The following is a 55509-nucleotide window of genomic DNA, read 5'->3' as shown; positions in this document are numbered from 1 at the left end:
CTGGCTCAGGCCGCCTCCTGGAGCTGCGCTCCAGGGGGTCTTACGCCCTCGACACCAGCCGGGGCCAGACCAGCCCGGACCAGCATCACACGCGCAGAGTTCTCGTCCCTCGGAGAGACGGCTCCGCACGCGGTGCAAGTGTAAGTACGTTCCGACAACGGGAGTGCGTGCTTGGTTCTCGCTCCGCAGCGTCCGCAGTCCATGGTGGTGTGCGCGGGATGCACCAGACGTACATCCCGCCCGTGCTTACGGCCCATTTCCAGTAGAGCCTGCTTCGTCGCGCCGATCGCGGCATCAGCCGCCTTGCGCGCCATGCCGGTCTTGGCAAGGAACTTCGGCCGGAAGTCCTCCACCGCGATCGCGTCATGGTCCCGCACGATCCTCTTGGCCCACTTGCGGGCGGCGTCCTGCCTCTGCCGGGCAATCTTCCGGTACGCCTTCGCCCGCAACCTCTTGGCGTCGCGGTAACCCTTCGAGGCCGCCTGCCCCTTCTTCGGTTTGCGGCGGGCCGTCATCAGGCCATAACGGGTCAGCTTGGTCTTGGTCTTCTTGCCATGCTCAGGATGTGGGAGGTCGTGGGCATCCGAGGTAATGGTCGCGATCTCTTTCACGCCCCAGTCCACACCGAGCACCTGGCCCGTTCTCGGCAGCAGGTCGATACGGGCCGGGACGACGAACGAGGCATACCAATCGCCGATACGAGCTTTCCACCAACTCCTTCTCCTCGGTCTTCACGTCCGACACCGCGACTTCACGGAGCGGCAGCAGGAAGGCCACGAGGAGCGTGCCAATACCCAGGATCACCGCGCCGACCAGGCTGGTGTGGGCCACGGCGTGGGCGAAGGAGGAGCCGACGGCGTCGGCCATCTGCCGGGCGCCCTGCGCCAGTTGCTGCGCCTGCGCCTTCAACTGCGCCGCCTGCTGCGGGTCGGTGGCCTGCGCCGCCTGGGCCGCGGCCTGCTTCGCCTTCTCGCCGATGCCCTGGGCGACCGCGTAACCGGCGCCGACCGAGTCCTGCGCGGTGGCGAGCGTGCTCGCGGGCAGCTTGCTGCCGCCGGTGGCGTCGGCGAGGTGGTCACCGTACGACGTCGACAGGAGCGAACCGAGGAGGGCGATGCCGAGGGAGCCGCCGAGCTCCAGCGAGGTGTCGTTCACGGCGCCGCCGACGCCCAGTTCGGACTCCGGGAAGGCACCCATGATCGCGTCGGTGCAGGGCGAGAGCGCCAGCCCGATGGCGAGGCCGAGGACGATCAGCGGGGCGACGAAGTCGCCGTAGGTCGAGGATCCGTCCACCTGGGTCAGCAGCGCGAGCGCGGTCGTACCGCCGACCATGCCCGCCGTGACCGTCCACTTCATGCCGACGCGCGGGGTGAGCCAGCCGGTGAGGGCCGAGCCCACGAAGACCGCGCCGGCCAGCGGGAGCATCCGCACACCGGTCCCGAGAGCGTCGTAACCGAGGACGAACTGGAGGTGCTGGGTGAGGTAGTAGAAGGCACCGAAGACGGCGAGGAAGAAGAGGGCGACGGCGAGGTTGGAACCGGCGAAGCGGCGGTGGGCGAAGCGGCGGACGTCCAGGACCGGGCGCGGGTGGCGCAGCTCCCACAGGACGAAGGCGACGAGGCCGACGCCTGCGACGACCGCCGCCGTGACGGCCCTGACGCCCCAGCCGAAGTGCGGCCCCTCGATGATCATGTAGACCAGCGAGCCGATCCAGAGCACGGAGAGCAGTCCGCCGACGTAGTCGATCCGGTCGTGGTGACCGGCTCTGCTCGGCGGTACGAGGACGAGCGCGCCGACGATGGCGACGGCAGCGATCGGCACGTTGATGAGGAAGGTCGAGGACCAGCCGTGGTCGCGCAGCAGGGCGCCGGCGACCACCGGTCCGGCGGCGATGGCGAGCCCCGCGGTGGCGGTCCAGAGCGTGATCGCCTTGGCCCGCTCGGCACGCGGGAAGGTCGCGGCCAGCAGGGAGAGGGTGGCGGGCATGATCAGGGCGGCACCGGTGCCCATCACGGCACGGGCCGCGATCACGGTCGTGGCGCTGTCGGCGAGGTACCCGAAGACGGCTCCGCCGCCGAACACGACCAGGCCCAGGATGAGCGCTCCCCGGCGGCTGTACTTGTCGCCGATCGCGCCGAACAGCAGCATCAGGGCCGCGTACGGGACGGTGTAGCCGTCGATGACCCACTGCAGGTCGGAGCTGCTGAGCCCCAGGTCGGAGGTCATGTCGGGGGCGGCGACCGTGAGGGCGGTGTTGGCCATCACGATGATCAGCAGGCTCAGACAGAGGACGAGCAGCGCCCACCAGCGGCGCGGGTACGGCCGCTGCGTCCTCTCGACCGGTTCGTTGACGACGAGTCGCATGGCAGGGATCGCCTTCCTCACGCGCGACAGAACTTGCACAGTGGCGTGCAATTGCACAACCATGTGCAATGTAAGCCAACTGCACAGCAGTGTGCAAATGAAGGAGGTGAAGCACTTGCGGAGAGAACGTGAGCCCGCTCGCCGGGCAGGCAGAATGGCAGCCATGACCACGGGTAACACCGGCGCCGGCTCCCGCGCCGACGCGAACCGGCGCCGTATCCTCGATGTCGCCCTCGCCGAGCTGCTGCGCGACCCCGACGCCTCGATGGACCAGATCGCCCGCGCCGCGGGGGTCGTACGGCGGACCGTGTACGGCCACTTCCCCAGCCGTGAGGCGCTCCTCGCCACGCTCGTCGACGGCGCGGTGGAGGCGGTGGTGGCCGCGGACGCGGGAGCCCGCAGGGAGACTGCGGACCCGGCGGAGGCGGTGGCCCGGTCGGTGCTCGCGATCTGGGAGATCGCCGACCGCTACCGGCTGCTGGTCGGCCTCGCCCAGCGCACGGTCACCGTGCAGGGCATCCGCGACCGGCTGGCGCCACTGCGCGAGAACAAGACGGCGGTCCTCCGACGCGGCCTCGACGAGGGCGTGTTCAGCTCACCGCTGCCGGCGCCGGCCCTGGCGTACGTGCACGAGCAGTTGCTGTTCGCGGTGATGGAGGCGGTGAACGACGGCCTGCTGGACGCGAAGGAGGCGGGCCGCTCCGCCGCGGTCAGCGCACTGACGGCGGCGGGCGTGCCCGCCTCCAAGGCCGCCGAGCTGGTGGCCGAGTTGAGCGAGTAGCGGTTTTCTGCCGGCGGACATGCCTCCGGGCGGCTGAGCAACGGGGGGAGTTCTCAGCCGCCCGGAGAGCGGTGACCGGACGGCCGGCCCGGGTTCAGGCCGGGCCGGACGTCCGGTGTCTTTCGGGGGGCGGCGCCTAGGCCTTGGCCAACTCCTCGCGCTGCTCGGGCAGTTCGGGCTTCGCGTCCGCGCCCTCGTCCAGCAGCGTCGTCTCGTCGAACGGCAGCTCACCGGCGAGCACCTGCTGCATCCGGGCCTTGTCGATGTCCTTGGTCCAGGTGCCGATCAGGACGGTGGCGACGGAGTTGCCCGCGAAGTTCGTCAGGGCGCGGGCCTCGCTCATGAAGCGGTCGATACCGACGATCAGACCGACACCGTCGACCAGTGCGGGCTTGTGCGACTGCAGACCACCGGCCAGCGTGGCCAGACCGGCGCCGCTGACGCCCGCCGCGCCCTTGGAGGCCAGCAGCAGGAAGAGCAGCAGCGGGATCTGCTCGCCGACCGACATCGGCGTACCGAGGGCGTCGGCGATGTAGAGGGACGCCATGGTCATGTAGATCATGGTGCCGTCGAGGTTGAAGGAGTAGCCGGTCGGGACGGTGATACCGACCACGGCCTTGCTGACACCCAGGTGCTCCATCTTCGCGATGAGCCGCGGCAGCGCGGACTCGGAGGAGGAGGTGGACAGGATCAGCAGGAACTCACGGGCGAGGTACTTGAACAGCGTGAAGATGTTCAGTCCGGCGACGATCCGCAGGATCGCGCCGAGCACCACGAAGACGAAGAGCACACAGGTCACGTAGAAGCCGAGCATCAGCACGGCGAGGCTCTTGAGCGCGTCGATACCGGCGGACCCGACGACGGCCGCGATGGCGCCGAACGCACCGATCGGCGCGGCCCACATGATCATGCCCAGGATGCGGAAGACGAGCCGCTGGATGTGCTCGACACCGCGCAGCACCGGCTGCCCGACCGACCCCATGGCCTGCAGCGCGAACCCGGCGAGCAGCGCGATGAGCAGCGTCTGCAGGACCTGGCCCTCGGTGAAGGCGGAGACGAAGGTGGTCGGAATGATCGAGAGTACGAAGTCGACCGGGCCGAGCGCCTCGGAGTCCACCTGGCTGTGCCCGGTGGCCTTGATGGCGTTGGTGAGGTGCAGCCCGTCACCGGGGTGCAGGATGTTGCCGACGACGAGCCCGATGCTCAGCGCGACCAGCGACATCACCAGGAAGTAGCCGAGCGCGATACCGCCGACGGCACCGACCTTGGCGGCCTTCCGTACGGAGCCGATACCGAGCACGATCGTGCAGAAGATGATCGGCGAGATCATCATCTTGATGAGGTTGACGAAGCCGGTGCCGAGGGGCTTGAGCTGGACACCGGCGTCGGGCCAGACGAGGCCCACGACGATACCCAGCGCCACCGCGGCGATCACCGCGATGTAGAGGTAATGGGTGCGGTCTCTCTTAACGGCGGGTGCGGCTGGGGCCGTAGGCGTCGTCGTCACGGCTCGCCTCCTTGACGTCTTCGTCGGTACTACCGGCGTGCGGCTCACGTCCGGGGGATGGGGCTGGGGATGCGGCTTTCGAGGGGCGGGAAGTGATGGCCGGAACCGAGTGTCCGACTTCCGTTCATTCCTCGTTGCGGTGACTATCTCCTGCTCTGTGAGGCCGGTCACCCTTGTGTTCATTGAGTACATCGGCGAGTACGGCGGTCGGTGAACGGAAGCCGCGTCGGCCCGGCGAGGCACACTGACTCCATGCGCATCCCCCGTGTCCCGAGACCTCGCAGCCTGGCCGGGCAGCTCTTCGCCATGCAGGCCGTGCTGATAGCGGTGGTCGTGGCCGGGTACGCGCTGTTCACCTACGTCAGCGACCGCCACCAGGCCGAGGACGCGGCGACCCGCCAGGCGACCGCGGTGGCCCGCTCGGTCGCCGACGCGCCTTCCGTCCGTACGGCGATCCACACGAAGAACCCCTCGGCCCTGCTCCAGCCGTACGCCCTCCAGGTCATGCGGGACACCGGGGTCGACTTCATCACGATCATGACCCCGGACGGCATCCGCTGGACGCACCCCGACCCGACCCAGATCGGCAGGCGGTACCTCGGCCACATCGACGCGGCCCAGCACGGCCACACCTTCAGCGAGACCTACAAGGGCACCCTGGGCGCGTCCGTGCGTACGGTGACCCCCGTGGAGGACAACGGCCGGGTGATCGGCCTGGTGAGCGCGGGCATCAGGGTGGAGGCGATCAGCCGGCGGGTCCAGGAACAGGTCACGGCGCTGCTCGGGGTGGCGGCGGGCGCCCTGGTGCTGGGCGGGCTCGGCACATACGTCATCAACGCCCGTCTGCGCCGCCACACCCACGGTATGAACGCGGCGGAACTGAGCCGGATGCACGACTACCACGAGGCGGCGCTGCACGCGGTGCGCGAGGGATTGCTGATGCTGGACGGGCAGTTCCGGGTGGCGCTGATCAACGACGGGGGTCGGGAGCTGCTGGGAGTGGGCTCGGAAGGGGACGTGATCGGGCACTCGGTGGCCGAACTGGGCCTGCCGGCCCCGTTGACCGGTGCGCTGCTGGCCTCCGAGCCGCGGGTGGACGAGGTGCATCTGACGGCGGACCGGGTCCTGGTGGTGAACACCTCACCGGTATCGGGCGGCGAGCGCCGCGGAACAGTGGTCACCCTCCGCGACGTAACCGAACTCCAGTCCCTGATGGGCGAGTTGGACTCGGAGCGGGGCTTCACGCAGGCGCTGCGCTCGCAGGCGCACGAGGCGGCGAACCGTCTGCACACGGTCGTCTCGCTGATCGAGCTGGGCAGGGCGTCGGAGGCCGTCGACTTCGCCACGGCGGAGCTGGAACTGGCGCAGGCGCTGACCGACCAGGTGGTGGCGGCGGTCAGCGAACCGGTCCTGGCCGCCCTCCTCCTGGGCAAGACGGCCCAGGCGAACGAGCGGGGCGTCGAGCTGGTGGTCTCGGACGAGAGCCGGCTGGATGACGGTTTGCTACCGGAGAGCCTGTCGGCACGCGATCTGGTGACGATTCTCGGCAACCTGATCGACAACGCGGTGGACGCGGCCCAGGGGTCGGTGGGGGCGCGCGTGACAGTGACCGCTTACGCGGAGGAAGCCGAGCTGGTGATGCGGGTGACGGACACGGGAGCGGGGGTGGACCCCGCGCACGCGGAGCTGGTCTTCCAGCGCGGCTTCTCGACGAAGCCGGCGGGGCCGGGCGGCCGGGGGCTGGGCCTGGCGCTCGTACGCCAGGCGGTGACCCGTCTGGAGGGCACCCTGACCGTGACGGAGGCACCCGAGGGCGGGGCGGTGTTCGAGGTACGACTGCCGCTGCGGGCGTCGATGGCGGGGGGTGACGCGTGATGACCGGTGAACCGATCCGGGTGCTGGTGGTGGAGGACGATCCGGTCGCCGCGGACGCGCATGTGATGTACGTGGACCGGGTACCGGGATTCGTGGCGGTGGGCAAGGCGCACACGGGAGCGGAGGCCCGGCGGATCCTCGACCGCACTCCGGTGGATCTGCTGCTCCTGGACCTGCACCTGCCGGACGTGCACGGCCTGCAGTTCGCCCGGTCACTGCGGGCGGCGGGCCATCAGGCGGACGTCATAGCGGTGACGTCGGCGCGGGATCTGGCGGTGGTACGGGAAGGCGTCTCGCTGGGCGTAGTCCAGTACGTCCTGAAGCCGTTCACCTTCGCGACCCTCCGCGACCGGCTGACCCGGTACTCGGAGTTCCGGGCGGCGGTGGGCGAGGCGAGCGGGCAGGACGAGGTGGACCGGGCGCTGGCGGCGCTCCGTGCACCGTCGCCTGCGGCGCTTCCGAAGGGTTTGAGCGCGCCGACTCTGGAGCGGGTGACCGTGGCCCTGCGAGAGGCCGAGGAGGGGCTGACCGCAGCGGCGCTGGCAGAGAGCGTGGGGATCTCCCGGATCACTGCTCGCCGGTATCTGGAGCACTTGGTGGAGGCGGGACGGGCTGGGCGGAGCCCGTTGTACGGGCAGGTGGGGAGGCCGGAGTTGGTTTATCGGTGGGGGCGGGGGCGGTAGGGCCGAGCTGTGCAACGGGAGCGACGTCAGACGGAGGTCCGTGCCGGTCCCACCGGCCTCATATACAGCAGGACCTGCGCCCCGAGCCCCACCACCGCGAGTGCCTCCACCACCGACAGCCCGACCAGCAACCCGCCACCGTCCCCACCCGCCCAGAACACCACCAGCGCGGCCAGCGGCACCGCGCAGAACGCGGTCAGGTCGATCACAGCCTGGATCATCTTGCGGGTCCGCCGCCGGACATCGGTCCGGTGATAGGCCTCCCAGCCGAAGGTGGCGAAGTCATCGCCGGCGGAGGCAAGTTGCCCGAGCCGCGGCCCCAAGTCCTCCCGCACGTAGTGCCCGATCGCCGTGATCTTCTCGTCGTTGACCAGGTAGGTCCACCCGAGAACGACACACACGGGAGGCAGGGCAAGCAGCATCGACGGCTGCTTCGCCTGCGCCGCCGCGGCGATGACGGCGGCCACGACACCGAGCGTCACGTACAGCAGGTTGTCCCGGAACCCGATCCGCGCCTTCTGCTCGTCCTTGACGGTCTGGTACTCGGCGAGCAGCAACTGCCCGACGGTGACGCCCTGCTCCGGCATACGGCTCTCCCCCACCCGACGGCCCGATCGACGCCGGACGACCATACCGTCGTCCGTACAGGCAACTTGTCGCTACCTTGGACAGATGCCCGCGAAGCGACCGCGTCCCACCGCCGCAGCCGTCCTCCTCACCGCTCTGCCGGAGGAGTACGACGCCGTGCGCCCCCATCTCGTCGATGCCGAGGAGATCGTCCATCCCAACGGCACCCGGGCCGAACTCGGCCGGCTCGCGGACACCGGGTGGACCGTGGCGCTCGCCGAGCTGGGCGTGGGTGCACTGACCGCCGCCTCGCTCACCACTCAGATCGTCGACTGGCTCGGCCCAGAGGTGGTGCTGTTCGTCGGGGTCGCGGGCGGGCTCAAGGACGACATCGAGATCGGTGACGTCGTCGTCGGCACGAAGGTGTACGCCATCCACGGCGGCAAGCAGACACCGGACGGCTTCCAGGCGCGCCCCGAGGTGTGGCTCGGCTCGCACCGGCTGGTGCAGGCCGCGCGGTCCGCGTTGCGGGACATGCCGGACGTACGGGGGCACCGCAAGCCGATCGCCGTCGGCGATGTAGTTCTGGCCGACGACCAGTCGGTCTTCGCCGATCACATCCGCCGCCACTACAACGACGCCTGCGCGATCGAGATGGAGGGCACCGGTGCCGCCCACGCGGCCCACCTGAACGGCCAGTTGGACGTTCTGGTGATCCGTGGCATCAGCGACCTCGCCAACGCCGACAAGCACGCGGCCGACGCCTCGGGCTCGCAGATACGCGCCGCCGAGCGGGCCGCGTCGGTGGCGGTGGGAATCCTGCGCAAGCACCGGCCCCGGGAGTCCTCGGACTCCAAGGAGGATCCCCAAGTACGGTACGGGGGCGACCATATCGACTTCCGGGGCGGCATCTTCCACGGTCCCGTCACCGGCAAGCGGACCGGACACTAGCGGCAAGGGCACGATCCACGGCCCGGTCCCCCAGGCGACGGCCACCCTGCCGCCGCGCCCGCTGGGTTTCACCGGCCGGTCGGCGGAACTGCCCTACAACGATCACCTGGCAAAGCTCGCCGTGCCCGAGTGGCAGGCAACGCTGGACGCCCTCCAGGAGCTTCCGGAGATCGGCACCGATGGGCCGGTCGGCTACTGGGGCATCAACATGGGCACCGCGATCGGCGTGCCGTTGGCGGCGGTCGAACCCCGGATCACCGCCGCGGTCTTCGGCCAGCACTGGCCCGCTGTCCTGGCCGAGAAGGCGAGGCAGATCACCATCCCGATCGAGTTCGATCTGCAGTGGGACGACGAGCACATCTCGCGCGAGGAGGGTCTCGCGCTGTTCGACGCCTTCGCCTCGAAGGAGAAGTCGTTGCACGTGAACTCGGGCGAGCACAAGGAGCTGCCCCGGTTCGAGGCCGACAGCGCGGTCCGGTTCTTCGCCCGGCACTTCGGCGGAGCGGTCACCGCGTCGGCCTGACGTGCGCGGTTGCGGCGTCCGGCTCGCCGGCCGGGCACCGCAACCGCGTCCCCGGGGCAAGGCCGCGTATCCAGATGAGGGATCCGTGCAGTAGGGGCCGACCGGCGCGCGCACCTTGGTCTTCTCCAGCACCGCGACGCGCATCCTCACCCCTCCCCCACACAGCAAACCCCCGCACACGCATTGACCTGACTAGACCACTCCACTTACCTTCACACGGCAAGAGAGACGAACCCCCAGGCCACAGCGCAGTGCGTCCCGAGGAGGTCGTGCCCGTGCGCCCCACCGCCGTCAGCATCCTTGCCCTCTCCCTCGTCACCGCAGCCGCCTCCCTGACCGCTTGCAGCAGCGGATCCGGGAGCAGTCCCGACACCGTCAAGGTCTCCTTCAAGGAGTCCATGGACAACACCGTCAAGGTGACGGACAACTACCTCGCGGACATCAAGAAGCAGTTCGAGAAGGAGTACCCGGGGAAGAAGGTCGAGCTCGTCCCCATCAAGGCCTCGGACGCCGACTACTACACCAAGCTGGAGCAGATGCTCCGGTCGCCGAGAACCGCGCCCGACCTCGTCTACGAGGACACCTTCCTCATCAACTCCGACATCACCAGCGGGTACTTGAAGCCCCTCGACTCCTATCTCGCCAAGTGGCGGGACTGGGGGCAGTTCATCGACACCGCCAAGGCCGCGGCGCGAGGGGAGGACGGGAAGACGTACGGGGTGCCGGACGGGACCGACACCCGCGGGCTGTGGTTCGACAAGCGCGTGTTCGAGAAGGCCGGGCTGCCGGCCGACTGGCAGCCCAAGAGCTGGGACGACGTGCTCGCCGCCGCCCGGACCATCAAGCAGAAGGTCCCCGGCGTCACGCCCCTCAACGTCTACACCGGCAAACCCGCCGGCGAGACCGCCACCATGCAGGGCTTCGAGATGCTGCTCTACGGCACCGGCGATGGGACCTCCGACCCCCTGTACGACAAGGCGAGCAAGAAGTGGATCGCCGGGAGCCAGGGGTTCAAGGACGCGCTGTCGTTCGTCGAGACCGTGTACAAGGACAAGCTGGGGCCGGACGTCTCCGACGCGCTCGATCCCAACTACCGGAACACCGTATGGGGTGAGCTGATGCCCCAGGGCAAGCTGGGCATCAACCTCGACGGGTCCTGGCTGCCGCAGTCGTGGGGCAGGAACAGCGGGCACGAGTGGCCCGACTGGTCCAAGGATCTCGGGCTGGCGTACATGCCGACCCAACAGGGCCAGGCCCCCGGCAAGGTGAGCATGTCCGGCGGCTGGACCTGGTCCGTCCCGGCCAAGGCCGGCAACCCCGATCTCGCCTTCGACTTCGTCAAGACCATGCAGACCAAGGCGAACGCCGAGAAGTGGTACATCGCCAACTCGGGGATCGCGGTGCGCAAGGACGTCGCGGGCGATCCTTCGTACGCGTCCGCCCAGCCCGGCATCAAGTTCTTCACCGATCTCGTCGCGAGCACCCACTACCGGCCCGCCTACCCGGCGTACCCGAAGGTCTCCACCGCCATCCAGGAGGCCATGGAAGGGGTGACCACCGGGGACGCGTCCGTGGAGAAGGCCGCGAGTACCTACGACTCGACGCTCAAGGACGTCACCGGCAACCAAGTGGTCACCCAGTGACAGCGATCACGCGTCGAATCTCCCGCGCCCTCCCCCTCACCCCCGCCCTCGTCCTGCTGCTTCTCTTCCTCGCCGGGCCCATCGTCTACTGCGCCTACATCGCCTTCACCGACCTCCAGCTCACCGGCCAGGCGCACGCCTCCTTCGTCGGGTTCGCCAACTTCCGCAGGGCGTTCCACGACGACGCCTTCCTGAACGCCGTCTGGCTGACCCTCGTCTTCACCGTGCTGTCCTCGCTGCTCGGGCAGAACACGCTGGGGCTGGCGCTCGCCGCGCTGATGCGGCGGGCATCCAAACCGGTGCGGACGCTCACCGGCGGGATCGTGATCACGGCGTGGGTGCTGCCGGAGGTCGTCGCCGGGTTCCTGCTGTACGCGTTCTTCCGGAAGGAGGGGACCCTCAACGCCATCCTCGACTTCCTCCATCTGCCGTCCCAGAACTGGCTGTTCACCCTGCCCATCCTGGCCGTGTCGTTCGCCAACGTGTGGCGGGGCACCGCCTTCTCGATGCTCGTCTACTCCGCCGCCCTCGACGAGATACCGGACGAGATCGAGGAGTCCGCGGAGGTCGACGGCGCCGGCGGCTGGCGGCGGATGTGGCACATCACGCTGCCGATGATCCGGCGGTCCATCGGGACGAACCTGATGCTCAACACGCTGCAGACGCTGTCCGTGTTCGGGCTGATCTGGGTGATGACCCGGGGCGGGCCGGGCGACAGGAGCCAGACACTGCCCCTCTTCATGTACGAACAGGCCTTCCAGAACAGCATGATCGGGTACGGCACCGCCGTCGCGCTGCTGCTGCTTCTCGTCGGCTCGCTCTTCTCCGTCGTCTACATGCGGCTGCTGCGTACGGAGGTGTGAGACAACCAGATGCCCCGCTCCCGACGCGGTTCCGGACACCGCTCCAGGCGCCGGTCCCGGCGCCTGGCCGCCGACCTCGGCCTGCTCGTCGTGGCCGCCGCCTTCGTGCTCCCGCTCGCCTGGGTGGTGCTCTCCGCCGTCGACCCGCACGCCGGTCTCCGGGTGAAGGTCCCGGACGGGTTCACCTTCGGCAACTTCGACGCGATCCTCACCCCCGACATCACCTACACCCCGCTGCTCAACAGCCTGATCCTGTGCGGGGGCGCCACCGCGCTGACGGTCGTCTGCGCCGCCCTCGCCGCCTACCCGCTCTCCCGCTACCGGTCCCGGCTCAACCGGCCGTTCCTGCTCTCCGTCCTGTTCGCGACGAGCCTGCCGATCACCGCGATCATGGTGCCGGTGTACGCGCTGTTCGTGCGGATCAATCTCATCGACACCATGCAGGGCACGATCCTGTTCTTCGCCGCCTCCCAACTCCCGTTCGCCATCTGGCTGATGAAGAACTTCATGGACGGCGTGCCGAAGGAGCTGGAGGAGGCCGCCTGGACGGACGGGGCCAACTCCGCCCAGTCGCTGGTGCGGATCGTGCTTCCGCTCATGGGACCCGGTCTCGCCGTCGTCACCGTCTTCGCCTTCGTGATGATGTGGGGCAACTTCTTCGTCCCGTTCATGCTGCTGCTCTCGCCGGACCAGATGCCCGCCTCGGTCAGCATCAACGACTTCTTCGGCAACCGTGGCATGGTCGCCTACGGCCAGCTCGCCGCGTTCTCCGTCATCTACTCGACGCCGGTGATCCTGCTGTACGTGCTGGTCGCGCGCCGGCTGGGCGGTGGGTTCGCACTGGGGGGCGCCGTCAAGGGATGAACAGGTAAGCACCAACGGTGAATCCGTACGTTCCCACCATCCGTGTTCCTGGCCGAACGGACCGTAGTCCGCACCCTCGCGCACCCTTACCTTGGCGGCTGTGCGCCGACCCCCAGCTCTGCCGAACCAGCCAGGTCCCCCCTTCAACGCCCCCGCCGCCCGCAGGCTCCGCGCCGCTCTCGGCATGGGGCCCGAGCATGTGGCCCACGATCTACGGGCGTCGTACGGGCTGCCGTACGCCAGCCCCGATCTCGTGCGCGCCTGGGAGCAGGGGGCGGCGACCCCGACCAGCCCCGAACTCACCGCGCTGGCGGGGGTGTTGTGGTGTCTTCCGGGTGACCTGATCGGCCGGCCGCGGACCCTGCGCGAACACCGGATCGCGCAGGGCATCGCTCCGGAGGAGGTGGCGTCGGCCGTCGGCCTCGATCTCCTCGGCTACCTGGAGATGGAGGAGGACGAGAACTGGCGGGGCACGGAACGCCAGTCCGCCGCCCTGGCCGAGCTGCTCCGGCTATCCCTGGCGGACTTCATCACCGTCACGGGAAGGGAGGAGAAGCTGGCCGACCTGCTCCGCAGCGCGGCCACCACCCGCTGGCAGGGCCAGGTCCGGCCGGTGGGCAAACTGCTCCCGCTGGACAAGCACCTGATCGAGGACGCCCTGCGCGACCTGCACGAGGCCTACCAGGGCCAGATGACGGCAACGCTGTCATGGGGCGACTCGCCCGCGTCGGCAGAGGCCGAAAGAAGGGGCCAGGAGTTCCTGGCCCAGGTGGTGGCCCACTTCTGGAGGCGGGTCGAGACCCCGGCCCCCTGACGTATGGCGCCCTTCAGAAAACGGACTCGGCCTCGTCCATCCGGTCCTTCGGCACCGTCTTCAGTTCGGTCACCGCCTCGGCGAGCGGCACCATCACGACGTCCGTCCCCCGCAGCGCCGTCATCCTCCCGAACTCCCCCCGGTGCGCCGCCTCCACCGCGTGCCAACCGAACCGCGTCGCGAGGACGCGGTCGTACGCGGTGGGTGTGCCGCCCCGCTGGACGTGCCCGAGGATGACCGGCTTGGCCTCCTTGCCGAGCCGCCGCTCCAGCTCGTACGCGAGTGCCGTGCCGATGCCCTGGAAGCGCTCATGGCCGTACTGGTCGATCTCGCCCTTGCCGTAGTCCATCGTGCCCTCGGCGGGGTGGGCGCCCTCCGCCACGCACACGACGGCGAACTTCTTGCCGCGGGAGAAGCGCTCCTCGACCATCTTGACCAGGTCGGCGGGGTCGAAGGGGCGCTCGGGGAGGCAGATGCCGTGTGCGCCCGCGGCCATCCCGGACTCCAGAGCGATCCAGCCCGCGTGCCGGCCCATGACCTCGACGACCATCACCCGCTGGTGGGACTCGGCAGTGGTCTTGAGCCGGTCCATCGCCTCCGTGGCGACGCCCACCGCGGTGTCGAAGCCGAAGGTGCGGTCCGTGGAGGAGATGTCGTTGTCGATGGTCTTCGGGACGCCGACGACCGGCAGGCCGGCGTCGGACAGCATGCGCGCCGCCGTCAGCGTGCCCTCGCCGCCGATCGGGATCAGCGCGTCGATGCCGAACTCTTCCACCATGTCGGTGGCCAGCTCGCAGGCTTCGCGCAGGCGGTCCCGCTCCAGCCGCGAGGAGCCCAGGATCGTGCCGCCGCGGGCCAGGATGCCGCCGACGTCGTCCAGGTCGAGGGTGCGGTAGTGGCCGTCGAGCAGTCCCCGGAAGCCGTCCTCGAAACCGATGACCTCGTCGTCGTACTGGGCGACAGCCCGGTGCACCACCGATCGGATGACGGCGTTCAGGCCGGGGCAGTCGCCGCCTGCGGTGAGAACTCCGATGCGCATGGTGGTGTGTCTCCTGCTCGCTTTCGTGACCGGTGAGCCGATCCGATTGTTTCATGCCACGCGGGGCGCTGAAATCCTGACGGGCGCCTTATCCGGCGTCAGGGGTATTGTCAAGAGGGTTCCGCTCACCCCGGTGGGCGATTTTTATGCGGCCACACCAGTACGACACAGGGATGGAGTGCACACGTGACGCGCAGCGTGTACGTGACCGGGATCGACCGCGGCGACGGCCGCCAGGTGGTCGAGCTGGGCGTGATGGAGCTGCTGACCCGACAGGTGGACCGGGTCGGTGTGTTCCGCCCCCTCGTCCATGACCGTCCCGATCGTCTGTTCGAGTTGCTCCGCGCGCGGTACCGCCTCTCCCAGGATCCGGCGACGGTCTACGGCATGGACTACCACGAGGCGTCCGCCCTCCAGGCCGAGCGGGGCGCCGACGAACTGGTCTCCACCCTCGTCGACCGCTTCCACCTGGTCGCGCGCGACTACGAGGTCGTCCTCGTGCTCGGCACCGACTTCGCCGACACCCAGGTCCCGGACGAGCTGTCCCTGAACGCCCGGCTCGCCAACGAGTTCGGCGCCTCGGTGATCCCGGTGGTGGGCGGCCGCGACCAGAGCACGGAGTCGGTGCTCGCGGAGACCCGGAACGCCTTCCGGGCCTACGACGGTCTGGGCTGCGACGTGCTGGCGATGGTCGCGAACCGGGTGGCCCGCGAGGATCGCGACGAGATCGCCGAGCGGATCGACGGGCGGCTGCCGGTGCCGGTGTACGTGCTGCCGGACGAGCCCGCGCTGTCCGCGCCGACGGTCGCCCAGATCACCCACGCGCTCGGTGCGAAGGTGCTCCTCGGCGACGACTCGGGGCTGGCTCGGGACGCGCTGGACTTCGTGTTCGGCGGGGCGATGCTGCCGAACTTCCTGGGTGCCCTGACCCCGGGCTGTCTGGTCGTCACCCCGGGCGACCGCGCCGACCTGGTCATCGGCTCGCTGGCCGCGCACAGCGCCGGCACCCCGCCGATAGCCGGCGTGCTGCTCACCCTGAACGAGCGGCCCACCGACGAGATCCTCACCCTGGCCGCCCGGCTCGCCCCGGGCACCCCGGTGATATCCGTGCCCGGCAACAGCTTCCCGACCGCCGCCCAGCTGTTCTCGCTGGAGGGCAAGCTGAACGCGGCCACCCCTCGCAAGGCGGAGACCGCGCTCGGTCTGTTCGAGCGGTACGTCGACACCGCCGGCCTCAACAAGCGGGTCTCGGCGCCGAGCACCGGCCGGCTCACCCCGATGATGTTCGAGCACAAGCTGCTCGAACAGGCCCGTTCCGACAAGCGAAGGGTCGTGCTGCCGGAGGGCACCGAGACTCGGGTGCTGCACGCGGCGGAGGTGCTGCTGCGCCGGGGGGTATGTGACATCACCCTGCTCGGACCGGTCGACCAGATCCGCAAGAAGGCCGCCGACCTGGGCATCGACCTCGCCGACGCCCAGCTGATCGACCCGGCCACCTCCGAACTGCGCGACGGCTTCGCCGAGCAGTACGCCCTGTTCCGCGCCCACAAGGGCGTGACGGTGGAGCTGGCGTACGACGTGGTCTCCGACGTCAACTACTTCGGCACGCTGATGGTGCAGGAGGGGCTGGCGGACGGGATGGTGTCGGGTTCGGTGCACTCGACCGCCGCGACCATCCGGCCCGCCTTCGAGATCATCAAGACCACGCCGGGGTCGTCGATCGTGTCGTCCGTGTTCTTCATGTGCCTCGCCGACAAGGTGCTGGTCTACGGCGACTGCGCGGTCAACCCGGACCCGAACGCCGAGCAGCTCGCCGATATCGCCATCCAGTCCGCCGCGACCGCCGCCCAGTTCGGCGTGGAGCCGCGGATCGCGATGCTGTCGTACTCGACGGGTACGTCCGGTTCGGGCGTGGACGTGGACAAGGTGCGGGAGGCGACCGAGCTGGCGCGCTCGCGCCGGCCCGATCTGATGATCGAGGGGCCGATCCAGTACGACGCGGCCGTGGAGCCGTCCGTCGCCGCGACCAAGCTGCCGGGCTCCGCGGTCGCCGGGCAGGCCAGCGTGCTGATCTTCCCGGACCTGAACACCGGCAACAACACCTACAAGGCCGTGCAGCGGTCGGCCGGCGCGATCGCGGTGGGTCCGGTGCTGCAGGGGCTGCGCAAGCCCGTCAACGACCTGTCCCGGGGCGCCCTCGTCCAGGACATCGTCAACACCGTCGCCATCACGGCGATCCAGGCCCAGAACGCGGCCGGGGCCCCGGCCGCGTCCCCGAGCGAGAAGGCAACCGCCCAGTGAGCCCCAGTCCGACCCGTGTCCTCGTCCTCAACTCCGGCTCCTCGTCGGTGAAGTACCAGCTCCTTGACATGCGGGACAGCAGCCGGCTTGCGGTTGGTCTGGTCGAGCGGATCGGCGAGCAGACCTCGCGGTTCAGGCACACCCGTCTCGGCAGCGGCGACACCCGGGAGCAGGACGGGCCGATCGCCGATCACGAGGCCGCCCTGAAGGCGGTGGCGGAGGAGCTCACGAGGGACGGGCTCGGGCTCGACTCGCCGGAGCTGGCCGCGATCGGGCACCGGGTGGTGCACGGCGGGATGTTCTTCACCGAGCCGACCGTGATCGACGACGCGGTGCTCGCCGAGATCGAACGGCTGATCCCGGTCGCCCCGCTGCACAATCCGGCGAACCTGACCGGCATCCGCACGGCACAGGCGCTGCGCCCGGACCTGCCCCAGGTCGCCGTCTTCGACACGGCGTTCCACACCACGATGCCGGAGTCCGCGGCCCGCTACGCGCTCGACCCGAAGGTCGCCGACCGGCACCGGATCCGCCGCTACGGCTTCCACGGCACCTCGCACGCGTATGTCTCCCGGGAGACGGCCCGGCTGCTGGGCAGGGCGCCGGAGGACGTCAACGTCATCGTGCTGCACCTCGGCAACGGGGCGTCCGCGTCCGCCGTCCGGGGCGGCCGGTGTGTGGACACCTCCATGGGGCTGACGCCTTTGGAGGGGCTCGTGATGGGAACCCGTTCCGGCGATCTGGATCCGGCCGTCATTTTCCATTTGGCCCGAGTTGGCGGAATGTCCATGGATGAGATCGACACTCTTCTCAACAAGAGGAGTGGTTTGTTCGGGCTGTGCGGTGACAACGACATGCGGGAGATCCGGCGCCGGATCGACGAGGGCGACGAGGACGCGAAGCTCGCCTTCGACATCTACATTCACCGTCTGAAGAAGTACATAGGCGCCTACTACGCCGTGCTCGGCCGGGTGGACGCGGTGGCGTTCACGGCGGGGGTCGGGGAGAACGCGGCGCCCGTGCGGGAGGCGGCCGTCGCCGGACTGGAGACGCTGGGGCTGGCCGTGGACCCGGAGCTGAACGCCGTACGGGCGGACGGGCCGCGGCTGATATCGCCGGCGGTCGCGCGGGTCGCGGTCGCCGTGGTGCCGACCGACGAGGAACTCGAGATCGCGACGCAGACGTACGCACTGGTCGACGCCGGTCGGAATTAACAGCTGAGCACATTAGCGCCCATTTGTATCTTCCACCAGACGGAATATTCCGTAGCGAAACAAACCGATAGGATCGCCCCATGCGCCGTTCGAAAATCGTCTGTACTCTCGGCCCCGCGGTCGACACCCACGAGATGCTCGTCTCCATGATCGAGGCCGGCATGAACGTGGCCCGGTTCAATTTCAGCCACGGCTCGCACGCCGAGCACCAGGGACGCTACGACCGCGTCCGCGCCGCCTCCAAGGAGACCGGCCGGCCCATCGGCGTCCTCGCCGACCTCCAGGGCCCGAAGATCCGTCTGGAGACCTTCGCCGAGGGACCGGTGGAGCTGGAGCGCGGTGACGAGTTCGTCATCACGACCGAGGACGTCCCGGGCGACAAGCACATCTGCGGTACGACCTACAAGGGCCTGCCGGGCGATGTCTCGCGCGGCGACCAGATCCTGATCAACGACGGCAACGTCGAGCTGAAGGTCCTGGACGTCGAGGGCCCGCGGGTGAAGTCGATCGTCATCGAGGGCGGCGTCGTCTCCGACCACAAGGGCATCAACCTGCCCGGTGCGGCCGTCAACGTGCCCGCGCTGAGCGACAAGGACATCGAGGACCTGCGGTTCGCGCTGCGCATGGGCTGCGACATGGTCGCGCTGTCCTTCGTGCGGGACGCCAAGGACGTCAACGACGTCCACCGGGTGATGGACGAGGAGGGCCGCCGGGTCCCCGTCATCGCCAAGGTGGAGAAGCCGCAGGCGGTCGAGAACATGGAGGGCGTCGTGCTGGCGTTCGACGCCGTGATGGTCGCCCGTGGTGACCTCGCCGTCGAGTACCCGCTCGAGAAGGTCCCCATGGTGCAGAAGCGGCTCATCGAGCTGTGCCGCCGCAACGCCAAGCCGGTGATCGTGGCGACCCAGATGATGGAGTCGATGATCACCAACTCCCGCCCGACCCGCGCCGAGGCCTCCGACGTGGCCAACGCGATCCTGGACGGCGCCGACGCGGTCATGCTGTCCGCCGAGTCCAGTGTGGGCGCGTACCCGGTCGAGACCGTCAAGACGATGTCGAAGATCGTCGCCGCGGCCGAGCAGGAGCTGCTGAGCAAGGGCCTGCAGCCGCTCGTCCCCGGCAAGAAGCCGCGTACGCAGGGTGGTTCGGTGGCCCGTGCCGCCTGCGAGATCGCCGACTTCCTCGGCGGTCGCGGCCTGGTCGCCTTCACGCAGTCCGGTGACACGGCCCGCCGCCTCTCCCGCTACCGCGCCCAGCAGCCGATCATCGCCTTCACCACCGACGAGAACACCCGCAACCAGCTCACCCTCAGCTGGGGCGTGGAGTCGCACGTGGTGCCGTTCGTGAACACCACGGACGAGATGGTCGACATGGTCGACATGGAGATCGCCAAGATCAACCGCTTCAGCCCGGGCGACACCGTCATCATCACGGCCGGTTCGCCCCCCGGCGTCTCCGGCACCACCAACATGCTCCGCGTCCACCACATCGGCGGCGGCAAGTGACGTCCCTTTGAAGGGTCTTGTACGACACCGAGGGCGCTCCCGACAGGGGGCGCCCTCGGTCCGTGTCGGGGCCCATCGACCCCGGCACGGTGGCGTCACGCGGTCGGCGGTGCTCCCACCGTCTCGCGCAGCCAGGTGTGGTCGCCCAGTTCCGGATGGGCGGCGGTGATCAGCCGTACCGCCTCGGCCTTCGCCCGCTCGGCGAGCCCGCCCAGTTCCTCCCAGGTCAGTACGGCAGTGGCCGGCGGCCACTCCGTCGTGAGGGTGACCGTCGACCCCTCGCGGTGGAAGGAGTAGACGTGCTGGGTGAGGGAGGCCTCGGCCTCGACATCAGCGCGGGTCCCCAGCTCCCGCACCGCGAGGTCCGGCAACAGGGCCAGGTCGGCCACGGGCTCTCCCCGCAGCCGCACACCGAGGTCCACACCGTGGACGACCAGCCGCAGATCGGCCTTGAAGTACCTCAGGCAGAAGTCCGAGGCGTTCAGGTCCGCAACCGGTGGCCGCCAGTCCGGTGACCAGGAGCCGTCGTCAGCCCGCGGCTCGAAGGCGAAAGTGATCATCTCTGCTTTCCGCTCCGCCGTCGAGTGCCGGACAGGGCTGTGCCCCGCCGAGTCGGTACTCGGCGGGGCACAGCCTTCTCGCGGCTCCCGAACGGGTCTGTGGACGGAGCTCAGCTGGTTCCGTCGGTCGTGTAGACGTGCATCCCGGGCACGTGCAGGGTGCCGCCGAACTGGGCCGCCTGAACGACCTTCACGTTGGTGAAGTAGATCAGCGGGATGTTCAGCGGCGGCGGGTTGTCCGGGCTGAACGTGATCGGGATCAGGCCGAAGAGGTTCCCGGAGATGGACTCCGTGTACATCGTCGTGGCGCCACCGGTGATCGTCGACGTCGAACCGCTGGCCGCCTGCACGTGGTAGGTCTTGCCGATGGTCGTGTCCTTGACCGTCTGATGCAGGTTGCCGATGTCGGTGCCGCCCGAGATGACGTACTTCAGCACCTTCTTCTTCGCGCCGCTGGCCGTCTTCACCTCGACCACACCCTGGTAGTCGGCACTCTTCAGCGTGAGCGAACTGGCGCTGAGGTACCAGGGGTTGTCCGCCACCGCCTCCTTGTTGTCGACGCCGCTCACGTCGTCGGTGGCGGCCTCGCAGTTGCCGGCCGAGGTGGTGGAGCTCGCGGACGGGCTCGGCGAGGCGCTGGAGGTGGCGTCGGCGGCAGCCTTGGTCGCCGTGCCGGTGGTGTCCTTCACGGTGTCCGTGACCGCCTTGGTGGCCTTGGAGACCGTGTCCTTGACGGTGCCGGAGGCGCTGCTGCCGGCGTCCCTGCTCGACGACTTGCCCGAAGTGGACGAAGAGGACGAGGAGGAGGAAGACGACGACTTGGACGACGCGGATGCCGACGGCGACGGCGTCGCGCTCGCCGTGGAGTCCGACGAGCTGCTCGTCGTACCGCCGCTGAGGATGCCGGTGATCGCGTCCCCGATCGTCTCCAGCAGGTTGCCGCCGCTGCTCGCGGAGGCGGACGGCGACGGGGTCGCCGTGCTGTCGGAGCCGGACGAGCCGGATGAACCCGACGAGTCCGAGGACGACGTGGACGACGACTTGGACGCGGACGGCGTCGGCGTGGCCGTGTCGCCGGAACCTGAATCCGACGAGGACGACTTGCCCGACGACGTCGAGTCCTTCGTCGCGTCGGCCGACGCCGTGGCGGACGGCGTGGCCGAGGACGTGGAGTCGTCGCTCGCGCTCGCGGAGGGCGAGGCGGAGTCCAGGGCGGTGACGCAGTCCTTGTACTCGTTGGCCTTCTGGCTGTTCGACGTCGACGTGTTGTTGGTGTCCGCGATCGCGAGCGACGACGTGAACCCGAAGCCCACGAGCACGGCCGTCGGCATCGCCACGGAGGCGATCGCCTTGCCCGCCGGCATGTGGAACCTGGTGAACAGCGGCCTCTTGGGTGCCGCATGGCGCGGCCCGGTTCTCACACGGGACTCGTCCACATCAGTCCCGTGGGTCACCTCGTCAGCCGGCACTGTGCCTCCCGTTCGCCCCGTTCACCGGGCTCGTTCCTGACAGGTCGTTCGAGTCGGCCACGCCCTCCGAGCCCGCGAAGTACGTGGCCTCGTCCGGGGTGTCGTCCCCGGCCGACGGCGCGTCACCCTCCGGCTGCGGCTGCTTGGGCGCACCAGGCCCCCAGGCCACGGCCATCGCTCCGCCGATCAAAGCGAGCAGGAAGCCCACGATGAAGCCGCCGAAGTTGGACACCGGAAGGGACACCAGCGCGAGCAGGATCGCGGCGACACCCGCGAAGGTGCGGATGTGCTTCTGGAACCAGACGCTGATGCCCAGGACGACGAGCAGCACGCCGATGATCAGGGATCCGGCACCGGCGGTGGTGGCCATGGCCACCGTGAGGTTGCCGATCTGGAGGTGCGCGTACGGGAAGTACATGATCGGGAAACCGGCGAGCAGGATGTACAGACCGGCCCAGAACGGCCGGGTGCCCCGCCAGGAGCGGAACTGCAGCCTCCGGCGGGTGAACTGACCGGGTGCGGCAGGAGTCTCGACGCTCATGGAAAACAGCTCCCTGGTGCGGCGTTGCTGTGGTGGTGATGCTGTGTGGCGCGGTGATGGTGCGTTGTACCGCGTGTGAAGACCGTGGGAAGAAGGGGGACGGGCGGGGGTGCCGTCGGCTCCCCCGCCCCGCCCGTCACGGAGTGCTTAGTAGCACTCCGCACCCTTCGTCGAGATCGACATGTGCAGACCGCTCAGCTTGAAGGTTCCGGCGGTGGTGGCCCACGCCGTCTGCTTCACGCCGGACAGGGAGGCGTGGTCCGCCTCCTGCGCGAACCCGTTCGGGTTCGTCTGCTTGTTGGAGACCTCGTCCGACTTGATGCCCGGACCCTTGGTCGAGCTGCCGGCCGCGACACCGATGTTGATGTTGGTGAACGTCGCGTCGGCGCTCAGGTCGTCGAGGTCGATGTACAGCTTGCTGGCCTCGACCGGCTTGCTGCTGTCGGTGCCCGCGTGCAGGATCAGGCTGACGTTGCCGAAGATCGGAACGTTCGGGGTGACCACGGACTGGCACAGGTTGGTGATGGTCGCGGTGTTGAACGCCGAGACCGCCACCGGGTGGATCGTCTTGTCACCGGCGAGGGTGACACCCGAGTCGACGGCACCGTACTGGACGAAGCCGTCACCCTCGAGCTGGTCGGCCGTGACCTTGAACTGCTGGCCCGACACGCTGAACGACGCGGCGAGAGCGCCCTGCGCGAGGGCGACACCTATCGCGGCCGTAGCGGCGACGCTGGGCACCATGACCACAGCGAAGCGCTTCCATCTGGTCCCGCCACGCACCTGGGACTCCATATTTCCTCCTTCTCGGACGTACATCTCCTGGCCCGGTATCGCCACCGGCGGCGGCTCGGCCGGGCAGGGATGGGAGAAGTGCTACGTCCTCGGAAGGGGAGCGCCCGAGCTCGGAGGTACGAACGGCACCTCGATCACCGGCGATCACCCCCGAGCGACAACCACTGGTCGCGCCTGACACGCATCACGCACAACCTTGCTGGACAGGCTTCGCCACAAGGCGAAGACCCCCCTGCCCAAGAGCCGGCGCCACTGCCGCCGACTCTGCTCGGTGGGGACCCAGATGAACCCACCGCACCCGATTGGCTGTCGGGGTAGGGGAATGGACCGAGCGTCGCCGATCGTGGTGCATTCTCGCCGCCCGCACAAGGGGCTTCGTTACTGGGTAGTAACGGGCGGATAACCGAAGGACGACCCGCTGGTCTCGGAGAGCGACTCTGGGTGGCATCCAGGGGCAGAGCAAAACCGTTTATCCCTGGACGGAATCAGACAGATCAACGCCCCTGATTTACTCCGAGTAACAGCGGCCGCGATTACCAAGATTTGGTAAAGAGCGACCGCTGTGACCTCACCTCGGCCAATCTTTCACTCGGGCATCACAGGACGTGACGTTTAGCGACTGGTCAGAACAACGCCCGCGCCAGCGCCCGGCGCGCGCCCACGACCCGCGGATCGTCGGTGCCGACGACCTCGAAGAGCTCAAGAAGCCGCCGCCGTACGGCGTCCCGGTCGCCCCCCGCCGTCCGCTGCACGGTCTCGATCAGCCGCCCGAAGGCGTCCTCGACATGCCCGCCCACCAGATCCAGGTCCGCGGCCGCGATCTGCGCCTCGGCGTCGGCCGGCTTCTCGGCCGCCTCCTTGCGCACCTGCTGCGGGTCCGAGCCCTGTACGCGCTGGAGCAACTCGGCCTGCGCGAGTCCCAGTTTGGCCTCGCTGTTGGCCGGGTCGTCGCTCAGCACGTTCTGGTAGGCCTGGATCGCACCGCCCAGGTCTCCCGCGTCCAGCGCCTGGACCGCGGCTTCGAGGAGGGCGTCGTAGGGGCCGGCCGACACCGCGGGCCCGGCCGGGACGGCACCCGGCTGCGCGTCGGGGTCGACGACCAGTCCGGTCAGCCCGAAGCGCTCCTCGGCGACCTGCACCAGCTGGTCCAGCGTCCCCCGGATCTGCTCCTCGCTCGCCGTGCCCTGGAAGAGCGGCAGTGCCTGCCCGGCGACGACGGCGAACACCGCCGGGATGCCCTGGATCCCGAACTGCTGCATCAGCATCTGGTTGGCGTCGACATCGATCTTGGCCAGCAGGATGCGGCCGTCGTACTCGACGGCGAGGCGCTCCAGGACCGGGCTCAGCTGCTTGCAGGGCTGACACCACTCGGCCCAGAAGTCGATGACGACGGGGACTTCGGCGGACCGCTGCAGGACATCGCGCTCGAAGCCTGCTTCGTCGACGTCGATGACCAGGTCGGCGGGGGATACGGCACCGGCCCCACCGTGCCGGACCGCTTCGGCGCGCGCCTGCTCGGCCTTGGCCTTGGCCTCCTGGGCCGCCTTCACCGCGGCGAGGTCGACGACGCCGCTCATGGACATGTTCCGTGGCTGCATGCGTCTATCCTCCCCCGTTCCCGCGCGTGCGTGAAAAGCGTTGTGAAAGCCGGGTCCGGCGAACCGCCCCAGCTTTCGCTACGACCCGTAGCGTAATACCCCCGGGAACCCCCGCGACACCACATTCCGGTGATCTCCCTCACGGCATCACATGAACCGCCGGTTATGGTCGTGGCATGCAGAGCCCTACCCCCGCCGGCCGTACCGGACGCCCGCGCAGCGCCGCCGCCGACACGGCGATCCTGGCGGCGACGCGCGAGGCACTGGTCGAACTGGGCTGGTCCAAGCTCACCTTGGGAGACGTGGCGACAAGGGCCGGGGTTGCAAAAACGACGCTCTACCGGCGCTGGGCCGGCAAGAACGAACTCGTCGTCGACGCGGTGGCGGAGCTCTTCGACGAACTCGAACTGCCCGACCGCGGCAGCCTGGCCAACGACATCGAGGGCGTGGTGCTCCAGTTCGCGGCGATCCTGGACCGCCCGGAGGCCAAGAGCGGACTGATGGCGGCAGTGGCCGAGTCGACCCGGGACGAGGCACTGCGGGAACGTATCCGCTCCTCCATCGTGGACCGCCAGAAGCGGCTGGTCGTGGCGGGCCGGTCCCGGGCCCAGTGCCGCGGCGAACTCCCCGCGGAGCCGGATCCGGAGGAGGCCGCCCGCACGGTGGACCTGATCTTCGACATGGTGGCGGGTGCGGTGGTCCACCGCACCCTGATGAGCGGCAAACCGGCGAACGAGGAGTGGGTACGCGATTTCACCCGCGTACTACTACAGGGCCTCGGCTCAGAACCCCCCGAACCAACCACCCCATGACCAACCGCCCGAACCGATCGAGACGGCCACTCCCCCACCCACCGAGTCGGCCACGACGGCCACGGCGGCCACTTCTCGATCGGCCGAGTCGGGTGGTGGGTGGGCGAAGGGACGGGGGTCCAGGGGGCGGAGCCCCCTGGGACGTCGGCTAGAAGCCTGCCGGCTCCGTGTACACCCCCCACTCGTCCCGCAGCACCCCGCAGATCTCGCCCAGGGTCGCCTCGGCGCGCACCGCGTCCAGCATCGGCCCGATCATGTTGGCGCCGGACCGGGCCGCGGCCAGCATGGCGTCCAGCGCGGTGCGCACCGCCGCGTCGTCCCGTCCGGCCTTCCGCTCGCCGAGCGTCCGCACCTGCTCCCGCTCCACCTCGTGCGAGACCCGCAGGATCTCCAGGTCGCCGGTGACGGACCCGGGGTGGACGTTGACGCCCACCACCCGCTTGTCGCCCTTCTCCAGCGCCCGCTGGTACTGGAACGCGGACTCGGCGATCTCCCCGGTGAACCAGCCGTCCTCGATGCCCCGCAGGATCCCGGAGGTGACCGGCCCGATCGGGTGCCGCCCGTCCGGATGGGCGCGCAGCCCCCGCTCCCTGATCTGGTCGAAGATCTTCTCCGCGTCGGCCTCGATCCGGTCGGTGAGCTGCTCGACGTACCAGGAACCGCCCAGCGGATCCGCCACGTTGGCGACCCCGGTCTCCTCCATGAGCACCTGCTGGGTGCGCAGCGCGATCTCGGCGGCCTGCTCGCTCGGCAGCGCGAGGGTCTCGTCGAGGGCGTTGGTGTGCAGCGAGTTGGTCCCGCCGAGCACCGCCGCCAGCGCCTCCACGGCCGTACGCACCACGTTGTTGTACGGCTGCTGGGCGGTCAGCGAGACACCCGCGGTCTGGGTGTGGAAGCGCAGCCACTGGGACTTGTCGGACCGGGAGCCGTAGACGTCCCGCATCCACCGGGCCCAGATCCGGCGCGCGGCACGGAACTTGGCGATCTCCTCGAAGAAATCGACGTGCGCGTCGAAGAAGAAGGAGAGGCCGGGTGCGAAGACGTCGACGTCGAGGCCGCGGCTGAGGCCCAGTTCGACGTAACCGAAGCCGTCCGCGAGGGTGTACGCCAGCTCCTGCGCGGCCGTGGCCCCCGCCTCGCGGATGTGGTAGCCGGACACGGACAGCGGCTTGTACGCGGGGATGCCGGCCGCGCAGTACTCCATGAGGTCGCCGATGAGCCGCAGGTGCGGCTCGGGCTGGAAGAGCCACTCCTTCTGGGCGATGTACTCCTTGAAGATGTCGGTCTGGAGCGTGCCGTTGAGGACCGACGGGTCGACGCCCTGCCGTTCGGCGGCGACCAGGTACATGCAGAAGACCGGGACGGCCGGACCGCTGATGGTCATCGACGTCGTGACGTCGCCCAGCGGGATGTCCTTGAAGAGGACCTCCATGTCGGCGGCGGAGTCGATGGCGACCCCGCAGTGCCCGACCTCGCCGAGCGAGCGCGGGTCGTCGGAGTCGCGCCCCATGAGCGTCGGCATGTCGAAGGCGACGGACAGACCACCACCGCCGTTGCCGAGGATCATCTTGTAGCGCTCGTTGGTCTGCTCGGCGTTGCCGAACCCGGCGAACTGGCGGATGGTCCAGGTCCGCCCGCGGTAGCCGGTCGGATACAGCCCGCGGGTGAAGGGGTACTCACCCGGCCAGCCGATCCGCTCGAATCCCTCGTACGTGTCACCCGGCCGGGGCCCGTACACCGGCTCCACGGGGTCACCGGAGAGCGTGGTGAAGTCGGCGTCCCGCTTGCGGGCCGCGTCGTAGCGGGCCTGCCAGCGTCGGCGGCCCTCCTCGATGGCGTCAGCGTCCATACCCTCGAATTTACTAGGACGTCCAAGTAAATGTCGATGGAGAACCGCCGCACGGGTGTCCGTACGGCGGTGAAACCCGGCTTTCGGGCCGGTCAGGCCTTGGCGGGCACCGGAGTGCCGTCCGTCACCTTGGCGTCGAGCTCACGGGTGACCTTGCGCTCCACGAAGAAGGCGGCTGTCGGGACCGTGCCCGCCAGCAGCACCCACAGCTGCTTGCCGACCGGCCACTTCGCCTTGGAGCCCAGGTCGAAGGCGAAGACCAGGTAGACGACGTAGAGCCAGCCGTGCGCGATGGCGACGACCCGGGTGACGTCGGCCGCACCGGAGATGTCCAGCCCGTACTTGGCGATCATGCTCAGGCACAGCAGCACCAGCAGCACACCGGTGACATAGGCCAGGACGCGGTAGCGGGTCAGCACGCTCTTTTTCATGGGGACGAGCGTAACCACCCGTTCCGGGAGATCTTGTCCCGGGTCACCGCTTGCCGAGGACCTTTTCCACTCCTCTTCTACTCCTCTTCTACTCCTCGGCCACTCCTCGGCTACTCCTCGTCGAAGTCGTGCGCCGAGACCCGCAGCGGCCGCAGCATCGCGAAGATCTCCGCGCACTCCTCGGCGTCGTACGCCCCGAGCCCGAAGTCCATCGCCATCAGGTCGCGGGTGGCCGCCTCGACGACCTCGCGGCCCTTCTCGGTGATGGTGGCGAGCGTGCCGCGCCCGTCGTTGGGGTTGGGCCTCCTGGCGACCAGGCCGGACTTCACCAGCCGGTCCACGGTGTTCGTCACCGAGGTCGGGTGCACCATCAGCCGCTCACCGATCTTCGACATCGGCAGCTCGCCGGCCTTGGAGAAGGTGAGCAGCACCAGCGCCTCGTAGCGCGCGAACGTCAGCCCGTACGGCTTGACCACCGCGTCGACCTCGGACAGCAGGATCTGCTGGGCCCGCATGATCGAGGTGATCGCGGCCATCGACGGTACGTTTCCCCAGCGCTGCTTCCAGAGGTCGTCGGCACGTGCGATGGGGTCGAAGGGAAGACTGAGAGGCTTGGGCACGGCACCGACCCTACCGGCCGGTCATATATCGGTCAGCTGTGTCTCGGCCTTCGGTCGGGATTGCTGCGAGGCCGGGCGCGCCGCCCGCCGGGCGCTCATCGCGAGCCCGCAGCAGCACACCACCCCGACCGCCCCCGCCCCGGCGACGGCGGCCCGCACCCCCACCAGCTCCGCCGCCACCCCGGCCAGCGTCATGCCGACCCCCTGGATGGTCATCAGCCCCGCGCTGAGCACGGTCATCGCCCGCCCGCGCAGCTCCTCGGGCACGGCCCGCACGAACCACTGGTCCAGTCCCAGCGTGTACGCCGACCCCGCCCCCGACACCAGCAGGAGCAGCAGCGACACCGCGAGGGACGGGTGCAGGGCGTAGCCCAGGTACGGCACCAGGGTGAGGCAGACCAGCGGGAGGGCGATCCGCTCCCGGGCGGCCGGGCCGAGCCGGGCCCCCGCGAACAGTTCCCCGGCGACCGTGCCGACCGGCAGCGCGCACATCAGCAGGCCGAGCCCGGGGGAACCGGCGCCGAGCGCGTCGGCGTAGGGGGCCGCGAGGGCCTCGGGGACGACGGCGAACATCGCCGGGATCCAGAAGAGGAGGAGCAGACGGCGGACACGGGGGTCGGAGAGGAGGTGGCGGGTGCCGGTGCGCTCCTGGTCCCGGCCGCCGCGCGCGGGGCGGTGCCGGGTGCCCAGCCGCAGCAGCGCGGCCGAGGCGAGGAAGGTGACGACGGTGATCAGCAGGGCGTGGCGCGGGCTGAGGACGGCGAGGAGGAGTCCGCCGAGGCCGTAGCCGACGAGCAGCGCGCTCTGCGCGACGATCCGCAGCAGGGAGCGGCCGAGGACGAACAGGTCGCCGCCGCCGAGGATGTCGGAGAGGGTCGCCATCCGGGTGCCGGCGAACACCGGTGACACGACGGCGAGCGCACAGCGCAGCGCGAGCAGCACACCGATCCCGGTCCCCGGCACCGCCATCACGGCCACGCACCCCGCGCACACCAGGTCGCAGACCACCAGCACCCGCCGGGCCGGGTGACGGTCGCCGACCCCGGCCAGCAGCGTGCCGCCGACCAGGTACGGCAGGAAGCCCAGCGCGAAGGTCAGCGCGCTGAGCAGCGGCGACCCGGTGAGGTCGTACACCAGCACGGACAGCGCGATCTCGCTGACGATCACACCGAGCATGGACAGGACATGGGCGGCGAAGACGGCACGGAACTCGGGAACGGCGAGGACACGGCCGTAGCCGGCGGGCTGCTGCAGAGCGGGGGTGGACATGAACGGCAGCGTGCCCGCACCGCGCCGCACGGCTTAGAGTTTCGGCACCAGCCGAATCTTCCGTCCAGGATCCGTGATGCCCTCCCACCTCCACTTCGACGAGGACGACTTCCTCCGGTGCCGGTTCGCCGTGTCACCGCTGTGGGAGACGCAGGAGGCGGTGCGCACGCTGCGGCGGCCGGACCGGCACGGATATCACGCGCCCTGGCTGCGGCGGATCCGGGCGGTGGCCGCCGGTCTCGACCTGACCCCGCTGTGGCTGCTGATGCCCCGGAGCGGCCACACCCCCGACTGGCTGATGCCGCCGCCCACCGGCCCGGCGGCCTCCGTCGAGGAGGAACTGGCGGCGCTGCGGGCGGTGGACCCGGAGACGGCCCGCGCCGACACCGCCCGCTCGCTCGCGGACACCCCGGGCGCGCGGGAGTCGGCGACGGCCCGCGCCTGGCTGGCCGATCCGCCGCGCATGGTGCGGGAGTTGACGGACGTGCTGGAGGAGGCCTGGGAGGTCCTGATGGCCCCGGACTGGCCCCGGCTGCGCGGCCTGCTGGAGGCGGACATCGCCTTCCACTCCCGGCGGCTCGCGGAGGTCGGCCTGGGCGGGCTGCTGCCGGAGCTGCATCCGCGGCTCGGCTGGCGGGCCGGGACGCTGACCGTGGAGTCGGCCGGTGTGTACGAGCGGCGGCTCGGCGGGCAGGGCCTGGTACTGATGCCGAGCGTGTTCGCCTGGCCGGACGTGATCAGCACCTTCGACCCGCCCGCGCGGCCGATGCTGGTCTACCCCGCCCGGGGCATCGGCGGCCTGTGGACCGACCCGGCCGAGGACACGCCCGGCTCCCTGGTACGGCTGCTGGGCCGCGGCCGGGCCACCGTCCTCACGGCACTCTCCGAGCCCGCCACCACCAGCGCCCTCGCCCACCGGCTGGGGCTGGCCCCCTCCTCGGTCTCCGCGCATCTGACGGTGCTGCGCGACACGGGCCTGCTCACCTCACGCCGCTACGGCCACCAGGTGCTGTACGAACGAACCCCGCTCGGCATCGCACTGGCATCGGGGACATCGGCCGACTGACCCGCGCCACGACAGGACCCATGCCCGAAGCCCCCGCCGGGCCATCGCCCGACAGCGGCCGGCCGAACGGCACCCGCGGGAACGCATGCCGGGCCCCGCGTAGCCGAGCAGATCCGTCGGCCCCCTACCCGCGGCCGGCGCGGCGCAGATGGTGTCGGACCGCGCGCTGGGCGACCGGGCCCAGTTCGTCCAACGCGGCCACCAGCGCGCCCAGTTGTTCCAGGGCGTCCAGGGCAGCCTGGGCGCCGGACGCGTCGACGCCCTCGTACAGCTCGATGCCGACGAACGACGCGGCCACCGCGCGGGCGAGCCCGGCCGGGTCGGTGAACTCGCCGAACGGGGTGGCCGCGAGGACCCGGACGAGCACCGTCTCGACCTCGGCGATCCACAGGTCGAGCCCGGCCGCCGTGGCGGGACGGAGCACCTCGTGGGTCTGGGCGCCGGCGAGCAGCTGGCCGAGCAGGGCGACATGGCCGCCCGCGCGCGCCTCCTGGTGGACCTGCCGCCCCACAGTGAGGAGTTCGGAGAGCGAGCCGACCGCGGCGAGGCGGGGGCGGAACCTGGCGACGGCCTGTTCGGCGCCGTACCGGCAGGCGGCGGCGAGGAGTTCGTCCATGGATCCGAAGTGGTAGAAGACGAGCGCCTGGTTGACCCCGGCGGCCGCCGCCACCGTACGGGCCGACGTCTTGGCGATCCCCTGCTCGGTGAGCGTCCGCAGCGCGCCCTCCAGCAGTTTGTGCTTGGTCTCCTGGGACTTGGCGGTCTCCGGACTCACGCGCGCGACTCCTCACGCACCGGCCGCAGCCCGGCCCGCACCCCGCGGCCGCGGATGTCGGTGTACGACGCCTCGAAGGAACCCTGGTAGCCGAAGAGCGGCCCGAAGTGCCGGTTCACGACCCGCACCTGGATGCGGAAGCGGCCGGTGCGGTCGTCGTAGGACTCGCGCACCTCGGCGGTGGCGCCGACGAGTTCGGGGACCCGGACGTCCACCGGGCCCTCCCTGAACCGGTGTTCGCCGGAGCGGATCAGCAGGGAGCCGTCCGGCTCCGCGTGGAAGTGCAGTTCGCTGGCGAGGTGCTGATGGGTGCCGAGGTAGTCGAGGATGCGGTCGCCCTTGGGACTGAGCACCATCTGGGCGTCGAAGCGGCGGGCACGGCCGGGCAGGTCGAAGGTGCGCACGAAGGTCACCGTCTCACGGCCGAAGGTGTCCAGGTAGGGGACATTCTCGATCTTGAAGGGGATGTTCCTGCCCTCGCGCGGGACCAGGATGTTGCGGGTGGTGCCGAGCGACAGGAACGGCTTCACGAAGGCCCCGCCGTGCCAGATCCGGTCCATCACCCCCCGGCCGGTACAGGCCTCGCCGCTCGCCAGACCGACCGAGAAGCGCCGCTGGAGCTGCGGGTGCAGACGCTCGAAGTCGGCGCCCAGCACGGCCCGGAACATCGAGGTCACGCCTGTTCCTCCAGGGTGCGCAGGATCCGGGGCGCGGTGACCCGGACGGGCGGGGTGCGCAGACAGCGGCGGGCCGCGGGGGTGGTGGCGAGGGGCGACTTGAACAGGGCCAGGAAGAGGGCTACGACGAGGAGGAGCGGGAGCGGGAAGGCGACGGTCGGGGAGAGCGCGCCGAGCTTCGGGCCCTGGCCCAGGCCGACTCCGCAGCCGACGATCACCAGCGCCCGGACCGCCAGCTCGGCCAGCCAGTTCCGGCGCGCCCGTTCCGGGGTGATCCCGTGCTCCAGCCACAGCCGCAGCCGGTCGAAGGACCAGGCGGTGGCCCAGCCCATCAGGGGGCGGAAGAGCAGCCGGTCGGCGAGCGCCCCGAAGGCGCCCCAGCGGGGGCGGTAGTCGTAGCCGGTGAGGAAGCGGACGCCGTCGGCGACGGGGACGTAACGCCAGTAGCCGCTGCCCTCGGCGAGCAGCGACAGCGGGTGCGGGGAGGCGAAGCGCAGGGCGGAGGTGCGGGTGCCGTCGAGGCGCTCCTTGTCCCCCGCCGAGACACCGGTGCCCGTGACGGTCAGGAACGGCAGCACACGCGTGGCGTAGCGGAAGCGCTGCGGTTCGCCCTCCGCGCACGGCAGGCACTCGATCTCGGTGAACCTCAGGTCCCAGCGCTGGTGCCGGGCCGGGTCCTGGCTGTGGGTCCACAGTTCGTCGAGGTCGGCGCGGATGTGCGCCTCTATGTAGAGCCCCATTGGTGTCGTACCCCCGTCACCTGGTCTTCTGAGTGTCCGTCAAGCGCTTTTTGAGCGAGTGCTCAAACCCTCTGGTGATGACGGTAGCTCTTTTTGAGCGATCGCTCAATCGGGTGACAGAAGAAAACCCCGGCCCTGAAGGGCCGGGGTTCCGCAGGGAGTTGGCTAGCCGGCGAGGTACCGCTCGACCGTCTCCACCTTGCTGGTGAGCCCGTCGGTGACACTGGGCCGGATGTCCGCCTTGAGGACCAGGGAGACCCGCGGGGCACGCTCCTCGACGGCGGCGACGGCGCGCTTGACGACGTCCATGACCTCGTCCCACTCGCCCTCGATCGAGGTGAACATCGCGTCGGTGCGGTTGGGCAGCCCGGACTCGCGGACCACCCGGACGGCGTCGGCGACGTACTCCCCCACGTCCTCGCCCACGCCCAGCGGCGTCACGGAGAAGGCGACGATCATGCGTTCACGACCCCTTCGTTGCGGGCGCGGGCCGCGATGAGCGCGTCCTCGGCCTCCCGGCGCAGCTTGCGCTCGGCGAAGAAGCCGCCGGTCGGCAGGACGGAGAGGACGAAGTAGAGGAGGCCGGTCTTCAGGGGCCACTTGGTGCGGTTCCAGGCGTCGGCCCAGAAGATCACGTAGAGGACGAACAGGACACCGTGGATCGCGCCCATCACGGGCACCGCGTTGAAGTCCGTGGTCCGCTTGAGCACCGAGCAGACGAGGAGGATCAGGAAGGACACGGCCTCCGGGGCGGAGACCAGACGGAGGCGGCGGATGGCGGTGGCGGTCTTGATGTCCACGAGTCACCTTCGGTGGGAGGACGTCCACTCTTTGTGAACGCGAGCACAAACGTTCCACCATTGTGGCAAAGGAGCCTCGCGGGTCCGGCGCGGGGGTGGCAGGCTGGGGCCCCGAGACGGAGGGGGCGCCCAGGGATGCAGTTCGTCTTCTTCATGACCCTGCCGGGGCTGGTGGTGCTCCTCACCGTCCTGGCCTTCGTGGACCAGCTGCTGATGCGGGCCGGACGGGCCGGGGCGCTGCCCTGGCGCAATGCCGGGCGCCGGGGCCAGATCTCCGCGACCGGCTTCGAGCAGCTGCACGCGGCCCTCTCCGCGGGCAAGCAGAACGAGCTCAAGGAACGGCAGAGCGCGCTGGTGCTGCGCGACGACGAGGAGGACGGGGCGCCACCGAGGTCGACCGTCGACCTCACGGCCGGGACGGCCGTCATACGGATCCCGGGCGACCGGAGGACGCACCGCGGGACGCACCCCTAAGGGGTGGATCCGGGTCCGGGTCCACCCACGGGACCTGTCGCCGCCATCGGCCTGCGGCTACCTTCGCAGCGTGGCGATGTTCCGACTTCAAGGAAGCAAGGTGCTCGCCGTCGAGATGACCGGGGACGCCGTGAAGGCGAAGAACGGCTCGATGGTCGCGTACGACGGGCAGATGGCGTTCAAGAAACTGACCGGCGGGGGCGAGGGGCTGCGGGGGATGGTGACCCGGCGCCTCACCGGTGAGCAGATGACGGTGATGGAGGTGAAGGGGCACGGGACGTGCTGGTTCGCGGACCGGGCGTCCGAGATCAACCTGGTCGGCCTGCAGGGCGACAAGCTGTACGTCGAGTCGAGCAACCTGCTCGCGACCGACGCGGGGCTGCGCACCGGCACGACCTTCACCGGCCTGCGCGGCGCCTCCCAGGGCAACGGTCTGTTCACGACGACGGTCGAGGGCCACGGGCAGGCCGCGATCATGTCGGACGGCCCGGCGGTGGTGCTCCGGGTCAGCCCGCAGTACCCGCTCACCGTCGACCCGGGCGCCTACATCGCCCACCAGGGCAACCTCCGCCAGTCCTTCCAGTCGGGTGTGACATTCCGCACCTTCCTGGGCGAGGGCGGCGGCGAGGCCTTCCAGATCCGGTTCGAGGGGGACGGGCTGGTGTACGTACAGCCGAGCGAGCGGAACACGATCGCGGGGGATGTGTGAGATGGCCCTGCGCGAGGTGAACTCCAAGATGGTCGAGGCGACCGTCGTCCCGGGGCAGCGGCTGTACAGCCAGCGCGGCGCGATGCTCGCGTACAAGGGCGAGGTGTCCTTCACCCCCAACATCCAGGGCGGGCAGGGCGGGGTGATGTCGATGCTCGGCCGCCGGGTCGCCGGCGAGGCGACCCCCCTCATGACCGTCGAGGGCAGCGGCACGGTCTTCTTCGGGCACGGCGGCCACCACGTCCACGTGATCAACCTCTCCGGCGACACCCTCTACGTCGAGGCGGACCGGCTGCTCGCCTTCGAGGGCACCCTCCAGCAGGGCACGATGTTCATGGGCTCCCAGGGCGGGGTGATGGGCATGGTGCGCGGCCAGGTCACCGGCCAGGGCCTGTTCACGACCACCCTCAAGGGCCGGGGCGCGGTCGCCGTGATGGCCCACGGCGGGGTCTTCGAGATCCCGATCACCCCGCAGCGCCCGGTCCATGTCGACCCGCAGGCCTACGTCGCCCACCACGGCGACGTCCGCCACAAGCTGTCGGCCGCGCTCGGCTGGCGGGACATGGTGGGCCGCGGCTCCGGAGAGGCGTTCCAGCTGGAGCTCAGCGGCAACGGCACGGTGTACGTCCAGGCCTCGGAGGAGAAGCTGTGAGCGGATACGGCGCCACCGGACCGGTCGTGTACGACCCCATGACCCTGCCGGCCGACGACAACGTCAACAAGTACACCTTCTGCGTGGAGCTCAAGAGCGGCCAGTGGTTCCTGCAGAAGGGGAAGATGATCGCCTACTACGGCTCGATCGACTTCAACGGCGTCGGGCACGGCCGCCTCGACCGACTGATCCGCACTTCCTTCCATTCGCCTCTGCACGCGAGCGACTGGGTGGTGGCGGAGGGCTCGGGCAAGATGCTCCTCGCCGACCGGGCCTTCGACGTGAACTCCTACGACCTGGACGACGGCAACCTGACCATTCGCTCCGGCAACCTGCTCGCTTTTCAGCCAAGTCTCGCTCTGAAGCAATCAATCGTTCCGGGTTTTCTGACCCTTATCGGAACCGGAAAGTTTGTGGCCGCGTCTAACGGCCCGGTGGTGTTCATGGAACCCCCGATCCGGGTGGACCCGCAGGCGCTGGTGGGATGGGCCGACTGCCCCTCCCCGTGCCACCACTACGACCACGGTTACCTGACCGGCGTGATGGGCGGTCTACGTGCGATGACGGGCCTCGGCGGGGCCTCCGGGGAGGAGCACCAGTTCGAGTTCGTCGGGGCGGGCACGGTCCTGCTCCAGTCCACCGAGACCCTGATGGCCGAGCAGGCCGCGGGAGCGGTTCCGCAGGAGCCCGGAGTGCCCGGCGGAGGGGGGCCTTTCACAGGCCATCCACAGCAATCGGGCACACCGCGCCTTCCCGGACAGCTGGGGGACCTCCAGCGTCGCTTCGGGCTGTGAGCGGTAGTCTGCGGAGTGTGACATCGAACGCGTGCGCACAGTCACACCACCCTCACTAGTTCGCCTTTCAACATTTTAGGTAGACTTCATACATGGAGACCGAGACGGCCACGCGCTGGCTGACCGATGCGGAGCAGTGCGCCTGGCGCACCCACCTGGAGGTCAACAGGCTGTTGACGTACCAGCTCGAAAAGGATCTGCAGCCGTTCGGCCTGACAATGAACGACTACGAGATCCTGGTGAACCTGTCCGAGTCGGAGGACTACCGGATGCGGATGAGCGACCTCGCGTCCGCGACCCTCCAGTCCAAGAGCCGGCTCTCGCACCAGATCACCCGTATGGAGAACGCGAACCTGGTCCGCCGCGAGAACTGCGAGTCCGACCGCCGGGGGCTGTTCGCCGTCCTCACCGAGCACGGCATGGAGACGATGAAGAAGGTGGCGCCACATCATGTCGCCTCCGTGCGACGGCACTTCATCGATCTGCTGTCGCCGGAGGCACTGATAGAGCTGGACAAGGGCCTGAAGCCGATCGCCGAGCACCTGCGGGGGCAGCGCGGGCGCCCGTGACAACGAACCACAACTGAAGGCAGCGGCGGACGAGGGTTCAGGTCTCGTCCGCCGCTCGCTGTAGCGCCCCGTCAGGGGCGCGGGGCTGTATCTGATGTGCGGCTACCGCCGCGTGGGCGCGCCCAGCCCCCACCGACCCGCGGCCAAAGGACGGCCCGCACCGCTACGGCGGCTACGACGGCAACTCCACCCGACAGCGCGAAGCACACCCACAGCGGTACCGATCCCACCAGCACCCCCGCCACCACCGACCCACCCGAACTCCCCGCGTTCACCGCCGCGTTCACCCACGCCCCGGCCCGTGTCCGCTCCTCCTCCGCCGCCGTCTCGTCGGCCAGCAGATACGCCGTGGTCAGGGTCGGTGCCACGAACGCCCCCGCCATCGCCATGGCACCGGCGAGCGTCCACAGCCCGGGCGCGAAGCCGGCGGCCACCAGGACCGCCCCCAGCCCCACCGACAGCCACGCCAGCCGCTCCCCCGCCGGACGGCGCCACTCCACCGCCCCGTTCAGCAGCCCTCCCACCGCGCTGCCCGCGGAGAGCGCGGCCAGCACCCAGGGGACGACCCCGTCGCCGTACGACCGCTGCTCCGCGAACGCCATCACCAGCAGGTCCGCCGCACTCAGCGCCAGGCCGAGACCGGCGGCCGCGACCACCGGGGCCGCCGGGAAGCGGCCGGGCGCGCGGCCCTTCTCCCGCTTGGGCGGCACCGCTCCCCGCACCGCCGGCGACATCACGAACACACATGTGCCGGCCAGCATCAGCACCGCGCTCAGCAGCAGCCCCGCCGGGGGCGGGCCGAACCGCAGCAGCAGGCCCACCAGCGCCGGGCCCGACACGAACAGCAGTTCCTCGGCGACCCCGTCCAGGCTGTACGCCCGTCGCAGCAGGGCGGGGTCGTCGACCAGCCGGCCCCACACCGCCCGCATCGTGGGGCCCAGCGGCGGCGCGACGCAGCCGGTGAGCGCGGCGGCCGTGGCGAGGACCGCCGGCGGTGTGCCCGGTCGCCAGGTCAGGGCGGCCAGGAGGCACAGCAGCGCGCTGTAGGCGGCTGCCAGGGGCGGCAGGGCGCGCCGTGGGCCGTAGCGGTCCACCAGGGTCGCCCGGACGGGCAGCAGGACGACCGTCGTGCCGCCGAAGAGGGCCATCACCAGGCCGGAGACGGCGTAGGAGCCGGTCGCCCCGGTCACGGACAGCAGCACGGCCAGCGAGACCGTGCCGTAGGAGAGCCGGGCCGCGAGGGCGGCCAGGAAGGTGTGGCGTGCGTGCGGGACGCGCAGGACGGCGGCGTAGGAGGGCCGCGGGGCATGCGAAGGGCGCGATGAGGTCAGCGCGGACATGAGGGTTCCTCGGTCAGAGGCGGAAGAGGGGACACCTGAGCGCGCCACGGCACGGGGTCTTCACGTGCCGGTGGCGGCGCCGGGTGCGCTCTTACGCCAAGGAGAGGAACATGCCGGTCAAGTTAGCAGCGGCAAGGGAGGGTTGGCCATCGCCGGGGCCTGCGGCGGGGCCGCCGTCAGGCTTCCGTCAGGCTCGCCACCAGTTCGTCCGCCGCGCGGTAGGGGTCGAGCTCGCCGGCCACGATGCGTTCCGCGAGGGCGCCCAGGTGGCGGTCCCCGTGCAGGTCGCCGATGCGTTCGCGCAGGGCCGTGACCGCGATCGTCTCGACCTCGCGGGAGGCGCGGGACAGGCGGCGTTCCGCCAGGACGCCCCGCTCCTCCATCCATGCGCGGTGCTTCTCCAGGGCTTCCACCAGCTCGTCGATGCCCTCGGCGCGGGCCGCGACCGTCTTGACGATCGGGGGCCGCCAGTCGCCGGGGCCCCGGGACTCGCCCAGGCCCAGCATGTGGTTCAGTTCGCGGGCCGTGGCGTCCGCGCCGTCCCGGTCCGCCTTGTTGACGACGTAGACGTCGCCGATCTCCAGGATTCCGGCCTTGGCCGCCTGGATGCCGTCGCCCATTCCGGGGGCGAGCAGGACGACCGAGGTGTCCGCCTGGGAGGCGATCTCGACCTCCGACTGGCCCACGCCGACCGTCTCCACCAGGATCACGTCGCAGCCCGCCGCGTCCAGGACGCGGATGGCCTGGGGGGCCGACCAGGCGAGACCGCCCAGGTGGCCCCGGGTCGCCATCGAGCGGATGTAGACGCCGGGGTCGGAAGCGTGGTCGGACATCCGGACCCGGTCGCCGAGGAGGGCGCCTCCGGAGAAGGGCGAGGACGGGTCGACGGCCAGGACGCCAACCCGTTTGCCTTGTTTGCGGTACGCCGTCACGAGGGCGGAGGTGGAGGTCGACTTACCGACCCCCGGCGAGCCCGTCAGGCCCACCACGTACGCATTGCCGGTCAGTGGCGCCAGTGCCGCCATGACCTCCCTGAGCTGCGGGGACGCCCCCTCCACCAGTGAGATCAGCCGGGCCACCGCACGCGGTCGGCCCTCCCTGGCCTGGGCCACCAGTGTGGCGACGTCCTGCATCACAGCTCCGTTCGCTCAGGAAAACGTGTTCAGGCCTTCGGTACCCGCACGATCAGCGCGTCACCCTGGCCGCCGCCACCGCACAGCGCGGCCGCGCCGACCCCGCCGCCCCGGCGCTTGAGCTCCAGGGCCAGGTGCAGGACGACACGCGCGCCGGACATGCCGATGGGGTGGCCGAGGGCGATGGCGCCGCCGTTGACGTTCACCCTTTCCGTGGACACGCCGAGGTCCTTCATTGACTGCACGGCGACCGCGGCGAAGGCCTCGTTGATCTCGATGAGGTCGAGGTCGGAGACCTCCAGGCCGTCCTTCTTCAGGGCCTGCTGGATGGCGTTGGACGGCTGGGACTGGAGCGAGTTGTCCGGGCCGGCCACGTTGCCGTGCGCGCCGATCTCGGCGAGCCACTGAAGGCCCAGTTCCTCGGCCTTGGCCTTGCTCATCACGACCACGGCCGCCGCGCCGTCCGAGATCTGCGAGGAGGTGCCGGCGGTGATCGTGCCGTCGCGGGTGAACGCGGGCCGCAGCTTGCCGAGCGACTCCACCGTGGTGTCGCCGCGGATGCCCTCGTCCTTGCTGAAGACGACCGGCTCGCCCTTGCGCTGCGGGATCTCGACCGGGGTGATCTCGGCCTCGAAGATGCCGTTCTTCTGCGCGGCGGCGGCCCGCTGGTGGGACAGGGCGGCGATCTCGTCCTGCTCGGGGCGCAGGATGCCGAGGCGGGTGTTGTGCTTCTCCGTGGACTCGCCCATGGCGATGCCCTCGAAGGAGTCGGTGAGGCCGTCGTACGCCATCGCGTCGAGCATCTCGATGGCGCCGTACTTGAAGCCCTCGCGGGACTTCGGGAGCAGGTGCGGGGCGTTGGTCATGGACTCCTGGCCGCCCGCGACCACGATGTCGAACTCGCCGGCGCGGATCAGCTGGTCGGCGAGCGCGATGGCGTCGAGGCCGGACAGGCACACCTTGTTGATGGTGAGCGCCGGGACGTTCATCGGGATGCCGGCCTTGACGGCGGCCTGGCGGGCCGGGATCTGGCCGGCGCCGGCCTGGAGCACCTGGCCCATGATCACGTACTGCACCTGGTCGCCCCCGATCCCCGCACGGTCGAGGGCGGCCTTGATCGCGAAGCCGCCGAGGTCGGCTCCGGAGAAGGACTTCAGCGAGCCCAGCAGCCGTCCCATGGGCGTCCGCGCGCCCGCGACGATCACTGAGGTGGTTCCGGCGGTTCCAGAAGTCATGAGCTGCGAATCCCCTTACCGGCTGCACTGCCGAGGAGTGAACGAGGGTTTACTTCGAATGTATTGCGTGGCACTCCGTGCCGTCATCGGGCCGTCAGTGTGATCGCTGGCACGTTGCGTAACCATCCCGGTGGCGCTGCACTGAATCCATGCTGACGCGAATCGACCACATCGGGATCGCCTGTCACGACCTCGACACGACCGTCGAGTTCTACCGGGCCACGTACGGCTTCGAGGTGTTCCACACCGAGGTCAACGAGGAACAGGGCGTGCGCGAGGCCATGCTCAAGATCAACGAGACATCCGACGGAGGCGCCTCCTACCTGCAGCTTCTGGAGCCGACCCGGGAGGACTCGGCGGTCGGGAAGTGGCTCGCGAAGAACGGCGAGGGTGTGCACCACATCGCCTTCGGTACGGCGGATGTGGACGGCGACGCGGCGGACATCCGTTCCAAGGGCGTACGCGTTCTGTACGACGAGCCACGGATCGGCTCCATGGGGTCGCGGATCACCTTCCTGCACCCGAAGGATTGCCACGGTGTACTGACAGAACTGGTCACTTCGGCGGCTGTTGAGTCACCTGAGCACTGACCCTCGTACATATGGGCCGGTAGGGTTGGGGGCGGTCGTCCCTTCGCGTGTTCGCAGGACCGGGGCGGCCGCATGCCGGGGTCCGGGTTTCGGGGGACGAGCGTCGGGGCAGCAGCCCATGCTCCGCCGTTGATCTGACACCATTCCCCGGGGGCCCCGTTCGGCGGATGGACGGTGCTCGTACGGAGAAGGTTGCGACCAGGGGACGGATGGGACCGCGCAGTGCGGGGCTACGAGAGCCAGGAGCGAGAGCCGGCGGCTGACGTCGACCACCTCACTCGGTTCGAAGCCGAGATGAAACGGCTGAAGACCGAGCGGGAAAAGGCGATCCAGCATGCCGAGGACCTCGGCTACCAGGTCGAGGTGCTGCGCGCCAAGCTGCACGAGGCGCGGCGCACCATCATGTCCCGGCCCGCGTTCGACGGCGGTGACATCGGCTATCACGCCGAGCAGTTGCTCCGTAACGCCCAGATGCAGGCCGACTCGATCCGCCAGGAGGCGGAGCGGGTGGCCGCGGAGGCCCGGGCGCAGACCCAGCGGATCCTCCAGGAGCACGCCGAGCAAGCGGCGCGGCTCCAGTCCGAGCTGCACCAGGAGGCGGTGACCCGCCGCCAGCAGCTGGACCAGGAGCTGGCCGAGCGCCGGCAGACCGTCGAGTCGCACGTCAACGAGAACGTGGCGTGGGCCGAGCAGCTGCGGGCCCGCACGGAGTCGCAGGCGCGGCGACTGCTCGACGAGTCGCGTGCCGAGGCCGAGCAGGCCTTGACGGCCGCCCGTGCCGAGGCCGAGCGGCTGACCGGCGAGGCCCGGCAGCGGCTGACCAACGACGCCGAGGCGGGCCGCGCGGAGGCCGAGCAGATCCTGCTGCGCGCCCGCCGGGACGCCGAGCGGCTGCTGAACGCCGCCTCCACCCAGGCCCAGGAGGCCACCGACCACGCGGAGCAGCTCCGTAACTCCACCGCGACGGAGTCGGACTCGGCGCGCCGGCAGGCCGGTGAGCTGAGCCGGGCCGCCGAGCAGCGGATGGCGGAGGCCGAGGAGGCGCTGCGCAAGGCGCAGTCCGAGGCCGAGAAGCTGGTCACCGAGGCGGAGGCGGCCGCCGCCAAGGCCCTGGCGAGCGCCGAGGCCACCAACGAGCAGCGCACCCGTACCGCCAAGGAGCAGGTCGCCCGGCTGGTCACCGAGGCCACCAAGGACGCCGAGGTCACCAAGGCGGACGCCGAGCAGGTCGTCGCGGATGCCAAGGCCGAGGCCGAGAAGATCATCGCGGAGGCCTCCGAGAAGGCCCGCACGCTCACCGCCGAAGAGAGCGCCTCCCAGCTGTCCAAGGCCGCCAAGACCGCCGAGGACGTCCTGAACAAGGCGTCCGACGAGGCCAGGCAGACCACCCGGGCCGCCGCCGAGGAGGCCGAGCGGATCCGCACCGAGGCGGAGACCGAGGCCGACCGGCTGCGCGCCGAGGCGCACGACATCGCCGAGCAGCTCAAGGGCACGGCGAAGGACGACACCAAGGAGTACCGCGCCAAGACGGTCGAGCTGCAGGAGGAGGCCCGCCGGCTGCGCGGCGAGGCCGAGCAGCTGCGGTCCGACGCGGTCGCCGAGGGCGAGTCGATCCGTGCCGAGGCCCGGCGCGAGGCCGTGCAGCAGATCGAGGAGGCGGCCAGGTCCGCCGAGGAGCTGCTCGCCAAGGCCAAGGCCGACGCCGACGAACTGCGGCAGACCGCGACCACGGACAGCGAGAAGGTCCGCACCGAGGCCATCGAGCGCGCGACCGCGCTGCGCCGGCAGGCCGAGGAGACCCTGGAGCGCACCCGGCAGGAGGCCGACCGGCTCCGCGCGGAGTCGGAGGAGCAGTCCGAGGGCCTCAAGGCGGACGCCGAGCGGGCCGCGGCCGAGCTGCGCGAGGAGACCGAGCGGGGCGTCGAGGCCCGGCGCGCGGAGGCCGCCGAGGAGCTGACCCGGCTGCACACCGAGGCCGAGGACCGGCTGACGGGTGCCGAGCAGGCGCTGACCGAGGCCCGCGAGGAGGCCGGCCGTATCCGCCGGGAGGCCGGCGAGGAGACCGACCGGCTGCGCGCCGAGGCCGCCGAGCGCATCCGTACGCTCCAGCAGCAGGCCGAGACCGAGGCCGAGCGGCTGCGCGACGAGGCCGCCGGTGACGCGTCCGCGTCCCGTGCGGAGGGCGAGGCCATCGCCGTACGGCTGCGGTCCGAGGCCGCGGCCGAGGCGGAGCGGCTCAAGCAGGAGGCCCAGGACACCGCCGACCGGGTGCGTGCCGAGGCGCAGGCGGCCGCCGAGCGGCTGTCCACCGAGGCGTCCGAGACGCTGGCCGCCGCCCAGGAGGAGGCCGCCCGCCGGCGCCGCGAGGCCGAGGAGCTCCTCGGTTCCGCCCGTCAGGAGGCCGACCAGGAGCGCGAGCGGGCCCGCGAGCAGAGCGAGGAGCTCCTCGCGTCGGCGCGCAACCGTGTCGAGGAGGCGCAGGCCGAGGCGCTGCGGCTGGTCGAGGAGGCGGACCGGCGGGCCACCGAGATGGTGTCGGCCGCCGAGCAGCACGCCCAGCAGGTGCGGGACTCGGTCTCCGGGCTGCACGAGCAGGCGCAGGACGAGATCACCGGGCTGCGTTCGGCCGCCGAGCACGCGGCGGACCGGACCCGCCGGGAGGCGGAGGAGGAGTCGGACCGGGTCCGCGCCGACGCCTACGCGGAGCGGGAGCGGGCCAGCGAGGACGCCACCCGGATCCGGCGCGAGTCGAACGAGGCGTCCGAGGCCGCGAAGGCGCTGGCCGAGCGGACGGTCGCCGACGCCATGGCGGAGTCGGAGCGGCTGCGTTCGGAGGCGTCCGCGCACGCCCAGCGGGTGCGTACGGAGGCCTCCGACACCATCGCCCAGGCCGAGCAGGACGCCTCGCGTGCGCGCGGCGAGGCCCGGGAGGACGCCAACCGCATCCGTTCGGACGCGGCGACCCAGGCCGACACCCTCATCACGGAAGCCCGCAACGAGGCCGAGCTCCTCCAGAACGAGACCATCGCGGAGGCCGACCGGGTCCGCGCCGACGCCATCGCCAAGGCGGAGAAGCTGATCGCGGACGCCACCGGGGACGCGGAGCGGCTGCGCGCCGAGGCCGCGGAGACGGTCGGTTCGGCCCAGCTGCACGCCGACCGGACCCGTGCCGACGCCGAGCGGCTCAAGGGGGACGCGGAGGCGACGGTCGAGCGCCTGCTCAACTCCGCTCGCACGGAGGCCGAGCGGACCCTCGACGAGGCCCGCAAGGACGCCAACAAGCGGCGCCAGGACGTGGCCGAGCAGGTCGACACGCTGATCACGGAGACCACCGCCGAGGCCGACAAGCTGCTCACCGAGGCCCAGCAGCAGGCCCACAAGACCACCGCCGACGCCGAGTCGCAGGCCGACACCATGGTGGGCGCGGCCCGCACCGAGGCCGACCGGCTGGTGTCCGAGGCCACGGTCGAGGGCAACTCGCTGGTGGAGAAGTCCCGTACCGACGCGGACGAGCTGCTCGTCGGCGCGCGCCGGGACGCCACCGCCATAAGGGAGCGCGCGGAGGAGCTGCGCGACCGCATCACCAGCGAGATCGAGGGGCTCCACGAGCGGGCCCGCCGTGAGGCCGCCGAGACCATGAAGTCCACCGGCGACCGCTGCGACGCGCTGATCAAGGCGGCCGAGGAGCAGCTCTCCAAGGCCCAGGCCAAGGCCAAGGACCTGGTCTCGGAGGCCAGCTCCGAGGCGGGCAAGGTCCGGATCGCCGCCGTGAAGAAGGCGGAGGGGCTGCTCAAGGAGGCCGAGCAGAAGAAGGCCACGCTCGTGCGGGAGGCCGAGGAGCTCAAGGCCGAGGCGATCCGCGAGGCCCGGCGCACGGTCGAGGAGGGCAAGCGCGAGCTGGAGATCCTGGAGCGCCGGCGGGAGAACATCAACGGCGAGATCTCTCGTGTCCAGGACGTCCTGCAGGCGTTGGAGTCCTTCGAGGCCCCGTCGGCCGGCAAGGACGGCGGGGTCAAGGCGAGCAGCACGGTGGGGGGCCCTCGATCGGGTGGCAAGGCGTCAGAAGGCTAGAGACCGGAGAGGGTTCTGTAGTCTTCTGGGGTATTTGACCGGATCTGGGGCTGAGGCTTTGGCAAGCGTTCTCACAGCCAGCCACCCAAAAGGGGTGTCATTCTCCAGATCAAACACGCATCCGCTCGATGACACACCGCTTTCGCCCCTAGGATTCCACCTATCACCTCACCGGTCTCACTCGACAGGAAACCCATGAGCGACACTTCCCCCTACGGCTTCGAGCTTGTGCGGCGTGGGTACGACCGCGCGCAGGTGGACGAACGCATCTCCAAGCTCGTCTCCGACCGTGACAGTGCTCTCGCCCGCATCACCGCTCTGGAAAAGCGCATCGAGGAGCTCCACCTCGAGACGCAGAACGCCCAGGCCGCCGTCACCGACGCGGAGCCGTCGTACGCCGGTCTCGGCGCGCGTGTCGAGAAGATCCTGCGCCTCGCCGAGGAGGAGGCGAAAGACCTGCGCGAGGAGGCCCGTCGGGCGGCCGAGCAGCACCGCGAGCTCGCCGAGTCGGCGGCCCAGCAGGTGCGCAACGACGCAGAATCGTTCGCTGCGGAGCGCAAGTCCAAGGCCGAGGACGAGGGCGTCCGGATCGTCGAGAAGGCCAAGAGCGACGCGTCGCAGCTGCGCTCCGAGGCCCAGAAGGACGCGCAGTCGAAGCGCGAGGAGGCCGACGCCCTCTTCGAGGAGACCCGTGCGAAGGCCGCGCAGGCCGCCGCCGACTTCGAGACGAACCTCGCGAAGCGCCGCGAGCAGTCCGAGCGTGACCTGGCCTCCCGCCAGCAGAAGGCCGAGAAGCGCCTCGCGGAGATCGAGCACCGCGCGGAGCAGCTTCGCCTGGAGGCGGAGAAGCTGCGCACCGACGCGGAGCGCCGTGCGCGCCAGACCGTCGAGACGGCTCAGCGCCAGGCCGAGGACATCGTCGCCGACGCGAACGCCAAGGCCGACCGGATCCGCTCGGAATCCGAGCGCGAGCTGGCCGCGCTGACCAACCGCCGCGACAGCATCAACGCCCAGCTGACCAACGTCCGCGAGATGCTGGCCACGCTGACCGGTGCCGCGGTGGCTGCCGCGAGCTCTCCGGCGGAGGACGAGCCGATCTCCCGCGGGGTTCCGGCTCAGCAGTCCCGGTAAGCAGTAGCGACACAAAGGCCCGCATTTCCTTCGGGGGTGCGGGCCTTCGTCGTGGGATACGGGTGCGGCGGAGGGGATGCGGGCCTTCGTCATCGGGTGCGGGTCAGTTGGTTTTCGGGGTGGTGGGGCTTCGGTGTCGGGTGCGGGCCGGTGGGGGCTGTTCGCGCGGTTCCCCGCGCCCCTGAAAGCAGGGCGCTGCAGCCGGCGCCCCTTCAGGGGCGCGGGGAACTGCGCGAGCAACCACGACGGAGCCGCACCCTCCCACCCACCGTGCCCACCCCCTTCGGCGCCATCGAGTGGCAGCCCCCCCGAACCCGGTCATAGCGTGGCCGCATGATCGAGCTGGAGGGACTGACCAAGCGGTACGGCGACAAGACGGCGGTCGACGATCTCACCTTCACCGTGCGGCCCGGCATCGTGACCGGGTTCCTCGGGCCCAACGGGGCCGGGAAGTCCACGACCATGCGGATGATCCTCGGGCTCGACCACCCCACGGCCGGCCAGGTGCGGATCGACGGCAAGCGGTACCAGCAGCTGAAGGACCCGCTGACGTACATCGGGGCGCTGCTCGACGCGAAGGCCATGCACGGTGGCCGGACTGCCTTCAACCATCTGCTGTGTCTCGCGCAGAGCAACGGGATTCCCCGGCGCCGCGTGACCGAGGTGCTGGACACCGTGGGGCTCACGGCCGTGGCGCGGAAGAAGGCCAAGGGGTTCTCGCTGGGGATGGGGCAGCGGCTCGGGATCGCCGGGGCGCTGCTGGGTGATCCGCGGATCCTGATGTTCGACGAGCCGGTGAACGGGCTCGACCCGGAAGGGATCCACTGGATCCGGACCCTGATGAAATCGCTTGCCGCTCAGGGGCGGACCGTGTTCGTGTCGAGTCACCTCATGAGCGAGATGGCACTGACCGCCGATCACCTCGTCGTCATCGGGCAGGGGCGGCTGCTCGCCGACACCTCCATGGCGGACTTCATCCGGGCGAACTCACGGTCGTACGTACGGGTCCGCTCCCCCCAGCGCGAGCGGCTGCTCGACGTGTTGCACGGGGCCGGGATCACCGTCGTCGAGACGGGGACCGGGGCGCTGGAGGTGGAGGGCGGGAAGGCCGAACCGATCGGGGAGCTGGCCGCGCAGAACGGGGTCGTGCTGCACGAGCTGAGCATCCAGCAGGCCTCGCTGGAGGAGGCGTTCATGCAACTGACGGCGGAGTCCGTGGAGTACCACGCGCATTCCGACTCGCCCCCGGTGCCGCAGGAGTGGGGCGCCGGCTGGGACAAGGGGGCTTGAGATGGCGGTCGTCACGCAGGTCGTACGGTCCGAGTGGACCAAGATCCGGTCCGTCGCGTCCACGGTGTGGACGCTGTCCCTGTCCTTGGTGCTCACCGTGGCTCTCGGGACACTGCTCTCCTGGCTGGCGAACCACCAGTTCGCGAACATGCCGGCGCGGCAGAGGCTCTCCTTCGACCCGACCAACATCAGCTTCGCCGGGATGACCCTCGGCCAGCTGGCGATGATCGTGTTCGGGGTGCTGGTCGTGTCGAACGAGTACAGCACCGGGATGATCAGGACCTCGCTGGCCGCGGTGCCGCAGCGGGCCACCTTCCTGTTCAGCAAGATCGGGGTGGCGGCGGGGCTCGCACTGGCCGTCGGCATGGTGACCAGCTTCACCGCCTTCTTCCTCGGGCAGGCGATGCTCGGCTCCCACCGGGCTCACCTGGGCGACACCGGGGTGCTGCGCGCGGTCGTCGGCGGCGGGCTGTACATGACGCTCATCGCGATGTTCTCCATGGGTGTGGCCGCGATGCTGCGCTCGCCGATGCTGTCGATGGGCATCCTGATGCCGTTCTTCTTCCTGATCTCCAACATCCTCGGCAACGTCGACGCGACGAAGAAGATCGGCCGGTTCCTGCCCGACCAGGCGGGCGGCCACATCATGCAGGTGGTGCCGAGAGCCGGCGACGACGTCCCCTACGGGCCCTGGGGCGGGCTCGGGATCATGGGGCTGTGGGTGGTCGCCGCACTGGCCGGCGGGTACGTCCTGCTGAAGAATCGGGATGCCCAATGACTTGATCGGTAGCGACCGGCTTTGCCACTTCTTGATGGGAACCGTCAGCGCCCGGATATCCTCCTAACCCTTACGGGGGCGTCTGCCCTGCTGTCCTGATCCTTTCGATGGGTGCGGAGCATGATCGAGGCTGTCGGCCTGACCAAGCGCTACGGCGACAAGACCGCCGTGTACAACCTTTCCTTCCAGGTGCGTCCCGGGGCCGTCACCGGCTTCCTCGGGCCCAACGGCTCGGGCAAGTCGACGACCATGCGGATGATCCTGGGTCTGGACAACCCCACCGCCGGCTCGGTCACCATCGGCGGCTACCCGTACCGCAAGCTGCCCAACGCCGCCCGCCAGGTCGGCGCGCTGCTCGACGCCAAGGCGGTGCACGGCGGCCGCAGCGCCCGCAACCACCTGCTCAGCCTGGCCCAGCTGTCCGCCATCCCGGCCCGCCGGGTGGACGAGGTGCTCGGGGTCGTGGGGCTGCAGGACGTGGCCGGCAGGCGCTCCAAGGGCTTCTCGCTCGGTATGGGCCAGCGCCTCGGCATCGCCGCCGCGCTCCTCGGCGACCCCCAGGTGCTGCTCTTCGACGAGCCGGTCAACGGCCTCGACCCCGAGGGCATCCTCTGGGTGCGCAACCTGATGAAGTCGCTCGCGGCCGAGGGCCGTACGGTCTTCGTCTCCTCCCATCTGATGAGCGAGATGGCGCTGACCGCCGACCACCTCATCGTCATCGGGCGGGGCCAGCTGCTCGCCGACATGAGCGTGACGGACTTCATTTCGGCCAACTCCGCCGACTTCGCGAGAGTCCGCACCCCGGACACCGAGCCCCAGCAGCGCGAGAAGCTCAGCTCGGCGCTGACCGAGGCCGGCGGCCATGTGCTGCCCGAGCAGGACGGCGCGCTGCGGGTGACCGGCCTGCCGCTGCCGCGGATCAGCGACCTCGCGCATGAGGCGGACGTACGGCTGTGGGAGCTGTCGCCGCACCAGGCCTCCCTCGAAGAGGCGTACATGCGGATGACGCAGGGCGCCGTGGACTACCGGTCCACCACCGACCAGAAGGCCGGGCTCCAGCAGCCGCTGCCGCCCGGGGCGCAGCCGCCGATGCCGGTGCCCGGACAGGGCCAGCCGGGCTGGTACGCCCCGCCGCCGCCCCAGCAGGGCGGTGCCCCGTTCGCGAACCCGTACGGGGCACAGGGGGCGCCCGCGGGGCCGTACGGCGCTCCGCAGGGGCCGTACAACCCCTACGCGGCCCCGGCGCCCGCGCCCGCTCCGGCGCCCGCCGCCGAATCGTCACAGCCGGCCTCGGCGCCCGCCGCTGCCCCCGCCGCGCCCGCCTCCGCCCCCGCCGACCTGACCAAGCCCGAGGACGCCCGATGAGCACCCACCAGCCCCCGATGCCGCAGGCACCCCAGGCCGCGCCCGACTGGCAGGCGGCGCCCGGCGGTCCGTACCCCGGTTACACCTCGCCGATCCCGGTGGTGCGCACCAACCTCGGGCACGCGATCACCTCCGAGTGGACGAAGATCCGGTCGGTGCGCTCGACGATGTGGACGCTCGGCGTGTTCGTGCTGCTCGTCGTCGGCATCGGCCTGCTCGCCGCCGCGATCGTCAGCGGCTCCTCCACCGAGGACCTCGGCGGCCAGAACGCCCTGTCCCTGGGCTTCTTCGGACTGCTGCTCGGCTGCATCTGCATCATCACGCTGGGCGTGCTGACCACGGCCTCCGAGTACGGCACCGGCATGATCCGTACGACGATGGTGGCCTGCCCGTCCCGGGTGCGGGTGCTCGCCGCGAAGTCGATCGTCTTCTTCGTGGTCGCCTTCGTGATCACGCTCGCGACCAGCTCGTTCGTGGCCATGACCCAGGTGTCGATGATGGGCAGCGCCGCCCGGACACCCTCCGGCGGGGAATGGCTGAAGGCGACCGTCGGCGTCAGCCTCTACATCGCGCTGCTCGGGCTGCTCTCCCTGCTCGTCGGTTCCGTCATCCGGCACTCGGCGGGCGCCATCACCATCATGATCGGCGCGGTGCTCGCCCCGCTGGTGATCGCGCTGTTCATGTTCTCCTCGCAGCTGGAGAAGGTGCGTACGGCCCTGTTCGAGTACTCGATCCCGAACCAGATGAGCATCTTCTACTCCAACTCGCTCGGCGACGGCGGCCCTTCGGGCTGGGACCCGCTGTGGATCGTCCTGGGTGTGACGGCCGTCGCGTTCGCGGGCGCCTGCGCGCTGCTGGAGAAGCGGGACGTGTAGCCGTACGGCTCTCAGAACTTCGGCGCGTTACGGGACCGCTGCACCCGCGTGGTGCGGCGGTCCTTCGCGTTCCAGCAGGCCTTGTGCCAGTGCCGGCGCTCGTCGACGCCCGAGTGCTCGGGCCAGGCCACCACGTGCGGGACACCGGAGGCGATCATCTGGTCGCAGCCCGGGCAGCGGTACGTCTTGCCGACCGCGCTGGCGCCCGCCACATGCCGTACGCTCCACTCCTCGCCCTGCCAGCTCTCCGTGGACTGCCAGCCGCCGTAGCGGTCCGCGCGGTCGTCCTCGGCGCTCCGGCCGGAGGAGGCCGCCGGGTTCGGGCCCTTGGGTCGGTTGCGACGCGGGGACACGGGACACCTCTCGGGGCTATACAGGAAGCACGGGCTGTGACCAGCCTACGACGCGCGTACGGGGGTACGCGTAGGGCACCAACCCGCACAAGTCCCCCTCCAGGACGACCCATTCTCCAGACAATCCGCAAATCTCTTCGCCAGGCCGTGTCCTCGGCACGTGTCAGACGGTTATGCCGGGTGGGGGAGCTCCGGGTAGGAGCCAGGAAAGCAGGAAATGCGATGCGCGTTGGAAGTTTTGTGCTGGCCGCCCAGTTCCCGGGCCAGGGCCAGGGGGAGGCCCTGCACCGGGCGGTGCGCACGGCGGAAGTGGCCGAGGAGGCCGGTCTGGACGCGGTCTGGCTGGCCGAGCACCACTTCGTGCCGTACGGCACGTGCCCGTCCGCGGTCACCCTGGCGGCACTGCTGCTGGGCCGCACCAGCCGCCTCAGGGTCGGTACGGCGGTGAGCGTACTGCCCACGGTCCACCCGGTGGCGCTCGGCGAACAGGCCGCGCTGCTGCATGTGACCAGCGGCGGCCGCTTCACGCTCGGCGTGGGACGGGGCGGGCCGTGGGTGGATCTGGAGGTGTTCGGGGCCGGACTGGAGGCATACGAACGGGGCTTCCCGGAATCACTCGATCTGCTGGTCCGCTGGCTGCGCGAACCGCGCGTGTCGGCCAGGGGTCCGCGCTTCTCGTTCCGTGAAGTGCCCGTCGTACCGCGCCCGTCGGAGGCGCTGACCGAGGTGCCGGGACCGGAGGTCGTGGTCGCGTGCACCTCGCCGGCGAGCGTCCGGCTGGCCGCCGAGCGAGGGCTGCCGATGCTGCTCGGCATGCATGTCGGGGACGAGGAGAAGGCCGAGATGGTCGCCCTGTGGCGACAGCACGCGCGGGCGGCCGGGCGGCCCACGGAGGAGATCACGGGCGCCGCCCATGTCTCGGCCGGGGTCTGCCAGATCGCCGACCGGCGCACCGACGCCGCGGAGACCCTGACGAAGGCGATGCCCGGCTGGCTGAAGCAGGGGCTGGAGGCCCATGTGACGGTGGACGGCCGGTTCCGCTCGATGCGCGACCCGCTCGCGTACACGGAACTGCTCTGCGGACTGCACCCGGTGGGTACCCCGCGGCTGTGTGTCGACCGGCTCGCCGCGACCTCCGAGCGGACCGGTATCTCCCGTTTCGCCCTGTTGACCGAGGGATCCGGAGACCTTGCGGCCACGGAGGAGAACGTACGACGGCTGGGTGCCGAGGTACTGCCGCACCTCCGGTGACCTCACACCTCCGCGGGGAGCTTGCCGCCCCAGTGACTGATTGCACCTCCCGCGTGTGGAGCGGCAAGCAAGCGGCTCACTGCGTCAGCAGTACCGGAGCTCCGTGTCAGCAGTCCCGGAACTCCGGGGACTGGTTCAGCAGCTGACTGCGCACCGAGGTGAAGCGGGCCAGCGTCTCGTCGACCGAGACGTCCAGCGGGAACACCGCAACCCGGTGGCAGTTCTGGAAGGCAAGCCGCACACCGAAGTGCCGCTGCAGGGCGCCGCGTATGGCGTCACTCGCGAGCGCACGCAGCAGCTGACCGCGTGCCTGCTCGTCCGGCGGGGGCGTCTGGTTGTCGGCGAAGTCTCCGCCGTCCACCTTCAGCTGGGCCACCAGGGAGCTGATCATCTCCCATGCGTAGGGCAGGGAGGTCCGGACGCAGTCGACGAAATCTGCTTCGTCGACCTCGCCTCGCTCGGCCTGTTCGAGTAGGGCCGGTGAGACGTCGAGCGACATGGGTTCTCCTCTCGCACCCCCGAACAACAGGGGTTGCCGGACAGGTAAGGGAGTTCGCGATACCGAACACTCTGAGTACACACATCGCGACCTCCCGTTTACTACGGTAGGCAACGGGCGGTGACCCCACCAGGAGATTGCGTATATGCGCCGGTCCCTTTAGGCACACAATCGGCCAGTGTTGAACAGAGGTGTGCAAGCGACTCATCCGGGTCAACCACGAGTGGTCAGATCCTGGTCAAAACAGAGACTGTGACTTTGACATCTCCAAACACTCGGTAGCTTTGGGCACGGATGTCCGTGGACGCCGGGGGAGACAGACATGCGCGTGTTGGCCGTCAAGCGGATCAGTCGAGACACGGAGACGTCGTCGGCGCTGGAACGTCAGGGAGTCGAACTGTCGGAAGCCATCGTCAAGGGCAGCCATACGGTCGCAGGGTGGGTGGAGGACGTGACCGTTTCCGGGGCAGTGGATCTCGATCAGCGGCCGTCCCTCGGAAGGTGGCTGCGGGCTCCCCTGGTCCACGAGTGGGACGCCCTCATGGTGACCACACAGGACCGGATCAGCCGGGACGACATGCACTGGTGGTCCTTCATCCGATGGGTGCTGAACAACGAAAAAGACATCCTGGTTCTGGACGACCCGTCCTTCGACGTTTCGACACCGAACGGTCGCATGGTTGCGGGCATCAAGGCAGCCCAGGCGGCCAACTACCGGAACTCGGTCAAGGAAAAGAAGCTCAACCAGACGAAGCACCACCGCGACGAGAACCTTTGGGGCGGCGGCACCTGGCCGTTCGGTTATCGCGCTACCGTCTTCGCGCACAACGGCACATCCCGGTGGCGTCTCGAAATCGACCCGGTAACAGGCCCCCTGGTACAGGAGGCCTACGACCGCATTGTGAACAGGAATGAATCCCTGGGCTCCATCGCCAGGGACTGGAACGCCCGAGGGGTTCTCACCGCCCTTGACCATATACGCAACGTGAACGCACAGGAGGGCCGAATCGGCGTCAAGTGCGACGTCAAGGGAACCAAATGGGCCACCAGCACGATGACGGCCGTATTCACCAAGAAGTCCATCATGGGCTACGCCATGCACAAGGGTGAGCCCATCATTCGTCACGGCTTACCCGTCGTCTGGGCGGACCCTCTCCTCACCGAGGACGAATGGGAGAAGCTGCAAGAGGTAATGGCCAGGAGGGCTCGCGGCAAGGGAGGCCCGAAGCGCACAGCCACACACCTGGCAGGTGTTGCGTTCTGCAAGTGTGGTGAACCGCTGTACTCCAATACTTCCAGGCGGAAGCTCGCAGACGGAACGGTCAGGGAGTACAGCTACTACCTGTGTCGCTCTTGGGGGCGCAAAGACGGCACACGCTGCAAGTGGGTCACGTCCTGGCAGAAGAGTCTCATCGAAGAACTTTTGACAGAGCGCTTTCTGGCAGCAGCGGGCGGGCTGGAGATCACAACTCGCACTTACGTTCCGGGGGTCGACAAGTCTCACGAAATCAAGCGGATTACGGAGGCTCTGGACAACCTCGCCGGAAACCTGACGAGCCTCAAACCAGGGAGCGCTGCGGCACTGGCGGTCATCCGAAGCATGGAAGAGCACGAAAAAGCGCTGGAGACGCTGAAGTCCATGCCGGTGATCCCCGCTCGATGGATCGAGGAAGGCACGGGGGTCACGTACCGGCAGCAGTGGGAGCGTGACGACTGGGCGGCTCGCGGTGAGCTCCTCCGTAAGACCGGAATTCTCATCCTCGTGGGAGGGACGACCAAGGAACCGGCCGTCTGGCTGCACCTCCCGGACGACTTGGCTCAGCGCGAAATCGATCTTCATTCCGGTCATGTCCCCATCGCCCCCGAGGAATGGCGGAAGGGACTGAGGAAGGCGACAGAGCCATTCCGGGGTCACGATGCCGAAATCCACCGGACGAGCGCGTGATCCGGACCTAGGAACTCGCCGCCTGTTCCCTGCCCGCCCCCTGCCGGACACAGGTCGAGTGGTGGCCTCCGCGGAGTGGCGTGGTGCGACCTGCCGGAGCGGTCATACCGGGTCCGCAAGCCCCGTAGGCTGGCTCCCATGCGTCTCGTCATCGCCCGTTGCACCGTGGACTACGTCGGCCGGCTCTCCGCCCACCTGCCCTCGGCCAAGCGTTTGCTCATCTTGAAGAACGACGGCAGCGTCTCCGTCCACGCGGACGACCGGGCCTACAAGCCCCTCAACTGGATGTCGCCGCCGTGCACCCTCAAGGAGGGGGCCGGTGACGAGGAAGGCGTCTGGACCGTCGTCAACAAGGCGGGCGAGAAGCTCATCATCACGATGGAGGAGATCCTCCACGACTCCTCACACGAGTTGGGCGTCGACCCGGGCCTGATCAAGGACGGCGTGGAAGCGCACCTGCAGGAGCTGCTGGCCGACCACATCGAAACCCTCGGCGACGGCTACACCCTCATCCGCCGCGAGTACATGACGGCGATCGGCCCGGTGGACATCCTCTGCCGCGACGCGGACGGCCAGACCGTCGCGGTCGAGATCAAGCGCCGGGGCGAGATCGACGGCGTGGAACAGCTCACCCGCTACCTTGAGTTGCTGAACCGCGACCCTCATCTGGCGCCCGTCCGGGGCGTCTTCGCGGCCCAGGAGATCAAGCCGCAGGCACGCGTCCTCGCCACGGACCGGGGCATCGGCTGCACGGTCCTGGACTACGACGCGCTGCGGGGCGTCGAGGACGACAAGCTGCGTCTGTTCTGAGGACCGACGGAGAAACGAACGCGGGCGGCGGTGCGTGAAGCGCCGCCGCCCGGTTGTTTCAGATCACCAGGCCGGTCGATGTTCCCGTGCTGCTGCTCTCCGACGCCGCTGCCGAGCTGCTCGACGCGGCCGGGCCGCTGGACGTCGGG

At 69.9% G+C, this 55509-nt stretch carries 53 protein-coding genes and 1 pseudogene (1 of these 54 only partly in view); 29 read left to right on the top strand and 25 right to left on the bottom strand.

Going from position 1 to position 55509, the window contains the following annotated elements:
- Positions 1-5: 5 nt before the first annotated feature.
- Together ACIRR9_RS29780 and ACIRR9_RS29775 are read right to left on the bottom strand one after the other, a co-directional pair.
- On the bottom strand, positions 6-653 hold the full coding sequence (locus tag ACIRR9_RS29780) for an RNA-guided endonuclease InsQ/TnpB family protein (RefSeq protein ID WP_403757955.1): 648 nt from the start codon (positions 651-653) through the stop codon (positions 6-8).
- Positions 559-2364, bottom strand: a complete 1806-nt coding sequence (locus tag ACIRR9_RS29775) for an MFS transporter (RefSeq protein WP_403757911.1) — start codon at positions 2362-2364, stop codon at positions 559-561. The genes ACIRR9_RS29780 and ACIRR9_RS29775 overlap by 95 nt, the downstream gene beginning before the upstream one ends.
- Before the next feature lie 154 nt (positions 2365-2518).
- On the opposite strand from ACIRR9_RS29775, the gene ACIRR9_RS29770 reads away from it, so the two are divergent.
- Entirely contained in the window at positions 2519-3145 is a 627-nt protein-coding gene (locus ACIRR9_RS29770) for a TetR/AcrR family transcriptional regulator (RefSeq protein WP_403757908.1), read from the top strand.
- A 136-nt stretch (positions 3146-3281) separates the two neighbouring features.
- On the opposite strand, the gene ACIRR9_RS29765 is transcribed toward ACIRR9_RS29770, so the two are convergent.
- Positions 3282-4652: a cation:dicarboxylate symporter family transporter gene (locus tag ACIRR9_RS29765; RefSeq protein ID WP_384556446.1), complete on the bottom strand. Its 1371-nt coding sequence runs from the start codon at positions 4650-4652 to the stop codon at positions 3282-3284.
- 252 nt (positions 4653-4904) lie between these two features.
- Here ACIRR9_RS29765 and ACIRR9_RS29760 point away from each other — a divergent pair, with 252 nt between their 5' ends.
- Entirely contained in the window at positions 4905-6527 is a 1623-nt protein-coding gene (locus ACIRR9_RS29760; RefSeq protein WP_403757905.1) for an ATP-binding protein, read from the top strand.
- Positions 6527-7210, top strand: a complete 684-nt coding sequence (locus tag ACIRR9_RS29755; protein WP_123974049.1) for a response regulator — start codon at positions 6527-6529, stop codon at positions 7208-7210. Before ACIRR9_RS29760 ends, ACIRR9_RS29755 begins: the two co-directional genes overlap by 1 nt.
- Positions 7211-7236: 26 nt before the next feature.
- Here ACIRR9_RS29755 and ACIRR9_RS29750 read toward each other — a convergent pair whose 3' ends face one another.
- Positions 7237-7797 carry a hypothetical protein gene (locus tag ACIRR9_RS29750; RefSeq protein ID WP_403757901.1) on the bottom strand — a complete coding sequence of 187 codons (561 nt, stop codon included), beginning with the start codon at positions 7795-7797 and terminating at the stop codon, positions 7237-7239.
- 85 nt (positions 7798-7882) lie between these two features.
- Here ACIRR9_RS29750 and ACIRR9_RS29745 point away from each other — a divergent pair, with 85 nt between their 5' ends.
- From ACIRR9_RS29745 to ACIRR9_RS29720, 6 genes and pseudogenes are all read left to right on the top strand, one after another.
- On the top strand, positions 7883-8728 hold the full coding sequence (locus ACIRR9_RS29745; protein ID WP_403757899.1) for a nucleosidase: 846 nt from the start codon (positions 7883-7885) through the stop codon (positions 8726-8728).
- A gap of 94 nt (positions 8729-8822) precedes the next feature.
- Positions 8823-9251: pseudogene (locus ACIRR9_RS29740) on the top strand (alpha/beta hydrolase); the annotation flags it as partial.
- Between the two features lie 269 nt (positions 9252-9520).
- Positions 9521-10894, top strand: coding sequence for an extracellular solute-binding protein (locus tag ACIRR9_RS29735; RefSeq protein WP_403757896.1), 1374 nt, complete (start codon positions 9521-9523; stop codon positions 10892-10894).
- Entirely contained in the window at positions 10891-11757 is an 867-nt protein-coding gene (locus ACIRR9_RS29730; protein ID WP_403757893.1) for a carbohydrate ABC transporter permease, read from the top strand. The genes ACIRR9_RS29735 and ACIRR9_RS29730 overlap by 4 nt, the downstream gene beginning before the upstream one ends.
- Positions 11758-11766: 9 nt before the next feature.
- On the top strand, positions 11767-12621 hold the full coding sequence (locus tag ACIRR9_RS29725; RefSeq protein WP_403757890.1) for a carbohydrate ABC transporter permease: 855 nt from the start codon (positions 11767-11769) through the stop codon (positions 12619-12621).
- 100 nt (positions 12622-12721) lie between these two features.
- Positions 12722-13435 (top strand): XRE family transcriptional regulator, encoded by a 714-nt coding sequence (locus tag ACIRR9_RS29720; protein WP_403757887.1) that lies wholly within the window; start codon positions 12722-12724, stop codon positions 13433-13435.
- Between the two features lie 13 nt (positions 13436-13448).
- Here ACIRR9_RS29720 and ACIRR9_RS29715 read toward each other — a convergent pair whose 3' ends face one another.
- On the bottom strand, positions 13449-14474 hold the full coding sequence (locus tag ACIRR9_RS29715; protein ID WP_403757884.1) for an ATP-dependent 6-phosphofructokinase: 1026 nt from the start codon (positions 14472-14474) through the stop codon (positions 13449-13451).
- 186 nt (positions 14475-14660) lie between these two features.
- On the opposite strand from ACIRR9_RS29715, the gene pta reads away from it, so the two are divergent.
- From pta to pyk, 3 genes are all read left to right on the top strand, one after another.
- On the top strand, positions 14661-16775 hold the full coding sequence (pta, locus tag ACIRR9_RS29710; protein WP_403757881.1) for a phosphate acetyltransferase: 2115 nt from the start codon (positions 14661-14663) through the stop codon (positions 16773-16775).
- The gene (locus ACIRR9_RS29705) at positions 16772-17989 is read left to right on the top strand and encodes an acetate kinase (protein ID WP_403757878.1); all 1218 of its coding nucleotides are present in this window, start codon (positions 16772-16774) and stop codon (positions 17987-17989) included. Before pta ends, ACIRR9_RS29705 begins: the two co-directional genes overlap by 4 nt.
- 80 nt (positions 17990-18069) lie before the next feature.
- On the top strand, positions 18070-19494 hold the full coding sequence (gene pyk / locus ACIRR9_RS29700; RefSeq protein ID WP_403757875.1) for a pyruvate kinase: 1425 nt from the start codon (positions 18070-18072) through the stop codon (positions 19492-19494).
- A 95-nt stretch (positions 19495-19589) separates the two neighbouring features.
- Here the strand turns inward: pyk and ACIRR9_RS29695 are convergent, their stop codons facing one another.
- From ACIRR9_RS29695 to ACIRR9_RS29675, 5 genes are all read right to left on the bottom strand, one after another.
- Positions 19590-20054, bottom strand: coding sequence for a hypothetical protein (locus ACIRR9_RS29695; RefSeq protein WP_403757872.1), 465 nt, complete (start codon positions 20052-20054; stop codon positions 19590-19592).
- 110 nt (positions 20055-20164) lie between these two features.
- Positions 20165-21523: a hypothetical protein gene (locus ACIRR9_RS29690; protein ID WP_403757869.1), complete on the bottom strand. Its 1359-nt coding sequence runs from the start codon at positions 21521-21523 to the stop codon at positions 20165-20167.
- Positions 21513-22064, bottom strand: a complete 552-nt coding sequence (locus ACIRR9_RS29685; protein WP_365348724.1) for a DUF6114 domain-containing protein — start codon at positions 22062-22064, stop codon at positions 21513-21515. The genes ACIRR9_RS29690 and ACIRR9_RS29685 overlap by 11 nt, the downstream gene beginning before the upstream one ends.
- A gap of 147 nt (positions 22065-22211) precedes the next feature.
- Complete coding sequence (locus tag ACIRR9_RS29680) at positions 22212-22859, bottom strand: DUF6230 family protein (protein ID WP_365348722.1); 648 nt, start codon at positions 22857-22859, stop codon at positions 22212-22214.
- A 623-nt stretch (positions 22860-23482) separates the two neighbouring features.
- Positions 23483-24457: a tetratricopeptide repeat protein gene (locus tag ACIRR9_RS29675; protein ID WP_403757865.1), complete on the bottom strand. Its 975-nt coding sequence runs from the start codon at positions 24455-24457 to the stop codon at positions 23483-23485.
- A gap of 176 nt (positions 24458-24633) precedes the next feature.
- On the opposite strand from ACIRR9_RS29675, the gene ACIRR9_RS29670 reads away from it, so the two are divergent.
- Entirely contained in the window at positions 24634-25269 is a 636-nt protein-coding gene (locus ACIRR9_RS29670) for a TetR/AcrR family transcriptional regulator (RefSeq protein ID WP_403757863.1), read from the top strand.
- A gap of 148 nt (positions 25270-25417) precedes the next feature.
- Here ACIRR9_RS29670 and ACIRR9_RS29665 read toward each other — a convergent pair whose 3' ends face one another.
- From ACIRR9_RS29665 to ACIRR9_RS29650, 4 genes are all read right to left on the bottom strand, one after another.
- On the bottom strand, positions 25418-27118 hold the full coding sequence (locus ACIRR9_RS29665; protein WP_403757860.1) for a methylmalonyl-CoA mutase: 1701 nt from the start codon (positions 27116-27118) through the stop codon (positions 25418-25420).
- A 92-nt stretch (positions 27119-27210) separates the two neighbouring features.
- Entirely contained in the window at positions 27211-27549 is a 339-nt protein-coding gene (locus ACIRR9_RS29660; protein ID WP_123974070.1) for a DUF3817 domain-containing protein, read from the bottom strand.
- Between the two features lie 110 nt (positions 27550-27659).
- The gene (locus tag ACIRR9_RS29655; protein WP_365348713.1) at positions 27660-28169 is read right to left on the bottom strand and encodes a MarR family transcriptional regulator; all 510 of its coding nucleotides are present in this window, start codon (positions 28167-28169) and stop codon (positions 27660-27662) included.
- Positions 28170-28190: 21 nt separating this feature from the next.
- Positions 28191-29438: an MFS transporter gene (locus ACIRR9_RS29650; protein WP_403757857.1), complete on the bottom strand. Its 1248-nt coding sequence runs from the start codon at positions 29436-29438 to the stop codon at positions 28191-28193.
- Between the two features lie 76 nt (positions 29439-29514).
- Between ACIRR9_RS29650 and ACIRR9_RS29645 the strand changes: the two genes are divergently transcribed.
- Positions 29515-30504 (top strand): DUF5937 family protein, encoded by a 990-nt coding sequence (locus ACIRR9_RS29645; protein WP_403757854.1) that lies wholly within the window; start codon positions 29515-29517, stop codon positions 30502-30504.
- Positions 30505-30628: 124 nt separating this feature from the next.
- On the opposite strand, the gene ACIRR9_RS29640 is transcribed toward ACIRR9_RS29645, so the two are convergent.
- From ACIRR9_RS29640 to ACIRR9_RS29620, 5 genes are all read right to left on the bottom strand, one after another.
- The gene (locus ACIRR9_RS29640) at positions 30629-31279 is read right to left on the bottom strand and encodes a TetR/AcrR family transcriptional regulator (RefSeq protein WP_123974074.1); all 651 of its coding nucleotides are present in this window, start codon (positions 31277-31279) and stop codon (positions 30629-30631) included.
- On the bottom strand, positions 31276-31956 hold the full coding sequence (locus ACIRR9_RS29635; protein WP_403757851.1) for a DUF4166 domain-containing protein: 681 nt from the start codon (positions 31954-31956) through the stop codon (positions 31276-31278). Before ACIRR9_RS29635 ends, ACIRR9_RS29640 begins: the two co-directional genes overlap by 4 nt.
- On the bottom strand, positions 31953-32696 hold the full coding sequence (locus ACIRR9_RS29630) for a hypothetical protein (protein WP_403757848.1): 744 nt from the start codon (positions 32694-32696) through the stop codon (positions 31953-31955). Before ACIRR9_RS29630 ends, ACIRR9_RS29635 begins: the two co-directional genes overlap by 4 nt.
- Positions 32697-32861: 165 nt before the next feature.
- A complete protein-coding gene (locus ACIRR9_RS29625; protein WP_365348704.1) occupies positions 32862-33155 on the bottom strand; it encodes an MTH1187 family thiamine-binding protein in 294 nt (97 codons plus the stop codon).
- On the bottom strand, positions 33152-33496 hold the full coding sequence (locus ACIRR9_RS29620; RefSeq protein WP_365348702.1) for a DUF3817 domain-containing protein: 345 nt from the start codon (positions 33494-33496) through the stop codon (positions 33152-33154). Before ACIRR9_RS29620 ends, ACIRR9_RS29625 begins: the two co-directional genes overlap by 4 nt.
- A gap of 135 nt (positions 33497-33631) precedes the next feature.
- Here ACIRR9_RS29620 and ACIRR9_RS29615 point away from each other — a divergent pair, with 135 nt between their 5' ends.
- The 5 genes from ACIRR9_RS29615 to ACIRR9_RS29595 all read left to right on the top strand — a co-directional run bounded on the left by ACIRR9_RS29615 (position 33632) and on the right by ACIRR9_RS29595 (position 36694).
- Positions 33632-33970, top strand: coding sequence for a DUF6191 domain-containing protein (locus ACIRR9_RS29615; protein ID WP_403757844.1), 339 nt, complete (start codon positions 33632-33634; stop codon positions 33968-33970).
- A 76-nt stretch (positions 33971-34046) separates the two neighbouring features.
- On the top strand, positions 34047-34679 hold the full coding sequence (locus tag ACIRR9_RS29610; RefSeq protein WP_123981352.1) for an AIM24 family protein: 633 nt from the start codon (positions 34047-34049) through the stop codon (positions 34677-34679).
- A gap of 1 nt (position 34680) precedes the next feature.
- On the top strand, positions 34681-35331 hold the full coding sequence (locus tag ACIRR9_RS29605; RefSeq protein ID WP_403757952.1) for an AIM24 family protein: 651 nt from the start codon (positions 34681-34683) through the stop codon (positions 35329-35331).
- A 38-nt stretch (positions 35332-35369) separates the two neighbouring features.
- Positions 35370-36125: an AIM24 family protein gene (locus ACIRR9_RS29600; protein ID WP_403757949.1), complete on the top strand. Its 756-nt coding sequence runs from the start codon at positions 35370-35372 to the stop codon at positions 36123-36125.
- A 92-nt stretch (positions 36126-36217) separates the two neighbouring features.
- A complete protein-coding gene (locus ACIRR9_RS29595; protein ID WP_089098733.1) occupies positions 36218-36694 on the top strand; it encodes a MarR family winged helix-turn-helix transcriptional regulator in 477 nt (158 codons plus the stop codon).
- A gap of 71 nt (positions 36695-36765) precedes the next feature.
- On the opposite strand, the gene ACIRR9_RS29590 is transcribed toward ACIRR9_RS29595, so the two are convergent.
- From ACIRR9_RS29590 to ACIRR9_RS29580, 3 genes are all read right to left on the bottom strand, one after another.
- A complete protein-coding gene (locus tag ACIRR9_RS29590) occupies positions 36766-38034 on the bottom strand; it encodes an MFS transporter (RefSeq protein WP_403757842.1) in 1269 nt (422 codons plus the stop codon).
- Positions 38035-38210: 176 nt separating this feature from the next.
- A complete protein-coding gene (meaB, locus tag ACIRR9_RS29585; RefSeq protein ID WP_365348692.1) occupies positions 38211-39167 on the bottom strand; it encodes a methylmalonyl Co-A mutase-associated GTPase MeaB in 957 nt (318 codons plus the stop codon).
- 29 nt (positions 39168-39196) lie between these two features.
- Positions 39197-40402, bottom strand: a complete 1206-nt coding sequence (locus ACIRR9_RS29580) for an acetyl-CoA C-acetyltransferase (protein WP_403757838.1) — start codon at positions 40400-40402, stop codon at positions 39197-39199.
- Between the two features lie 149 nt (positions 40403-40551).
- Here ACIRR9_RS29580 and mce point away from each other — a divergent pair, with 149 nt between their 5' ends.
- The 7 genes from mce to ACIRR9_RS29545 all read left to right on the top strand — a co-directional run bounded on the left by mce (position 40552) and on the right by ACIRR9_RS29545 (position 50502).
- The gene (mce, locus tag ACIRR9_RS29575; RefSeq protein ID WP_365348688.1) at positions 40552-40992 is read left to right on the top strand and encodes a methylmalonyl-CoA epimerase; all 441 of its coding nucleotides are present in this window, start codon (positions 40552-40554) and stop codon (positions 40990-40992) included.
- A gap of 222 nt (positions 40993-41214) precedes the next feature.
- A complete protein-coding gene (gene scy / locus ACIRR9_RS29570) occupies positions 41215-45063 on the top strand; it encodes a polarized growth protein Scy (protein ID WP_403757835.1) in 3849 nt (1282 codons plus the stop codon).
- Positions 45064-45258: 195 nt separating this feature from the next.
- The gene (locus ACIRR9_RS29565) at positions 45259-46194 is read left to right on the top strand and encodes a cellulose-binding protein (RefSeq protein WP_403757832.1); all 936 of its coding nucleotides are present in this window, start codon (positions 45259-45261) and stop codon (positions 46192-46194) included.
- A gap of 333 nt (positions 46195-46527) precedes the next feature.
- Positions 46528-47484, top strand: coding sequence for an ABC transporter ATP-binding protein (locus tag ACIRR9_RS29560; protein WP_403757829.1), 957 nt, complete (start codon positions 46528-46530; stop codon positions 47482-47484).
- 1 nt (position 47485) lies between these two features.
- Positions 47486-48262 (top strand): ABC transporter permease, encoded by a 777-nt coding sequence (locus ACIRR9_RS29555; protein ID WP_403757826.1) that lies wholly within the window; start codon positions 47486-47488, stop codon positions 48260-48262.
- A 120-nt stretch (positions 48263-48382) separates the two neighbouring features.
- Positions 48383-49627: an ABC transporter ATP-binding protein gene (locus ACIRR9_RS29550; RefSeq protein WP_403757823.1), complete on the top strand. Its 1245-nt coding sequence runs from the start codon at positions 48383-48385 to the stop codon at positions 49625-49627.
- A complete protein-coding gene (locus ACIRR9_RS29545; protein ID WP_403757820.1) occupies positions 49624-50502 on the top strand; it encodes an ABC transporter permease subunit in 879 nt (292 codons plus the stop codon). The genes ACIRR9_RS29550 and ACIRR9_RS29545 overlap by 4 nt, the downstream gene beginning before the upstream one ends.
- An 11-nt stretch (positions 50503-50513) precedes the next feature.
- Here ACIRR9_RS29545 and ACIRR9_RS29540 read toward each other — a convergent pair whose 3' ends face one another.
- Entirely contained in the window at positions 50514-50855 is a 342-nt protein-coding gene (locus ACIRR9_RS29540; RefSeq protein ID WP_365347613.1) for an ATP/GTP-binding protein, read from the bottom strand.
- A 222-nt stretch (positions 50856-51077) separates the two neighbouring features.
- Here ACIRR9_RS29540 and ACIRR9_RS29535 point away from each other — a divergent pair, with 222 nt between their 5' ends.
- Positions 51078-52106: an LLM class flavin-dependent oxidoreductase gene (locus ACIRR9_RS29535; protein ID WP_403757817.1), complete on the top strand. Its 1029-nt coding sequence runs from the start codon at positions 51078-51080 to the stop codon at positions 52104-52106.
- A 106-nt stretch (positions 52107-52212) separates the two neighbouring features.
- Here the strand turns inward: ACIRR9_RS29535 and ACIRR9_RS29530 are convergent, their stop codons facing one another.
- Entirely contained in the window at positions 52213-52605 is a 393-nt protein-coding gene (locus tag ACIRR9_RS29530) for an SCO5389 family protein (protein ID WP_403757814.1), read from the bottom strand.
- Between the two features lie 322 nt (positions 52606-52927).
- On the opposite strand from ACIRR9_RS29530, the gene ACIRR9_RS29525 reads away from it, so the two are divergent.
- On the top strand, positions 52928-54550 hold the full coding sequence (locus ACIRR9_RS29525) for a recombinase family protein (protein WP_403757812.1): 1623 nt from the start codon (positions 52928-52930) through the stop codon (positions 54548-54550).
- Positions 54551-54688: 138 nt separating this feature from the next.
- Entirely contained in the window at positions 54689-55360 is a 672-nt protein-coding gene (gene nucS / locus ACIRR9_RS29520) for an endonuclease NucS (protein WP_403757809.1), read from the top strand.
- A gap of 58 nt (positions 55361-55418) precedes the next feature.
- Here the strand turns inward: nucS and ACIRR9_RS29515 are convergent, their stop codons facing one another.
- A protein-coding gene (locus ACIRR9_RS29515) for an ATP-binding protein (RefSeq protein ID WP_403757806.1) crosses the window boundary here: on the bottom strand, positions 55419-55509 show its 3' portion. 2402 nt of this gene lie beyond the right edge of the window; the window shows 91 of its 2493 coding nt (coding positions 2403-2493); its start codon lies off the right edge, out of view — the gene reads right to left on this strand; its stop codon occupies positions 55419-55421.

The organism is Streptomyces sp. NPDC101234, assembly GCF_044767525.1.
Lineage (GTDB): Bacteria > Actinomycetota > Actinomycetes > Streptomycetales > Streptomycetaceae > Streptomyces > Streptomyces sasae.
Note: the sequence above shows the minus strand (reverse complement) of the source record. Positions and strands in the feature narration are given on the sequence as shown.

Coding starts and splice junctions, on each gene's coding strand:
- ACIRR9_RS29665 (WP_403757860.1), bottom strand. CDS start 27,118: ATGGACGCTGACGCCATCGAGGAGGGCCGCCGACGCTGGCAGGCCCGC.
- ACIRR9_RS29550 (WP_403757823.1), top strand. CDS start 48,383: ATGATCGAGGCTGTCGGCCTGACCAAGCGCTACGGCGACAAGACCGCC.
- ACIRR9_RS29750 (WP_403757901.1), bottom strand. CDS start 7,797: ATGCCGGAGCAGGGCGTCACCGTCGGGCAGTTGCTGCTCGCCGAGTAC.
- mce (WP_365348688.1), top strand. CDS start 40,552: ATGCTGACGCGAATCGACCACATCGGGATCGCCTGTCACGACCTCGAC.
- ACIRR9_RS29535 (WP_403757817.1), top strand. CDS start 51,078: ATGCGCGTTGGAAGTTTTGTGCTGGCCGCCCAGTTCCCGGGCCAGGGC.
- nucS (WP_403757809.1), top strand. CDS start 54,689: ATGCGTCTCGTCATCGCCCGTTGCACCGTGGACTACGTCGGCCGGCTC.
- ACIRR9_RS29745 (WP_403757899.1), top strand. CDS start 7,883: ATGCCCGCGAAGCGACCGCGTCCCACCGCCGCAGCCGTCCTCCTCACC.
- ACIRR9_RS29555 (WP_403757826.1), top strand. CDS start 47,486: ATGGCGGTCGTCACGCAGGTCGTACGGTCCGAGTGGACCAAGATCCGG.
- ACIRR9_RS29525 (WP_403757812.1), top strand. CDS start 52,928: ATGCGCGTGTTGGCCGTCAAGCGGATCAGTCGAGACACGGAGACGTCG.
- ACIRR9_RS29680 (WP_365348722.1), bottom strand. CDS start 22,859: ATGGAGTCCCAGGTGCGTGGCGGGACCAGATGGAAGCGCTTCGCTGTG.
- pyk (WP_403757875.1), top strand. CDS start 18,070: ATGCGCCGTTCGAAAATCGTCTGTACTCTCGGCCCCGCGGTCGACACC.
- ACIRR9_RS29545 (WP_403757820.1), top strand. CDS start 49,624: ATGAGCACCCACCAGCCCCCGATGCCGCAGGCACCCCAGGCCGCGCCC.
- ACIRR9_RS29595 (WP_089098733.1), top strand. CDS start 36,218: ATGGAGACCGAGACGGCCACGCGCTGGCTGACCGATGCGGAGCAGTGC.
- ACIRR9_RS29670 (WP_403757863.1), top strand. CDS start 24,634: ATGCAGAGCCCTACCCCCGCCGGCCGTACCGGACGCCCGCGCAGCGCC.
- ACIRR9_RS29605 (WP_403757952.1), top strand. CDS start 34,681: ATGGCCCTGCGCGAGGTGAACTCCAAGATGGTCGAGGCGACCGTCGTC.
- ACIRR9_RS29725 (WP_403757890.1), top strand. CDS start 11,767: ATGCCCCGCTCCCGACGCGGTTCCGGACACCGCTCCAGGCGCCGGTCC.
- ACIRR9_RS29600 (WP_403757949.1), top strand. CDS start 35,370: ATGACCCTGCCGGCCGACGACAACGTCAACAAGTACACCTTCTGCGTG.
- ACIRR9_RS29610 (WP_123981352.1), top strand. CDS start 34,047: ATGTTCCGACTTCAAGGAAGCAAGGTGCTCGCCGTCGAGATGACCGGG.
- ACIRR9_RS29685 (WP_365348724.1), bottom strand. CDS start 22,064: ATGAGCGTCGAGACTCCTGCCGCACCCGGTCAGTTCACCCGCCGGAGG.
- meaB (WP_365348692.1), bottom strand. CDS start 39,167: ATGCAGGACGTCGCCACACTGGTGGCCCAGGCCAGGGAGGGCCGACCG.
- ACIRR9_RS29560 (WP_403757829.1), top strand. CDS start 46,528: ATGATCGAGCTGGAGGGACTGACCAAGCGGTACGGCGACAAGACGGCG.
- ACIRR9_RS29590 (WP_403757842.1), bottom strand. CDS start 38,034: ATGTCCGCGCTGACCTCATCGCGCCCTTCGCATGCCCCGCGGCCCTCC.
- ACIRR9_RS29630 (WP_403757848.1), bottom strand. CDS start 32,696: ATGGGGCTCTACATAGAGGCGCACATCCGCGCCGACCTCGACGAACTG.
- ACIRR9_RS29760 (WP_403757905.1), top strand. CDS start 4,905: ATGCGCATCCCCCGTGTCCCGAGACCTCGCAGCCTGGCCGGGCAGCTC.
- ACIRR9_RS29580 (WP_403757838.1), bottom strand. CDS start 40,402: ATGACTTCTGGAACCGCCGGAACCACCTCAGTGATCGTCGCGGGCGCG.
- ACIRR9_RS29775 (WP_403757911.1), bottom strand. CDS start 2,364: ATGCGACTCGTCGTCAACGAACCGGTCGAGAGGACGCAGCGGCCGTAC.
- ACIRR9_RS29615 (WP_403757844.1), top strand. CDS start 33,632: ATGCAGTTCGTCTTCTTCATGACCCTGCCGGGGCTGGTGGTGCTCCTC.
- ACIRR9_RS29625 (WP_365348704.1), bottom strand. CDS start 33,155: ATGATCGTCGCCTTCTCCGTGACGCCGCTGGGCGTGGGCGAGGACGTG.
- ACIRR9_RS29650 (WP_403757857.1), bottom strand. CDS start 29,438: ATGTCCACCCCCGCTCTGCAGCAGCCCGCCGGCTACGGCCGTGTCCTC.
- ACIRR9_RS29695 (WP_403757872.1), bottom strand. CDS start 20,054: ATGATCACTTTCGCCTTCGAGCCGCGGGCTGACGACGGCTCCTGGTCA.
- ACIRR9_RS29645 (WP_403757854.1), top strand. CDS start 29,515: ATGCCCTCCCACCTCCACTTCGACGAGGACGACTTCCTCCGGTGCCGG.
- ACIRR9_RS29565 (WP_403757832.1), top strand. CDS start 45,259: ATGAGCGACACTTCCCCCTACGGCTTCGAGCTTGTGCGGCGTGGGTAC.
- ACIRR9_RS29770 (WP_403757908.1), top strand. CDS start 2,519: ATGGCAGCCATGACCACGGGTAACACCGGCGCCGGCTCCCGCGCCGAC.
- ACIRR9_RS29715 (WP_403757884.1), bottom strand. CDS start 14,474: ATGCGCATCGGAGTTCTCACCGCAGGCGGCGACTGCCCCGGCCTGAAC.
- ACIRR9_RS29675 (WP_403757865.1), bottom strand. CDS start 24,457: ATGCAGCCACGGAACATGTCCATGAGCGGCGTCGTCGACCTCGCCGCG.
- ACIRR9_RS29660 (WP_123974070.1), bottom strand. CDS start 27,549: ATGAAAAAGAGCGTGCTGACCCGCTACCGCGTCCTGGCCTATGTCACC.
- ACIRR9_RS29755 (WP_123974049.1), top strand. CDS start 6,527: ATGACCGGTGAACCGATCCGGGTGCTGGTGGTGGAGGACGATCCGGTC.
- ACIRR9_RS29530 (WP_403757814.1), bottom strand. CDS start 52,605: ATGTCGCTCGACGTCTCACCGGCCCTACTCGAACAGGCCGAGCGAGGC.